This is a genomic window from Psychromonas sp., assembly GCF_047632955.1.
In the GTDB taxonomy this organism is placed as follows: Bacteria; Pseudomonadota; Gammaproteobacteria; order Enterobacterales; family Psychromonadaceae; genus Psychromonas.
The window spans coordinates 1-57,671 of record NZ_JBLIED010000012.1 but is presented as its reverse complement, the minus strand read 5'-3'; the positions used below and the strand labels follow the sequence as shown (position 1 = coordinate 57,671).

Here is a 57,671-nt window from a genome sequence, read left to right as displayed (position 1 = left end):
GGTTAACTGTATGCTTTTTTTTTTAGCTTTAATTGGTGCGGGGTACCTATATTGCTAACTTGTTTGCATGGTAGTGAATGACAATGTTGTGTGAGTCACAATCAGGAATAATAATAGGGTTAAAGGTTAGGTTATAGCCGATTCAGATTTAAATTGTTTGCTTTTTGCATTATGTTGAGGAGTTTTAGGGGCTATCGAAGCAGGGACTCAGGCTGCGATAAATTTTAATTACTAGGGTGAGCAGAATAAATATGGATTTACTCTTTGAAAGTCGGCGTACTTTAAAACGCATTCTAACGCTTATTGATTTATCTAAGCTGACAAAAAAAGACTCAGTGCTTTTTTTATCCCGACTGGACAAAAATTTCCCTGCATTATTTGCCAAATTACATCATTTATACGGTGAACAATATGATTTCTTTTATCATTTGCAGCAACTGGTGGTGCATCTGGCGGCGGGCGTTGCTGCCCGCTCGAAAAAACTCAAACAAAAAGACAAACTACGACTTAATAAACCGGATTGGTACCGTGATCAGAAAATGCTCGGCATGGCAGCTTACGTGGACCTGTTTGCCGGTGATTTAAAAAAATTAAAAGCAAAAATTCCCTACCTTAAATCCTTAGGCATTAATTACTTACACTTGATGCCCTTATATAAATCTCCCGAAGGCGATAGTGATGGTGGTTATGCAGTTTCTGACTATCGTCAAGTGGACCCTAAACTGGGTACTGAGAAAGATCTGCTTGCCCTTGCCGATGCGTTATCCGTTGAGGGGATAAGTTTGGTGCTGGATTTTGTGTTTAATCATACTTCCGATGAACATAAATGGGCAGAAGCCGCCCAGGCCGGCGATCCGGAGTTTGCCGGTTTTTATTACTTTTTTGAAGATAAACAAGAAGTTGATGACTATAACCAAAGCTGCCGGGAAATATTCCCGACCGTGCGTCGTGGCAGTTTTACCTATTTAGAAGCTCAAAGAAAATGGGTATGGACTACTTTTAACAGTTTCCAATGGGATCTTAACTACTCAAATCCTGCGGTTTTTAATGCCATTACCGCTGAGATGTTGTTTCTGGCGAACCTTGGTTGTGAAGGGCTGCGTCTGGATGCATTGGCTTTTATCTGGAAAGAAAAATGGACACCTTGTGAGAACCTGCCAAAAGCCCATACGCTTATTCAAGCCTTTAATCTATGCGTACAAATTGTCGCGCCTGCGGTTGTCTTTAAGTCCGAAGCCATTGTTCATCCCGATCAAGTGGCCAAGTATATTGCTAAAGAAGAGTGTCAGTTATCCTATAACCCATTAATGATGGCCTTAATGTGGGAAGCGCTGGCAACCCGGGAAACGAAGTTACTGAGCGCATCCTTAACAAAAAGTTTTACCATCTCGGCGCACTGCAGCTGGGTTAATTATATTCGTTGCCATGATGATATTGGCTGGACCTTTGACGATGCTATCGCTGAGAAACTGGGTATTAACGGTTTTGACCATCGGCGGTTTCTAAATAATTTTTATACCGGACGTTTTGCAGGCTCTTTTGCGCAGGGAGTGCCATTTCAAGAAAACCCCGTTAATGGAGACTGCCGCGTGTGCGGATCACTGGCTTCATTAGCCGGGTTGGAGAAAGGGCTTGAGCAACATAATCAGCGTGATATTGATTTTGCGTTAAAGCGAATCAGTCTGCTGAACAGTATTAATCTGAGTATCGGCGGTATTCCACTTATTTATCAAGGCGATGAACTGGGCATCTTAAATGATTACAGTTACCTTAATGATCATAGTAAAAAAGAGGATGCACGCTGGGTTAATCGTCCGGCAATCAGCGAAGAGGATATTGCATTCGCCAAACAAGCCGACTCAGCACAATTTGTGGTCAATCAATCATTGCAGGCTATGATAGATATTCGTCTCCAGCATCAAGTCTTTGGGATTGCGGAGACTGAGATCCTAGAGACCTATAATGCGCATCTCTTTGCTTATTGCCGAATTCATGAAAATGGCCAGAAAATGCTGGCCATCTGTAATTTCAGTGAAGAAAGTCAATCGGTTGCATTTTCAATTACCGATATTTTGGCTTCGCATAAGCTCCTTGATTTACTCACCGCTTCCAAGGTTAACAAAAGCGCATTACTTGAGTTAGGCACTTATCAGGTACTTTGGCTGGTGGCAGGGTAGTTCTTGCTTAGGAGGCTGTTGCCGGTGATTAACCGGCAACGGCTTAAATGTTCCAGGTGTTGCTTCAGGTGAAAATTTTATCCACAGCTGCAATAACTCTGGTTAATAACTATTGGTAAACTTTATGCTCCACGGCCCAAATAGCGGCCTCAACTCGCGTTTTTAAGGCTAATTTTTTCAATAAGTTTTTAACATGAACTTTAACCGTGCCTTCGGTAATATTTAACGTATTAGCAATGGCTTTGTTGCTCTTTCCAATGGCAATTTTTTTCAGTATTTCAACTTCTCTCTGGGTTAGTTTTTCAAATGGACTGAGTACATAAGGTGATTGCAGGGAGCGAATTAAAATTTGCGTAAGCGGACTGCTTAAAACCATTTCACCTTTTAATGCAGAATTAATTTTTTCGATTAACTCCTCGGGTTCAGAATCTTTTAACAGATAACCATCGGCGCCAAACTTGAGTGCTTGTAATACGTCAATTTCATTATCAGAGACGCTAAACATAATAACTTTAGCTTTTATTCCGGCATGTTTTAAGGCGTTTAAAGTGTCTATACCACTTAAACCTTTCATATTTAAATCAAGTAAAATCAAGGCGGGTTGATGCTCTATTGCCAGAGCAATGCCCTCTTCGCCTGAACTTGCTTCGGCAACAACTTGAAGGTTATCTTCCAGACCTAGTAACTGGGCAACCCCTTTTCTAAGCATCGGGTGATCGTCAATTAAAATGATTTTGCTAATGCTTATTGTCATCTGTACAAGCCCTTTTTTATGCAACCGCTCTAACTGTTTTAAAGCAGATATTCAAACTCGAATAATACACGAGTTCCGTTGATTTTATCAGATTGCAAATCAATCAGAGTATTGAGTGATTTTGCTCTCTCTTTCATAATGCCTAACCCAAAATGACCCTGAACATTGGCACTTTTTATGATCCCCTGTCCGTCATCCCATATTTGTACCTGAACTTTATTGCTGTTTTTTCTCAGTGACACAATGGCATTATTTGCTTTGGCGTGTTGATGTACATTGGATAATGCTTCGCGGACAATTTGCAGGACATGAATTTCCTGATTAGCCGAGAGAAAATTCTGCGCTAAATTGAATTCAAGTTTAATCGGATGCTGACATTTTGCGCTAAATTCTGCCACCGTACCCTGTAATGCTTTTTCAATTGAAGGATCATCCAGTTTTAAGCGGAAGGTGGTGAGCAGTTCTCTAAGTTGCTGATATGCACTATTTAACCCTTGTTTAATATCTTCTATGGTTTCGCTGATCTGCTCTTTTTCCACATCCTTTTGCATTTTTCGGGTTAGCAGACTCATTTGCACTTTAAGATAAGATAAGGATTGGGCTAACGAATCATGCAACTCTCTTGCTATCACCGCGCGCTCTTCAACGATCAGCAAACGATCATTAATATTACGTTTTTGTTCCAGCTCAATCGCAGTGGCGACAATATCTGCCATGGTTTGTAATAATTGTTTTTGCCACTCTTTAATGTTTTCGTTTTTAGGGAAGTGCCAAATTAAATGTCCGAATAACTGATTAGATTTTTCAAGCGGAAAATTCAAGCATTCAAGGCAGAAAACGTTAATACCATTCACCATATTGACACACTCAATAGTGCCAAATGTTGACTGCCTTTCAATACAAACTTTACCAAAACCGAGCGCTGTTTCGAGCTCTTCGATTATTTGTTGATCGGTTTGGTGAAATTCGTTTAGTGCAAGATTATCGGCTGCATGATACAAAACCTGCAACGATTGATTACTGCGCATAAGTTCTTGAGTTTTAATGGAAACGCGCTCTTCATAATCCTGATAGGTGGATTGTAATTGCTGCGACATTTGATTAATGGTGGCGGCCAGCACGCCTAATTCATCATTCTCCTGGTAGTCTGCTTTTAAATGAAAATGGCCTTTACCAAGCTCACTGGCCACTTTGACTAGTTGTCTGAGTGGTAAAATAATGGTGCGCTTAAGTCGAACTAATACAATCAATGAAATAATGAGGGTGGATAAAAGACCTAGCCCTTGAATTAAACGCAAAAAGCTTAATTTTTTTTCTGATTCTAACTGCAGCAGGGTGACTAATTGATCAATCGAATTAACAAACTGATCATAGGCTTCGATACTTGATTTTTGCTGCGGATTTTTAAACGTTAGCCATAACGTCTGGATCTTCTGATATTGAGTTCCAATTGAATCACTTTCATGGGCACGGGTAATTCCACCTAAAAACAGATGGTTAAGGCTAGTGTCAAAGGCCTTTATCTCTTTTATTAAAATAGATTGTTTATCACTGCTCTGCAGTAAATGTGCCCGGGATATCTGCATGGCGTGCATTCGCAGCGCGCCGGCATGGTTAATTTGTTCGGCGTCTCCACTCAGGCCTAAGGTAACGAATATCGAGGAAATCATGCTAATTAAACTAAAGGTAATAATAACCGCCAGTATTCGACCGGTCTTGACCACCAGTGATGAGCTGCTCGATGAAGTTTTTTTCGTTTGTCCGTTATTTTCATCAGTATGATTCATAGTCAGTTTTTTTCTTAATTTGCTCTAATGCTCAAAAGTTTAATGCACAGTAAAAGTCAGTTATTGATTAAAAACAAGCATATACCACTTAATAGTTAATGGACAAAAAAAATACCCCCCCTCCGCTGAACAATTCAATAAAAACAAAATAAAAACAACAGGTTAACTAAATAATAAAAATACCTCTTTAGTGGTATTTTGGTTTTTTTTGGTTGTTTGTTGAGCTAATCGAGCTGATCTGGATCAAGGTTGTAATTTCTGCACTTGTTATTTTCGCATCGCAGTATTTTTATACTTTATGAGTAACAAATTTACAAACTAACTTAAATCGGAGAATAAAATGTCAGATATAGAAAAGTGGGAGGTAGAAGACCCGACGTTTTGGGAGTCAGAAGGAAAAAAGGTGGCCAACCGAAATCTCTGGATTTCAATTCCTAGCTTACTTTGTGGTTTTGCGGTCTGGCTTTATTGGGGAATTATCACCGTCCAGATGTTAAATATTGGATTCCCCTTCGCAAAAGCGGAACTCTTCACTTTAATGTCGATTGCCGGATTGACCGGTGCAACCCTGAGAATACCCAGTAGCTTTTTTATTCGTCTTGCGGGTGGTCGTAATACCATCGTTTTTACCACCGCGGTATTAATTATTCCGGCGGTTGGTACGGGTATCGCTTTACAAGATGTAAATACACCTTTGTGGGTTTTCCAAATATTGGCTTTATTATCCGGTTTGGGTGGCGGTAACTTTGCTTCCTCTATGTCTAACATCAGTTTCTTTTATCCGAAGAAAAAACAAGGCCTGGCTTTAGGTTTGAACGCGGGTTTAGGTAACTTTGGTGTCACTACGATGCAGATATTGGTACCGCTTGCGATGACCTTTGGTTTGTTCGGTGGCGAGCCGATGACTCTGGTGACCACCTCCGGGACTCTGATTGGTAAAATTCCTGCCGGGAGCGAGACCTGGATCCATAATGCCGGATACGTGTGGTTATTATTTTTAGTGCCTCTGATGGTCATTGGCTGGTGGGGAATGAATAACCTCAAAGCTTCGCACGTAACCCCTGATTTACCCGGTCCTGTGACTTCATTTTCAATCATTACCGGCATGTTATTGATTGGTTTAATCACTTCTACCGTGGGCTTATGGTTAATGCTGCCTGAAGCTGTCAACGGTTCAGGTTGGGGTATTCCTAAGGAGCTTGTTTTAGCCTGCGTAGTCGGTGCAACAGTCATGTTGTTAAAGTTTCTGCCCGGCAAAATAGGTAAAAATTTAGAACACCAATATAAAATTTTCAACAACCCCCACACCTGGGTAATGAGTATTATTTATACCATGACCTTTGGCTCTTTTATTGGTTTTGCCGCCGCATTTCCGCTGGCGATTAAAGTTATTTTTGGTTATCAACATATCATGGTTAATGGTGTGATGACCCATGATGTGATTAATGATCAAGGTCCAAGTGCTTTAATGTATGCCTGGATGGGCGCATTTATTGGTGCATTGATTCGTCCGTTGGGCGGCTGGATAGCCGATAGATTGGGCGGCGCAAAAGTGACCCAGGTTTGTGCCGTGGTGATGACTGGCAGTGCACTCGGGGTTGCTTATTATATGAAAGCTGCATATGCATCGGCGACACCACAAGATTATTTCGTCGAGTTTCTGGTGTTGTTTTTAATTTTGTTTGCGGCAACAGGTATTGGTAACGGTTCAACTTTCAGAACAATTTCAATCGTCTTTAATAAAGAACAAGCGGGCCCTGTTTTAGGCTGGACTTCTGCTATTGCCGCCTACGGCGCTTTTTATATTCCTAAAGTGTTAGGTGAGCAGATCAGTGCGACTACGCCTGAAGTTGCATTATTTGGTTTTGCGACCTTTTATGCGATTTGTATTGGTGTCAACTGGTGGTTCTATTTACGAAAAGGAGCCGAGTTCCATAATCCATAAAAAACTATTTTTACAACAAAGGTAACTGTTGTGACCTTTGTTGTTTTTTAAATTATCAAGAAATTAAATGTGTTAAATGCTATTTGGTGACTGACTTTTACTAAGCGGTCGATTAATAAGTCAACGGAGACAAATATGAGTCATTTTTTGGATCGCTTACAGTTCTTGAAAAAGAAGACAGGTGAGTTCTCAGACGGACATGGTGAAACCACCAATGAAAGCCGTGAATGGGAAAACAGTTACCGCCAACGCTGGCAACACGATAAGATCGTACGCTCTACCCATGGGGTAAACTGTACAGGATCTTGTTCTTGGCAAATTTATGTTAAAAATGGTTTAGTGACCTGGGAAACTCAGCAAACGGATTATCCCAGAACGCGTCCTGATTTACCCAACCATGAACCGCGCGGCTGTCCTCGTGGTGCAAGTTATTCATGGTATTTATACAGTGCAAACCGTTTAAAATACCCGAAAATACGCAAATCTTTAATGAAGTTATGGCGTGAAGCACGCTTAAGCATGAGACCTGTAGACGCCTGGGCATCGATTGTTGAAGACCAAGAAAAAGCGACATCTTATAAATCTAAACGTGGTCTCGGTGGTTTTGTTCGTTCGACCTGGGATGAAGTTAATGAAATGATTGCCGCGTCAAATGTTTACACCGCTAAAACTTACGGTCCGGACCGTATTGTTGGTTTCTCTCCTATTCCGGCAATGAGCATGGTTTCTTATGCCGCCGGCTCTCGTTATTTATCTTTAATTGGTGGCGTTTGTCTAAGTTTCTATGACTGGTACTGCGACTTACCTCCATCATCTCCTCAAGTTTGGGGCGAACAAACCGATGTGCCGGAATCAGCCGATTGGTATAACTCAAACTATATTATTGCCTGGGGTTCAAACGTTCCTCAAACACGTACACCCGATGCTCACTTCTTTACAGAAGTAAGATATAAAGGTGCCAAAACCGTTTCCATTACGCCGGATTACGCTGAAGTTTCAAAATTAACCGATGAATGGTTAAACCCGAAACAGGGTACCGATGCGGCATTGGGCATGGCATTTGGTCATGTTATTTTACGTGAATTCCACTTGGATAACCCAAGTGAATATTTCACTGAATATGTGCGAACCACCACCGATTTTCCGATGTTAGTTGTCTTAGCAACACACGATGACAAATCATTGAAATCAACCCGTTTCCTACGGGCGTCAGACTTAAATGATAATTTAGGACAGGAAAATAATCCTGACTGGAAAACCATCGCCATTGATGAGAATTCCGATGAGATGGTTTCTCCAACCGGTTCAATTGGTTATCGTTGGGGCGAAAAAGGCAAGTGGAATATTAAAGCCCGTGAAGGTAAAAACGGTGCGGATACTAAACTACAGTTGTCACTCCTTGGTAACGATGTCTCTGCGGTTGCTTTCCCGAACTTCTGTGCCGACGACAGTAACAAATATTGGACTGCCTCCGATGGTGACAATATTTTAGTCAGAAACGTGCCGACTAAAACCATTAAGGGTGCCAAGGGTGAAGATTTAGTTGTTGCTACTGTTTATGACCTGATGATGGCCAACTATGGTCTTGATCGTGGTTTAGGTGGTGAAAATGTTGCTAAAAGTTATGATGATGTCACTCCGGGAACGCCTGCCTGGCAGGAACAGATCACCGGTTTAGACCGTAAAAAAGTGATTAAAATCGCCCGTGAATTTGCTGATACCGCCAATAAAACTAACGGTAAAGCGATGATTATTGTCGGCGCTGCAATGAATCACTGGTATCACATGGACATGAACTACCGCGGCCTGATCAACATGCTGATGATGTGTGGTTGTATTGGTCAATCTGGCGGCGGTTGGGCTCACTACGTGGGACAGGAAAAATTGCGTCCGCAAACCGGTTGGTTACCCCTGGCCTTTGGTCTGGATTGGTGTCGTCCTCCACGTCAAATGAATGGTACTTCTTTCTTCTATAATCACTCTTCGCAATGGCGTCATGAAAAAGTCAGTATGCATGAAATATTGTCACCCTTAGCCGACAAAGAAGAATTTCCTGAGCATATGCTTGATTACAATATTAAAGCAGAACGTATGGGCTGGTTACCTTCGGCTCCTCAGCTTAACCGTAATCCTTTGCAGGTCACCCGTGATGCGGCTGCCGCTGATATGGAAGCCAAAGACTATGTTGTTCAAGAGCTTAAAAGCGGCAACTTAAAATTTGCCTGCGAAGAGCCGGATCAACCAGAGAATTTCCCGCGTGTTATGTTTGTGTGGCGTTCAAATCTGCTTGGTTCTTCAGGTAAAGGTCATGAGTACATGCTTAAGTATTTATTAGGCGCAAAAAATGGCGTGATGAATGCTGACTTAGGTGAAAGTGGTGGTGTTAAACCCGAAGAAGCTGAATGGGTGGATGAAGGTGCAACGGGTAAACTAGATTTAGTGGTCACCTTAGATTTCCGTATGTCATCAACCTGTATGTATTCAGACATTATATTACCAACGGCTTGTTGGTATGAAAAAGATGATTTGAATACTTCCGATATGCATCCCTTTATTCACCCGTTATCCACTGCGGTTGATCCTGCCTGGGAAGCTAAATCCGATTGGGATATTTACAAAGGCGTCGCCAAAAAATTCTCAGAAATCTCCGTTGGTGAATTAGGTGTTGAACAAGATATTGTGACTGTGCCTATGCTCCACGATACCACCGGTGAATTATCTCAGCCCTTCGATGTGAAAGACTGGAAAAAAGGTGAGTGTGATTTAATCCCCGGCTTAACCGCACCTAATATGATGGTAGTTGAACGCGATTTCCCGAATACCTACAAAAAATTCATCTCGGTTGGACCCGCACTTGAAAAATTGGGTAACGGCAGTAAAGGTATTTCCTGGGATGCCAAAACCGAAATGAAACTATTAGGTGATTTAAATCACCGTCATACCGACGAAGGTATCAATAAAGGTCGTCCCGTTCTTGAAACGGCGATTGAAGCCTGCGAAATGATTTTGACCTTAGCGCCGGAAACTAACGGCAGTGTGGCGGTTAAAGCGTGGGAATCGATTGGTGAGTTTACCGGCATTGACCACACTCATTTAGCTAAACCTAAAGAAGATGAAAAAATTCGTTTCCGTGATGTTCAAGCGCAGCCACGAAAAATAATCTCTTCGCCAACCTGGTCCGGACTTGAAGATGAGCATGTCAGCTATAACGCAGGTTATACCAATGTGCACGAGAACATTCCATGGAGAACCATTACCGGTCGTCAACAGTTCTATCAGGATCACAAATGGATGCAGGCATTTGGTGAGCAGTTTGTTTCTTACCGTCCGCCGATAAATACAAAAACCGTTGAGATGATGAAAGATTCTAAGAGTAACGGTAATCCCGAAATATTACTTAACTGGATCACGCCGCATCAAAAATGGGGTATTCACAGTACTTATTCAGACAATTTATTAATGCTCACACTTTCCCGTGGCGGCCCGATTATCTGGTTAAGTGAAACCGATGCTAAAGAAGCTGACATTGAAGATAACGACTGGGTTGAAGTGTTTAATGCTAACGGCGCACTTGCCTGCCGGGCAGTCGTTTCGCAGCGGGTTATGCAGGGTATGGTGATGATGTATCACGCGCAGGAAAGAATTGTAAATGTACCGGGCAGTGAAATGACCGGAACGCGTGGTGGTCACCATAACTCGGTAACCAGAATTGTAATGAAACCGACGCACATGATTGGTGGTTATGCACAGCAATCTTGGGGCTTTAACTATTACGGCACCGTGGGTTGTAACCGCGATGAAATGGTTGTGGTAAGAAAAATGGACAAAATTAAATGGTTGGATGGTTCGGACACAGATCCTGCACTGAACGACAAACTGCCGCGCGCACTTCCTACTAACCCAGATCAAGCTTAAGGAGTAGAACATGAAAATACGTTCTCAAATTGGAATGGTACTTAACCTTGATAAATGTATCGGGTGTCATACTTGTTCTATCACATGTAAAAATGTTTGGACGTCTCGAGAAGGCGTCGAGTATGCCTGGTTTAACAACGTTGAAACTAAACCCGGTATTGGTTATCCCAAAGAATGGGAAAACCAGGATAAATGGAAGGGCGGTTGGATAAGAAAATCCAATGGTGATATTCAGCCAAAAATCGGCGGAAAATTTCGAGTATTAGCAAATATTTTCGCCAATCCGGATCTGCCTGAGATTGATGATTATTACGAACCCTTTGATTTCGATTATCAGCACCTGCATACGGCCGATGAAGTTAAACATCAGCCTACTGCCCGTCCTCGCTCGGTTATTTCCGGCAAGCGCATGGAGAAAATCGAATGGGGTCCAAACTGGGAAGATATTCTCGGGACTGAATTTGCTAAACGCAGCAAAGACAAGAACTTCGATAACATGCAAAAAGAGATGTACGGCGAGTTTGAAAATACATTCATGATGTATTTGCCGCGTTTGTGTGAACATTGTCTAAACCCTGCCTGTGCTGCAGCCTGTCCTTCCGGCGCTATTTATAAGCGTGAAGAAGACGGTATTGTGCTGATTGATCAGGATAAATGTCGCGGCTGGCGGATGTGTGTTAGTGGTTGCCCTTATAAAAAGATTTACTTTAACTGGAAATCTGGAAAATCAGAAAAATGTATTTTCTGTTATCCAAGAATTGAAGCGGGCATGCCAACGGTTTGCGCCGAAACCTGCGTGGGTCGTATCCGTTATTTAGGCGTTCTTTTATACGATGCCGATAAAATTAAAGAGGTGGCTTCAACAACCTCGGACACCGATCTCTATGAAAAACAGTTAGAAATATTTTTAGACCCGAACGATCCGGAAGTGATTGCACAGGCTAAAAAAGACGGTATTGAAGATAATGTCATTGCATCGGCACAAAAATCACCTGTCTATAAAATGGCGGTTGACTGGAAACTGGCGCTGCCGTTACACCCTGAATATCGTACCTTACCCATGGTTTGGTATGTGCCTTCTCTCAGCCCCATTCAAAGTGCGGTTGATGCAGGTACATTAGGCATGGCAGGCGTTATTCCAGATATTCGTTCACTGCGCATTCCGCTTAAATATCTGGCCAATTTATTGACCGCCGGTGACGAAAAACCGATTGTTCGTGCTTTAGAGAGACTGCTTGCAATGCGTGCTTATAAACGTGCTGAAAATGTTGAAGGTGTCGAAGATTTAGAGGTGCTTGAACAAGCTGGTCTTTCAAAAAAACAGGCAGACGAAATGTATCGTTACTTAGCAATTGCCAACTATGAAGACCGTTTTGTTATTCCCACCGGCCATCGTGAAATGAATGTGCCCGATGCCTATGATGAAAAAACCGGCTGCGGTTTCACCTTCGGTAATGGTTGCAGTACAGGCAATAATGACGTGAATATGTTTGGTGCTAAAAAAGTGGCAAAACGTGACGTTATCAAAACTTTTAATGTAGGAGAATAGCACTGTGGACTACCCAAAAATGACCATTTTAAAAGTCATTTCACGGTTACTCGACTATCCTTCGGCAGCGTTGTTTGACGCCGCCGATGAAATGATTGATATCGTGAGTAAAAGTGACTTAGTGAGTAAAAAAAATAAGGGCGATTTAATCACCTTTATTGAACAACTATGCGCCCGTGATTTGTATGATGCGCAGGAAAGTTACGACTTATTATTTGAGAGAGGCCGTGCACTTTCTTTATTAATGTTTGAACATGTTCATGGTGAATCCCGTGATCGCGGTCAGGCAATGGTTGATTTAATGAATGTCTATAAATCCAATGGCTTTGAAAATGATTCAGAGCAATTGCCTGATTATATTCCACTTTTTCTGGAATTTCTAAGCGAGCAGGATGCCACGTTCGCGCAGGAATGGTTGGGTGATATGTGTCATCTGATGATGATGTTATCCGAGCGCCTAATCGATCGGAAATGTTATTACTCCTCTGTATTTGAAGCCTTGATTGATATCTCCGGAGAGCAAGCTGACCGGGAAGAAATAGTTGAAGCCGTCAGTAAAGAAGAGAGAGATGACACCATCGAAGCTATCGACAAAGAGTGGGAAGATAAAGAGATTAAATTTGATAATCCCGTTGACGATGATTGTTCAGGCTCCGGATTAAAAACCTCTAAAAACTCATTAGATCCCAATAATATTCAACAGATCCCAATTAACTGGGTTGATGCTGACGCTGCACAAGTCACTGGATTATAAGGATAACGCTATGATTAATTTAAATAATTTAAATAATTTATTGTTTGGGGTTTATCCCTACGTTGCAGTCATTGTTTTTTTGGTTGCCTCTTGGATTCGTTTTGACAGAGAGCAGTACACCTGGAAAGCGGATTCAAGTCAGTTGTTAAACGGCAAAAATTTTCGTCTTGCCAGTAACTTGTTTCATATTGGTGTTATTTTTGTTTTGTCCGGACACCTTGTTGGCTTGCTAACACCGGAATCGATTTATCATCATTTTATTTCAAGCCCTAATAAACAATTGCTTGCGATGATAAGTGGTGGATTTTTTGGTTTTATCTGCTTGATTGGTTTAGTGATGCTCATCAATCGTCGTTTAACCGATGCGCGTGTTCGTGCCAACTCAAAAAAATCCGACATCATGATTTTGTTCCTGCTGTTAATTCAGCTGCTGTTAGGTTTGACGACTATCTTTATTTCGACGTCTCATTTAGACGGTTCGGTGATGATTCTATTAGCCGATTGGGCGCAAAACATTGTCACTTTCCACGGCATACAAGCGGCTGATTCAATTGAATCTGTCAATATCATTTACAAACTGCACATTTTTGTGGGTCTAACCATGGTATTGATTTTCCCATTTACCAGATTGGTCCATATCATCAGCGTGCCAGTGTGGTATTTAGGCCGGTGTTACCAGGTTGTTAGAGAAAGATAACCTCTCTTGCTTCTTTACCCTCTCTTTATCGAAGAGGGTAAAGGCAGTTTTTAAATTTTTAGTGACTGGCTTTTCCAAGCGACCCTCTTATAGAGGGAAGATGTAATTAAAGAGCCAAATAAAGAAGAGAAATTATTATGAGTTCATGTAGTTCAGCACCCGCACAGCCAGCACCTTCCAAGTCATTACCCGTTATTAAAGTTAATGGCGTAGAGATAGAGGAAATCGATTTAGCCAGCGAATTACAATACCACCAGAATGCCAATTTTGATGTGGTTGTCCAACAAGCTGCTCAAGCGTTAGTGGTGCGTCAGTTATTATTAAATGAAGCCAAAAGCAAAGGATTCACTGTTTCTAAAGAGCATGAAGAAGAAGTACTGCAGAAATTATTGGCTGAAAATGTCACCAGCGCTGCTCCCTCAACTGAGGCTTGTTTGCGTTATTTTAAAAATAATCCCGACAAGTTTATGACTTTACCCTTATTAGAAGTCGACCATATCTTGTTAGCCGCGGCTAAGGATGATATTGCCGGCCGTGATGAGGCTAAAAAGAATGCGCTTAATATTATTGAACAGCTTGAAAAAGATCCCACGCTGTTTGCTGCTTTAGCCACTCAATATTCGGCTTGTCCATCAAAGGCCACCGGCGGCTCTTTAGGTCAAATCAGTAAAGGTCAAACAGTCCCTGAATTTGAACGCGTGTTGATGTTAATGCCGGAAGGTTTGGGCGATAAGCCGCTGGAGTCTCGTTATGGATTGCACGTGGTAAATATTACTCGAAAAATTGAAGGCGAACCATTGGAGTATTCAATGGTGGAAGATAAAGTAAAAGGTTACTTAGTTCATCGTGCTTCACATTTGGCGATTCAGGCGTTTATTCAAGATTTGGTTGAAAAGGCTGATATTGAAGGGGTTAAAATGTTGTTTGCAGAGCAGAATATTTATATTTAATCTTTGCTCTATTTTCCTTTTTAAGCTGTAATAGTAAATCCAATAATCCTCGGGCTCAGTCCGAGGATTATTCATTTTAGTCCGAACATCCGCCTCAGCCGTTCGCGGCCGTCCTAAATGTCACAGCCATCTTCTTTCATTAGTTTTTTAGCTTTTTCTATGTCTAATTGCTCAATAGGCGAGGCCAGATAATAAGGAAGCTCTACTTCTTTTTCACTCAATTGAATCATTTTACCCTCGATCAAACGCTCTATCACTGAATCAAGAGTCTCCTCAAGGCGCTCCGGCGGCTGTTGATACTGGCCACCCATGTGGTCAATTAACTCTTTGATGGTGTGCTGACCATCAGCCAGTGAGACAACGACACCAAACCATTCTTCCAGCTCCGTTGTGTCAGTAGGGTTATTAATGTCAGCCAGCGCGACTTTGCCCGCTTTGCGTGTAAATATGGCGGTACGGTAAAAAAATTGTGCTTTATCCAAAATAAAATCCCTGCTTGATTGCAACGTGAATAGCAAATCAGCCAATTTACATCGGCCCTTAAACTTCCTTAAAATACAGTGCTGGTTTTTCACTTAAACTGTATTTTAAGATAGCTGAGAGCTAATGTGCTTAGCCTGATTTTTCTCTTGGTATAATAGCAATTATCCAACAAAATAAGTGACTTAATTGCCTTCTTGTCGTCATATCGGAAGTATTTCTGTCAAGAGATTTAATCAGTAATATATTCGCTGCTATTCCTGTTTATAGGGTTAATTCTACCCTTGAGGGAATACACTTTTTCATCTATATCCGTTCGTCAGGAATAACCGACGACAGATTCTTCTTTCACTTATTTTATTTTTATAATATCTGTCAACTCATTACAAAACCTGGAATAGTTTTATAAATTTTCTATCGATGTAATCTTTAATCATAAAAGCAATTTTACCCGAGAAGGTAAGGACCCCTTTGGAGAACACTCCTTCTCCATCTCCAAGATTATAAATCAACAGGTAATCTCCACCGGGCGAAAAAATTTCTAAGGGCTTGCCCTCAAGTGCTGCCATTAAATTATTATATAAAACCAGGTTTTGACGCACCGCATAAACACCCACCTTATTAAGTGGCTGATCAGCATAATAGATACAATCACCTCCTCCAAAAATATTGGTGTGGCTGGTCGATTGTAAAAATGAATTCACTTTTAAACCGCCATCAGGACCAATATCCAGGCCCGACTGAGCAAAAATTTTCGACGGCTTAACACCTATCGCCGGAAAGATAATATCAGCACTATAAGTAGTATCATTTTCTACGCTAATCTTGTCATCAGCGACTTTTTCAACATAACCTTTTTCTATTATTTCAATCCCTTTACGGACCAGCAATTTACGCACCAGCTTTCGTACTTTAGGGGCTACCTTGGACATTAATCCAGGCCCACTGAAAAGCTGTATATGCGGTTGGTGTAATGCTTTTTCTTTACATAATTGATGAATATTTCCGGCGATCTCAACGGCAGCAGGTCCGCCGCCAAGAACTGCTATTGAAATAGGGCCATCCTTTAACTTTCCAATAATGGTCTTCTTGGCTCGGTTTAGCTCTTCAATAGGTTTGGCCGTAAAAACGTTATGACTATCCCCTTCAACAATATCTTTAGGAACGTAAGAGCCCGCATTACAAGAGACAACATCATATTTAATCTCCTCATCACTTTCCTGTAGATACACAATTCGCTTTTCAGGATCGATTCGGCTGGCATGTGCTTTGATAAATCTGCCGCCTTTGCTTTCAACCAGTGTTTTAGTTGAAAAACGAATATCATCAGGCTCGTATGTACCACCCAGCATTCCGGGTCCCATGCCGCTATAATAATGATAGTCTGCCGGTTGAATGACGGTTACCTGATACCCTTTAGCTATAAAGGTATCTAATTTACTCAGGGTTATCATGTGCGCATGCCCCCCTCCAATCAAAACAAGACTTTTCATAGCCGTTCGTTCCTTCGGTTGTTTAATGCGTGAACTCGGCATTGTAATGTGACTAGGTTATTGAACCGCGATTTTATGAACAGTTTATAACACCGTCCTTGCTTCCATCAACTGCTCATAGATAAAGAGATTTTCATATTAAAGTAATATCGCAGCTTATACGCGTCAGCAACGAGGCATTGCAACCCAAATAGCCTATGAAAATGCACTCATCAGTTTGTTGGTTCTTTATACAAGGCAGAGCGAGGGTAATGAAGTTATTACATAAACAGGCGATAACGCAGTAGAGGGGGGACTATAGGATCCTGTCTTTATATTTTGCATTATCTTGTTTTTTACTCGCAAAATGAAAGACTAATAATCATGACTCCTTAGCTGCATCTTTTTTTGTGATGTAATCTTCTTTTTATTTTGGATGAGAGCGATATTTATTTTAGTGTGATGATTTAAGATAATATAAGGTATGTCCTACCTTTTGTTTTATCTGATAGATTTGAAACCACTTTATAAAAGAGTATTACTAATAAATTCATAAATTCATAAATAAATAATAAGGAGAAAAAAATGCAAGATGAAGAGTCTGATTTTCCGATTGAATTAACAAAGGGGGTTTGGCACTCAACTAGTTCAGAACGTTATAATAAAATATCAGAGTCAAAATATATAAAGCCTGAGCCAGATATACCTGATGAAGAGCGGTGTACAAATTCATCTTCTTTTGTTAGATCGTTAGGAGGAGTTAGTCTTTTTGATTTTCGTCATTTTAATTTGGCAGAGTACAATCATAAGTATGATCTCGCGATTTGGGCAACGTTTGTTCCGTGTCGCTCAGGGTGGGATGAAACTATATGGTTAGAGCTTGATGAAGAAAAAATGAATACTGCCTATCTATCTCCGAATGAGGTTATGTTAAAACTAAGCATTGCAAAAGCAGGGCAACAAATTGTTCCTGAGATAGAGGCTGCTCATATTGGTGTTATACCAATTTCTTTTATTAAAAGAGCTCTACGTTATAGTGATATGTTAGGTGAGTTTGTGGAAATACATGAATAAGTCCATGCTTCGCGGGTAAGAGAAAGTGAATACGCAATGGTAAATGTATTGTTTAGTTCATAATATTGATAAGTTAATAAACAGCCTGTATTAAGTAAAGGGCGAAGCCATAATATCAAATAATCCTCCATACACACCTCAATAAACCAATTTACCACTCAATTTAATCAGTTACTTATTAAAAGTGGAATGATCCATTGAATATCAAGTAAATATAAATTACCTTGGTTGTTTACTTTAAATCAACTGGCTGAAAATGAAACGTTCTACAGCTTGGTTATAATGATTAACCCATCTTTACTCATGAAATTTAAGGCTTAATATTTTGGTTAAATTAGAAGATGTATTTGGTGTAAGTGGTAAGCAGGTGAAATCGTATGTCATTAGAGAGTATGTAGATGACAAACTAATTGATGCATTACGAACAGATAAACAAGTTATTGTTTATGGCGCATCGAAGCAAGGTAAAACAGCACTGGTTTCTAAATATATCAAATATAATGAAAATATTGTAGTTAGTTTATCCCCAAAATTTGAACTAGAAGATATCTATAAATCAATTCTAAGGGATGCGGGTGTAACTGTAAGGACCGCCTTTACTGAGGGAAGTGGGAAAGCTACAAAAGTTGGACTAAAAGCTCAAGTTCAGGCAACAATCGCGATGATTTTTAAATCGAATGTTAGTGGTGAAATATCAGAAACAGAAAGTAAGAACTCAATAAGTCAATATGAAGAAATAGAATTCAACTTAGGTTTACCTAATGATGTCGCTAGCCTTATTAATAAAGTCAATTGTAAGAAAGTTGTAATATTAGAAAACTTTCATTATTTATCAGAAGAGAAGCAACGGCAGTTCGCATTTGATTTAAGAACTTTTCAAGATCTTAAAGTGAAATTCGTTATTTTAGGAGTGTGGAAGGAAGCTAACCGGCTTGCTCAGTTTAATGGTGATTTACAAGACCGAGTTGTTGACGTTCCAGTTGAGCCTTGGAGTAAAGATGATTTTGTTGCAATTGCTCGTAAAGGTGAAAGTGAATTAAATATAGTAATGCATGAAGATGTAATTACTAAGTGTATAGACTCTGCATTTAATAGTGTGGGAGTTTATCAAGAGCTTCTCAAGGGAACATGCCGTGGAAATGGAATCATTGTAAAACAAACAGAAACAGCTCTGGTTGATGATATATCTGCAGTCGATAAAATAATTTTAGAAAAAACCGAATACTATTCAGGTCGTCATTTAAGAAACTTAGAGGCAATTGCGTCAGGGAATGGTTCATTAATTCAAGATGATAGACCACTACCGTATTTCATGAGTTATTATATTGTTAAGGCTCTTTTGGAAATAGGTTTTGATGGGTTAAATGGTGGCGTTCCCAGAGATGCATTAATGCAAAAAATTGTATTGATTCATCATCGACGGGCAGATTTAAAAGGCGGGCAGTTAACTGCTGCCTTAAAAAAAATTGGTGATCTTCAAAGTACCAAAGGAATTAACCCTCCAGTGCTTGCATATGACTCGAATACCCGACTCCTAAAAGTTATTGATTCAACTTTCTATTTTTTTATGAAATATGCAAATTTAGAAATGATAAGTGAAGACATTGTAAGCCCTATTGATTGTATGAGTTAGTGTATTAGGTGCTATAAGCAAATCTCCATACCTACAATTTCGCTTCGCTAGGAGCCTGACCGAGAATAGACTGAACTAAAGCAGAAAATCCAAAACTGGTGGGTTTGCGTGTTACTTTTCGTTAAATAGCACAACTATTAACCCATAAAGACCACAAAAACCGCCTCAAATCGGTTTTTTTGTGACGAATGTAGTTCTCGGTCAAACTCCTAGACATATTAACTAACTTTACTTGGGTAATTAATTTTGAATATATTATCACTAACTATTAAAGGTTTTAGAAATTTTAAAAGCTCTCTTATTCATTTTAATAATAATACACTTATAATTGGAGCCAATGACGTTGGTAAGTCCAACATGCTTCATGCGCTTCGTTTATTGCTCGATAAGGGGTTGTCAGAACTAGAGATAGAGCCTTCTGAGTTGGATTTTCATTTAAGTTCAGATAAACCTTGTGACATTATTGAGATAACCATTCATTTCAATAACATTACAGAAGACTCTGTGCTTTCTGTACTAAAAGGTTATGTGAATGATGAAGGCGATACCTATTTAAGGTATTCAGCGACGAAGAGTGATCTTAATTATGAAATCTATATTGGACATTCATTAGATGAACTTGAGATTGTAAACAGCAGGTTTTATTTGAAATATGTAAATTTACGTTATATCCATTCACAACGTGATCTTCATAAGTTTATACGAAAAGAAAAACGCCAACTATTAAATCTTGCCCAGCAAAATTTAACCGCTGAGGAAACCGAAGAAGATGCTGATTTGATGAATGAAATTAGTACTGATTTAGTTAATATTAATGAAAAAGTTTCTCAGCTGATTTATGTTGAAAAATCAACATCTGATGTCAATTGTGAGTTAAAAAAATTAGCACATCATTATTCTGACTATTCTGTTCAACTAGATTCAGGAGCGATTCAAGTAAATCAATTTATCGAAAAGCTACAGCTTGGGGCAAATACGAATGGCTCAAGTGTGATGTTAGGCGGAGATGGTCGTAACAATCAAATTCTTCTGGCTCTATGGAAGGCAAAAAGTGTTAGAGAGCAGTATTTAAGTGATGAAGTAGTATTTTATGTCGTTGAAGAGCCTGAAGCACACCTTCATCCACACCAACAAAGGAAACTCGCTGAATACTTAAACTCTGAGCTACCCGGTCAATCTATCATTTCATCCCATTCTCCTCAAATAGCCTCCAAATTTTCGCCTGATTCAATAATACGATTATTTAATCACTCTGGTGCAACTGAAGCAGCGGGAAATGGCTGCTCAGATTGTATAGCATTAGATTGGGAGAGTATGGGCTACAGGATGAGTATCCTTCCTTCGGAGGCGTTTTTTTCAAGTGGTGTGTTCTTAGTTGAAGGTCCTTCTGAAATGCTGTTCTATACCGAACTAGCGGATTCTCTGGGTATTGAATTAGATTTTCTAAATATCTCTTTATTGTCAGTTGATGGTATATCATTTGGTGTATATACAAAGATACTAGATGCATTAGAAATTCCTTGGGTAATGAGGACTGATAATGACATATCTAAAATAAGCAAAAAAGACCAGTGGCAATATGCTGGTTTTAATCGATGCTTAAAAATTGCCAGTCTAGAAACTTTGAATCATAAGGACGTTGAGTTTTGTCCAGAGTTAACGATTGGAAATGGGGAATGGGAAATGGTATCTAGCTTGATAAATCCTTCTGGAATTTTTGTTTCGAGAAAAGATCTAGAAAATGATTTATCTGAAGAGTTACCTGAAGTATTAAAAGAATTTGCAGGTAAGAAAACAAATAAAGCTGCAATTGATTATTTACAAAAAAAGAAAGCTATAAGAATGCGAAACTTTTTAAAAGGGAATAAAGAAAGCTTAGCTACCTTATCTAAAGGTGAATTAGCAAAACCGTTACATCACCTTAAAAAGGTTATTGTAGGATATTAACTCTATGGCAAATTTTTCTTTTACAGAACAACAAGAAAGAGCAATTAATTACCCTAGTAGTATGGTAATTACAGCTTGCCCTGGCAGTGGTAAAACAACCGTGATGGCAGAAAAAATAAGGTCTGTTTCCCAATTGTTAAAGCCTTATAAAGGAGTTGTCGCAATCACTTTTACGATTAAAGCGAGCCAAGAATTAAGGGAAAAGTGCGTTATAAATGGGGGGGATATTAGACAAAGTTTCATAGGAACAATTGATGGTTTTTGTTTACAGGAAATTATATATCCATTTATTGATCATATATGGGGGGGGGGGGGTAGCTAGTGATTGCGATATTACTAAGAAGTTATCGGAAGTACAGTTGTTATCCCTTTCTCTTGAATCTAAAACACCATCACTTGAAGATATTTATAATAACGTAGATGCTTATAAAAAGTTATATGATAACAAAATACTTTGGATGTCTTCTTTTTCTGCACTTGCTCTATATGTGATTAAAGAGTCATCTTCTGCAAGAAGGTATATATATTCAAAATATACGCAAATATTTATTGATGAATATCAGGACTCCTCAAATACACAACATAAACTTTTTTTAGAATTGGTAAATTTAGGACTTATAGGTACCGCCGTTGGAGATGTTGATCAGTCAATATATGGATTTAGGGGTAGTAATCCTCAACATTTGGAATTTTTAAAGACACACTCAAATATATTTGAGTCATTCTTTATAGATATTAATCATAGATGCCACCCATCAATAATAAATTATGCTTCAAGGTTAAAAAATCCTGCCTGTAAATTGATTAAAAACAATAACGATGACTGTAGAGTTTATCGCTATTGTTTGAAGGGAAGTGCCATAGAAGGATCTGCACATATTTCCACTTGGATTAGCGAATGGCTAAAGAGTTCCTATATTAGTAAATTATCTAAAGTTGGCATTTTTGCTAAGAAAGAGGCAACATTAAAATTGATATCAAAAGGACTGACCTTAAAGCACCGTCTATATATTGATACTCCATTAGATGATATTAATGCACCAATAGCTGATTTATATGCTCATTGTTTAGCGTATAAATTTTCGTTAATAGATACTGCTCAAGAATTAATAGATAAAATTTTAGCACAAAATAAAAAGCTAAATTCAGTCAATGGGTTAGTTGTTTTTCTGCGTAAGGAACTGAAAAAACTTAGAAAAACTGAGGCTTCCTTAATTGTTGAACAACTTCATAAATTAGCCGACTATTTAGAAATGGACCCTTCTGAAGATGCAGATCTAGCAGTCGCTAAAATTTTAACAGATGAATCATTGATGGGCGCTTTTCGTCCACTTGATGAGAATGAAATTCAGTTGATGACACTTCATAAATCAAAAGGTCTGGAATTTAAGATTGTATTTAATTTCGATATGGAAGAATGGAGCTTCCCTTACCGGCAATATACAGGAAATTTTAATGATCCGGCATACTATCCAACTTTATTAGAAGAAACTAACTTACATTACGTTGGTATTACCCGTGCTGAAGAGTTATGTATTTTGATTCAAAGTGAATTAAGACCAAATATAAATGGTGTTTTTAACACATCCAAGCCGTCGTATTTTTTTACTCTTCCACAACTGGAAGGTTTGTATTGTTAAAAAATAGTCTTTTATTTTGAGTAACTCTGATGGTTATAAGTGCTTTATACCATGAGTATAGCGAGATACCTCACGCTCGCTTATTCCCCAAAGCGCAGAGCCATTAGGGTCACAAGTGCCATTCGGGTCAAGTATTTCATTTTGCATTATCTTATTTATTATTCGCAAAATGAAAGACCTAATAACCATATAGTAAATTCCTACGAATCACCTGCCAATCACTCATTCATATGCACGAAGCCGCAGAAGACGGCCACCTTTTTTATATTCAAGAACCCATATTGCCCCTTTGGTCCTTGCTCAACCTCTCGTATGCGTTTTTCCATGGGGAAACGTTCGACTTCCTCGGCTTGATCTCCTGTAATTTTGATCCCTAGCAGTGATTGAGACCTGAGCCCACCGATAAAGGTATTACCTGCCCACTTTGGAAACATAACGCTGGAATATATGATCAGACCGGATGGTGCAACGGTTGGCACCCAGTAAACCTCTGGAGGATTGAACTCCGGACGCGAATCATGATCGGGAATGGGAATGCCAGAATAGAGATCACCCCAGGACACTACAGGCCAACCATACTAACGCATAAATAGTGAGTCCAAAAACACCACAAAAATACAACAATGCTTATAAACAGACAGCAATATCACGGCTATTTTGATAATTTAATTTGAAGCGATGGCGTACCCTTTAGTTGAACCTGCCGAGCAGGCGGTTCAACTAAAGACCGATATAAAAACCGCTATTTAGATGGGCTTAAGTGCTCAAAGTGCAAACCTTTCGCGGTGCGATCAGCAAAGCCTTTCCAGTAGGTATGCTCAGCTTTGGGATCACCGTTCTCATCCAGGGCGAATACCCCAGCGTTAGAATCAGGTACGAGGTCTAAATACTCGTCCATGGCACTATTTTTTTGCAAATACTTGTCTAACCACGCGGTGACAAAGTGCTGGGCAATATTATTCATACGGGTGTTGTCCCATACTGCATCGATATAATGCTCACTAATGTTAAACCCCAGTTCTTGATCAAATACGTAAGACTCTTCAGGCGCCGGCATCACTGCGCCTGCATTGTGATTGGCGTTATCATAGGTGAGTAACGAGCGATCGACACTGGTGATCCCCTGCCAGATGGCGCGCGTGCCATTTTCGTAACCCGACACATCATCCTGTGAGCCTGCAATAAGCAGCATAGGCACACTCACCCCTTTGAGAGTATCGTTATTCCATATCTGGTAATTCATGCCCCAGGGTGCAAAAGCTATCACTGTTTTAAAACGCTCATCAACACCGGGCTTGATACCACTTTGATGGCGAGCCAAAGTCGCAAAAGGCGCCATCTTGCTGTCTACCGCTTCCTCAGTCAGGCCAGCTCCGGCATTAATAACCGCGCCATACCCTCCCATAGAATAACCAATAAGCGCGCTATTTTTTGCATCAACCAAATCGTATAAAAATGAGCCTTTGTCCTTTGACATCTCATCAATCTGAGACAAGACAAACAGCTGATCCACCGGTCGGTTAACCAGGGTCGACGAAAAAGCCGCTTTGGTACGATAAGTAGAATCAGTGTGATCGATAGACACCACCACATATCCTTTAGAGGCGATGTTCTCCGCTAAATGCGCCAGTAAAAAACGGTTGCCCGGATAACCATGGGAAATCAGCACCAATGGAAAAGCCTGCTTAGCCTGTGGTTTAGCATCACGCACCGCTTTACCGTGCAGCTCAACTTGGGTTTTACCATCACGCATATACGCCTTCAGGGTGGTGTTGCCCTTGCTACCGTTAACGGCCGGATACCACACTTCTAAGGTCAAAGGGCGTGCATAACGGGGCAGAACAGCGGGCTTTGCTTGGCCAGGGTCGAGTTTGAGCATATCAATTTGATTGAGGTTAACCACCTCAAGAGTACGCACACCGATACTGTGCTCACCATAAGCGGCCAGCTCAGGGGCATCCGGTCGCTGAGTATCAATTCTATTCTCTGCCACAGAGGCGCCAGCAACACCCAAGCACAACAACATATACACGCTTTTCAGCAACGTTAATCTCATCATCTATCCTTGATTAAAAAGACAATTATGTCTACAAAACATGACGCTTTGCCGACAAGCCAAACTTACCCCTACAGAATACACATAAGTAAATGATCAAAAGAGAGTTTGCTTACAAAAAGTCACATCTAAGTTAACAAAATGTAAAAAATGGTAGCAGTGCCCATTCGAGGCTTTTATTTTGCATCAGCTGCCAATCGCTCATTCATATGCACTGAGCCGCAGAAGACGACCACCTTTGTTATCCTCAAGAACCCATATTGCTCCCTTTGGTCCTTGCTCAACTTCTCGTATGCGTTTTTCCATGGGGAAACGTTCGACCTCTTCGGCTTGATCTCCTGTAATTTTGATCCGTAGCAGTGATTGAGACCTAAGCCCACCGATAAAGGCATTACCTGCCCACTTTGGAAACATAACGCCGGAATATATGATCAGACCGGATGGTGCAACGGTTGGCACCCAGTAGACCTCCGGAGGATTGAACTCCGGACGCGAATCATGATCGGGAATGGGAATGCCGGAATAGTGATCCCCCCAGGACACAACAGGCCAACCATAATTCTCTCCAGCAAGGGTCAGGTTAAATTCATCACCGTGCCTGGGGCCCATTTCGTGTGTCCACAGTTGCCCCTGTTTATCAAAGGCAATACCGAGTAAATTGCGATGCCCGAGAGACCAGAAGGTTTTTGCAAGTTCTCCTTTATCCTGAAACGGATTGTCAGCTGGCACTGAACCGTCTGCGTTTAGCCTGATGACCTTGCCAAGGTTTTGCGTCCAACTCTGCGCTGGTGTCTGCTTTTGCCGTTCGCCGGAGGTGATAAACAGCTTTCCATCCGGGCTAAATGCCAGTCGGTGTGAATAATGCCCGCTGCCCGATACTTTAGGTATTTGCCGCCAGATGACTTCAAGGTTTTCCAGTTGAGGCGGTGACGATGTAGGAATAAATTGAGCTCGAGCGACGACGGCTCCCTTGTTTCCTGAGCTATCCTGTTCGGCATAGGACAAGTATATCCAGTGGTTTTCCTTGTACTGAGGATGGAGAATGACATCACCCAAACCACCTTGGCCACCATAGGCTACCTTGGGTACGCCCTTAACTGCTACTTTAACAACGACCTTGGAACTGTTATTCAGGTCAACTAGAAGCAAAGTGCCTTTTTTTTCAGTTATCAGGAGATCACCGTCAGGTAGAAAGGTCATGGCCCAGGGTTCATCGAATGTTGCAAAACTCTCTGCCCAGAGCATTGAGCCTGCATTACCTGCAATCTTTTTAGCAGCAGACCCGGCAAAGGCGTTACAGGAAAGAAGAGACAATAATAGAATAAAGTAGCTGGTTAAAAGTAACTTGGATTTAAATAGTAAGTGCATAATAATATCCATTTTATACTGGTAGGTGAGGTGCAGACGACTTGAGTAATACATACATTTAAAGCTTTCTTTATCCGCTTGAGTATAGGAACAATAAAACTCCAGTCAATATTGATTTGAACCTCTTTATAGGTATTACTATGTACCAGAATATGCGCTACTTGTTTTATTTAAATTAATCATTACAACATCTGTTTTTATCACTATTAAACTGCAAGATTTTAATTCTGCTCTTCAAAACACTCCCTCCTGATCTTGTGCTGAATTGATCTAGGTTAACTACTTGAGCCGCAAACTGACTTTTTTCAACCATAAAGTTGACAACAATATCCGCAATAGGTAGTTTGGTCCGACCATTAAGGCGGTGTAAATATATTTAACACCCTTTTTTGTAACGTATATCACGATTTAGTCCCTAAGTTACCTTGTTTATCACGTGCCTTGTAATAATGTTTATTGGCCTTGCTATATTGGTACTACCAACATAAGGTCAAACTGCTCATGAATTCAGATTCCCTATTTACCCCTGCTCAAGTCGGTCGTGCCGGAGAAGATGTGGCGCTGCAGATCGAATCAGCCATTCTGAACGAAAAAATCCTGCCCGGGGAAGGGCTGCCCAGTGAGCGAGAACTGCAACTTCAGTTTCAAACCGGCCGTGGGGTTATCCGCGAGGCGATGCGCGCACTGAAGCAAAAAGGCCTGGTCGAAATTCGCAAAGGTGCTAAGGGTGGCGCTTTTGTTAAGCAGATCGACGTCGCCAATGTCAGCGAGTCGCTCGCTCTGTTCTTGAAACAGAAGCATGTCGGCCTCACAGATATCGCTGAATTTCGCGAGAGCATCGATCACACTATCACGCTACTGGCTATTACTCGCGGCAGCGCCGCTGAAAAACAACAGCTGGTAGCTGAAGTTGAAAAAATGCGTTTGTGTCTTGAGCAGCCGCAACCGGATATGCAGGTGTTGGGAGAGATAGACCGAGAATTGAATATCCGCCTTGCAAAAATGACCGGAAACCCTATTTTCGAGTGGATCATGCAGGCCCTGCAACTCGGTTTCAGCTCGCAGGATTATGCGTTATATGACCATCTTGACTATCGACAAAAGACGGTGGCGAACTGGGTCGAAACGGCCCGCCACATTGCGGCCAATGAGCCGCTGCGTGCGCGTTCATCGGTTGGAGCACACTATGCAATGCTGCAACGCTGCGTAGAAGAAGACCGTAGCCGCTTGGAAGAATCAGCACCGGGCGACTAGCAAGGCGCGCAGCCAAGAAAATAAATTACAGAAAAATAACTCACCAAAATTAGGAATACAGAATATGAATAAGCAGAAATATGATTATATTATTGTCGGCGGCGGATCCGCTGGCAGCGTACTGGCCAACCGTCTGAGCGCCAACCCAAAAAATAAAGTACTGGTTCTCGAAGCTGGCAAACCCGACTACAAGTGGGATTTCCGCATCCACATGCCAGCAGCGCTGACCTACCTGCTGACCGACAAAACCTACAACTGGCTTTACCAATCGTCTCCTGAGCCGCAGATGAACAATCGTCAAATCGCCCATCCACGCGGCAAAGTGCTCGGCGGATCAAGCAGTATCAACGGCATGATCTACATCCGCGGCAACGCCATGGATTACGAAAAATGGGGAAGCAATAAAGGATTGGAAAATTGGGATTATGCCCACTGCCTGCCTTACTTTAAAAAGTCTGAAACTCGCTTAAAGGGTGCAGACCAATACCACGCTTCCAATGGCCCTCTCAATTTGACTACGGGTGAGTGCGATAACCCTCTTTTTGACGCTTTCTTTAAGGCCACCGCAGAAGCCGGCCATCCGCAGACTGACGACGTTAATGGCTATAAGCAGGAAGGTTTCGGCCGCTTTGACCAGAATATCTATCGGGCACGCCGTTATAGCTCTGCTCGGGCTTATCTTCATCCCATCAAAAACCGCTCAAACCTTACCGTTCAGTGTCGAGCAATGGCTACACGTATCCTCTTTGAAGGAAAAAAAGCGGTCGGCGTTGAATACACTCGCGGAAGTAAAACCTGTGAAGCCTACGGGAATGAAATCATCTCCTGCGGTGGGGCAATCAATTCTCCGCAGCTTCTGCAGCTTTCAGGCATCGGCAACAGCGAACATTTACAAGGTCTCGGCATTGATGTAGTTCACGATCTTCCCGGCGTCGGCGAGAACCTTCAGGATCATCTCGAATTGTATGTTCAGTATGGCTGCACCAAGCCGGTCAGTATGTATCCGGCCCTCAAGTGGTACAACCAACCGAAGATCGGTTTTGACTGGCTGTTTAACCGTAAGGGCGCAGCGGCGACCAACCATTTCGAAGCAGGGGGCTTTATCCGCGGCAACGATCAAGTCGCCTATCCTAACCTGCAATTCCATTTTCTACCGCTAGCTATTCGCTATGACGGCTCTTCACCCGTCCAGGGGCATGGTTTTCAGTTGCACGTCGGACCGATGAATACCGATGTACGTGGTCACGTTAAGATCAAATCGAAAAAGGCGAGCGTTTATCCTGAGATTTTCTTCAACTACTTGTCGACGGAGCAAGAGCGCCGTGAATGGGTCGAAGCGATCAGATGTACGCGTAAGATTATCGAACAGAAAGCATTTGATGACCTGCGCGGCAAAGAATTGTCACCCGGCCCCGGTGCGCAGACTGACGAAGAGATTCTCGACTTCGTTGCCCGCGAAGGAGAAAGTGCCTACCATCCAAGTTGTACCTGTAAAATGGGCTTTGATGAGATGGCCGTGGTTGATGCCGAATTGCGCGTTCATGGCGTCGAGAATCTGCGGGTGGTCGATGCTTCGATCTTCCCTGCGATCACTAACGGCAATATTTACGCCCCAGTGATGATGGTGGCCGAAAAAGCTGCCGACCTGATTCTTGGCAATACGCCGGATGTTCCGTCAACTGCTGGTTTTTATAAGCATGAGATGGTCTAGAAAAACCGCTCATCAAGCCCTTTTTTGTGTTTCGATCGTGGTTGATGATGGTAACTTGAAGCTCAGTTAAGCTTTCCAAAAGCCGTAATAGATTAAACTCTTTTACGGCTTTTTTATGCCTGTCTATTTTTGGTAATTTTTTCTATTTATAAACTAAAAATTAATTCCATTGAGGCTCATTAGCCTGTTATCTCTTAAACTATTTTATTCCTATCAACTGACAACCACTCATCCGGCCATATCCAGCCTCTAAATCACGGGCTGATAACTCATACCCATATCGCTCATTTTACAGTTAGAGAGATTTTAGGGGGCAACCTGATGGTGATTAAGTGATTAAGTGATTAACTGATGAAGTTGAGTTAATAGAGTGTATTAATTAAAAAAGATAGGTTTTTCGCTGTAAATGTATTCTAAAAATAGTGGTGCAGGGGATATTGGTCGCTGCTGGAATCACAGTTTGCAGGCTTAATAAATCTCTAACTGCACCTGCAACTACACCCATTTCTTGCGGGCATAAAAAAAGCCGTAAAAGAACTTAATCTATTACGGCTTTTAGAAGGTGGTGGCCCCTCCCTGACTTGAACAGGGGACCTGACGATTATGAGTCGTATGCTCTAACCAGCTGAGCTAAGGGGCCAAATTTTTATATCTAGAGCATCTGCTTTAACCGCTATACCAAGTTAATGCTAAGAGGCTGAATTTGAAGTGCGAGTATATAAGGTAAAATTTTGCCTGTCTAGCATATGTCATGCGTTTGCTTATTTATTCTACACTCTTGTTGATATCACTTAATAATATTGGTTATTTGTCACTTTTTGGTGAAAAAAAATCCTGCCGAAGCAGGATTTTTTATTTTAAACTTATTTACTCATCTAGGAAGCTACGCAGTTGTTCGCTGCGGCTTGGGTGACGAAGTTTACGTAATGCTTTTGCTTCTATTTGACGAATACGTTCACGTGTTACATCAAACTGTTTACCAACTTCTTCAAGAGTATGATCGGTATTCATATCAATACCAAAACGCATACGCAAGACTTTAGCTTCACGAGCTGTTAGGCCTTCCAATACGTCGTTAGTTGCATTTTTAAGGCTTTCACTTGTTGCACAGTCAGCAGGCAGTGCAATGGTTGTATCTTCAATAAAATCACCTAAATGAGAATCTTCATCATCACCAATAGGTGTCTCCATTGAGATTGGCTCTTTGGCTATTTTTAATACTTTACGAACTTTATCTTCCGGCATCATCATGCGTTCAGCCAGCTCTTCAGGATGCGGTTCACGCCCCATCTCCTGCAACATTTGACGAGAAACACGATTAAGTTTATTAATTGTTTCAATCATATGTACCGGAATACGGATTGTACGCGCCTGATCGGCAATTGAGCGAGTAATTGCCTGACGGATCCACCAAGTTGCGTAGGTTGAAAATTTGTAACCGCGACGGTATTCAAATTTATCGACCGCTTTCATTAACCCGATATTACCTTCTTGAATTAAATCTAAGAATTGTAAACCGCGGTTGGTATATTTTTTGGCGATAGAGATAACCAGACGTAAGTTAGCTTCTACCATCTCTTTTTTGGCGCGACGTGCTTTGGCTTCACCAATGCTCATGTTGCGAGAGATGCCTTTAAGATTAGTAATGGTTAATGCGCTCTGCACTTCCACTGCTAACATTTTTCTTAAACAGCGTCTTAGGTCTTCTTCAAATTCACTGATGCGTTTTGCATAATCTGTGTCGCTGGAAAGAATTGTTTCTAACCATACTGGCTTAGTTTCACAGCCTTTAAAGATTTGAATAAACTCTTTCTTGGGCATTTTACAATGTTCAACACAGATCTTTAATGCTAAACGTTCCTGTACACGAACAGCATTCATAGCAAAGCGAATTGCTTTTACCATGCGATCAAACTGTTTAGGGATTAATTTAAACTGTTGGAAAAACTCCGCCTGTTCATTAATTGCTTTACGCGTATCGGCATGAGCACGGCCATTTTTAGTAATGGAATCTTCAACAATTTGATTTAATTTACGCAGTTCTGCAAATTTTTCGGCAGCTTCTTCAGGATCTGGGCCTTTAGGTCCTTCTTCTTCCTCTTCATCCGTATCGTCTTTATCATCTTTATCGGAATCGTCTAACTGCTTTTTACTTAACTCAGATCCGATATGCGTGGCACTGACTGCCTGTGTCATGTCATCATTAGGATCTACAAAACCACTGATTAAATCAGTTAACTTCATTTCCTCAGCTTCGTAGCTGTCCCAGTTATCCAGCAGTCCTGAAATGGTTGCTGGATATTCAGAAACCGCAGTTTGTACTTCTTTGATGCCCTCTTCGATACGTTTTGCGATGACGATTTCGCCTTCGCGAGTTAATAGTTCAACCGTGCCCATTTCGCGCATATACATACGCACCGGATCCGTTGTTCTACCAATCTCAGATTCAACCGTTGCTAACACCTGAGCAGCAGCTTCTACTGCATCTTCATCAGGAGTTTCGCTATCATCGCCACCTATTAACATATCATCAGCATCGGGCGCAGTTTCTACTACACGGATGCCCATGTCACCGATCATTTGAATAATATCTTCAATCTGTTCAGATTCGACGATATCTTGCGGCAAATGGTCATTAACTTCTGCGTAGGTCAAAAACCCTTTTTCTTTACCTTTGATAATAAGCTCTTTGAGCTGTGATTGAGGTGTTTGAGCCATAGATACCGTCCAAAAATTGATTGCAAATCAAAAATCAATTGCAAATAGGGGTTATATAAAAAAAGTACAAGCGATCAAGTGTACTCTAATTTTATGAAATTTTCTAGTTCATTAATTTTGTTTTTGTTCCGCAAGCAGTAGTGCAAGTTGTTGTGTTTCCGCATTCGTCAGTGCTTGGCCTGAACGTGCTTTTTGTTTTAAAAACTCTATTTTATTCGTTACATGAAAATTGAGAAAGTTTTCTAAGGTGTCCAGGAAAAAAGCTTCATAATATTCTTCTTTTATGTCATTTTTCCATACAGCTAATTTATTCAGTTGTTTGCCTTCTGGCTTTTCTCGCCAACGTTCCAGTAACTGCCCAGTGGTAATATTGGGGGTCACACGGCAAATTTCAAGTATCGAATTTAATAAACTTATGCCAGGTAAAGTCATCTCTTTAAATTCTGGAAATTCAGGTAATCCATAGGCAATGCCGGGATGCTGTAAAAGCACCGAAATAGCTAAGCGCATGGGTGTTACTTTTTGTCTTTTATCGGTTTTACTGCTGGCTGTTGCTGCGGGCAATAATTTATTAAGGCCTTCTTTGTCAATTCCTAATAAGGTAATAAGCCGGTCTTCCATCATTTGTCTGAACACTGTTTCGGGCAGTTTGCTGATTAAGGGAATTGCCAATTGCGCAAGCTTAGCTTTGCTGTCTGCAATGCTCATATCAACTTGATTTAACAAATGCTGAAAAAGAAAATCAGATAAAGGTAATGCCTGTTCAATCAGGTTTTCAAAGGCTTCTTTACCTTCTTTTTGTACATAACTGTCAGGATCTTCGCCATCCGCAAGAAACATAAAACGTAACGTGCGACCGTCTTGGATAAACGGCAGGGCATTTTCTAATGCTCGCCATGCAGCCGCTTTACCGGCTTTATCACCATCAAAGCAACAGATCACTTCACTGGTGTGACGGAAGAGCTGCTGGATGTGATCAGGTGTTGTGCTGGTACCCAGAGATGCCACGGCGTAATCAATACCAAATTGACCGAGTGCCACAACATCCATGTAGCCTTCAACAACTAATACGCGTTTGATTTCTTTATAGGCTTGCTTAACCTGATATAAACCGTACAGCTCTTTACCCTTGTGAAAGAGAGGCGTTTCCGGAGAATTCAGATACTTAGGCTCAGTATCACCTAAAACACGCCCGCCAAAGCCAACAACACGTCCGCGTCTGTCGTGGATAGGGAACATCAGTCGATCGCGAAAACGGTCATAACTGCCGCTTTTTTCTTTGCTTATCAACATGCCCGCTTCAATCAGTTGTTTCTCTAAATCGCTAGAAACGGCGAAGCGTTTACGTACTTCGTCCCAACCATCGGGTGCGTAACCTATCTTAAAATCTTTGACCGTCTGCCCGGATAATCCGCGACCTTTAAGGTAATTAATAACCTTCTGGCTGTTTTTATGGCTGCGCAGCTGCTGCTGATAAAAAACGGCAATATCAGCCATTAACTGATAAAGATCTTTCCTATCGACATAACTGCTTGGCTGCGATTTTCCAGTGCCGCTTTCTTCGCGCGGAACTTCTATCGATAACTGTTCAGCGAGCGTTTCGATGGCATCAACAAATTCAATGCCGTCATATTCCATGATAAAAGACAGTACATTACCGCTCGCACCGCAGTTAAAGCAATGATAGAACTGCCTGTCTGAACTGACGGAAAATGATGAGTTGTTATTGCCATTATGAAAAGGGCAACAAGCACGGTAATCTTTACCCTGCTTTTTTAGTTTTACACGGCTATCAATAAAATCAACAATATCGGTACGAGCAATAAGATCGTCAATAAAATTTCTGGGAATACGTCCTGCCATGTCTTTAAACCATTTAGTCTATTAATTAGAAAAAGCCTTTATAGTATTTTATAAAGGAATAACCATGCTAAATTGCTCTGCTCAGCGCCCGAACTTTACCGGATTTGTGAGAAGGAAATTAATTTTCGTTTGTAAACGAAAAAGCCCCAAGCTTACGAGTAAGCATGGGGCTTTTGATATCTTAACGAGTAACGGGTTAAGCTAAGCTGGCTCTTACAAGCGCGCTCACTTCTCCCATGTCAGCTCGTCCTTGAATATCATTTTTGAGTAACCCCATTACTTTCCCCATATCCTGCATACTGCTTGCACCCGAAGATGCAACAGCCTGCTTGATTAAAGCTTTCACTTCATCAGAGGTAAGAGCTTGCGGAAGAAACTCTTGTAATATTTCAAGTTCTGCTTTTTCAATATCAGCAAGATCATTGCGATTCGCTTTTTCAAATTGAGCAATTGAATCTTTACGCTGTTTTACTGATTTAGTGACAACAGCTGTAACTTCATCGTCACTCAGCTCAACTTTATTGTCGATCTCAATCTGTCTTATAGCTGCGATTAACATACGGATAGTACCCAAGCGGACCTTATCCTTCGCTCGCATAGCGAGTATTTGTTGCTCTTTTAATCTTGCTTTTAATGACATAACAAACCTTTATCTAATTTTGGAATTACTTAATTAGTAAAGACGAACGCGACGTGCGTTTTCACGAGAAAGTTTTTTCAAGTGACGTTTAACCGCTGCTGCTTTAGCGCGTTTACGAACTGTAGTTGGTTTCTCAAAGAATTCACGTTTACGTGTTTCTGCTAAGATTCCTGCTTTTTCGCAAGAGCGTTTAAAACGACGAAGTGCTACGTCAAATGGTTCGTTTTCACGAAGTTTAATTACTGGCATGTGCCTATTACCTTTATGGTTACGGTCGTATACTGACCAGTTCATTTAAAATGGTGCGAGATTTTAAACCTATTTGGGGACTAAAGTAAAGAATTAGTACGAAAAATTTACGGTAAAAGAAGAAAAGATCTTCTAGATCCTCCATTCTAACCTAGATCCATAAAGTTTTCTTTATTAGTGGATGAAAAAAGCATTCGGGATAGGCTTTTTACGTTAAACTAGCATTTTTTATCTCTAGTCATTTTTATCAAAGGAACACTTGTCATATGCGTATTTTAGGTATTGAGACTTCATGTGATGAAACCGGTATTGCCATTTATGATGACCAACTTGGTTTGTTATCGCATCAGTTATACAGCCAGGTTGAATTACATGCTGACTACGGTGGTGTGGTCCCTGAGCTTGCCTCACGGGATCATGTTCGTAAAACCATCCCGTTAATTAAAGAGGCATTAGCGGCGGCCAACTGCACTAAAGAGAGTCTTGGTGGTATTGCTTATACTGCGGGGCCAGGGCTGGTCGGAGCGTTATTAGTCGGTGCCTGTATCGGGCGCAGCCTCGCCTATGCGTGGAATATACCGGCTATTGCGGTGCACCATATGGAAGGGCATCTGCTGGCGCCTATGCTTGAAGAAAATCGTCCGGAATTCCCGTTTTTGGCGTTGCTGGTCTCCGGTGGTCATACACTGATGGTCAAGGTTGAAAATATTGGTGAATACCAGGTATTAGGTGAAAGTATTGATGATGCTGCGGGAGAGGCCTTTGATAAAACGGCAAAATTACTGGGATTAGATTATCCCGGCGGACCGCGTCTGGCAAAATTAGCCGAAAAAGGGGTGTCAAAACGGTTTATATTTCCCAGACCGATGACCACCAAACCCGGACTTGATTTTAGTTTTAGCGGGTTAAAAACCTTTGCGGCCAACACTATCGCCAAGGAAGGAAAAGATCCGCAAACTCAGGCGGATATTGCTTTAGCCTTTCAGGATGCGGTTATTGATACGGTTGCCATCAAGTGTAAGCGCGCTTTAAAACAGACTGGTTTGAAACGCTTAGTGGTGGCGGGCGGTGTGAGTGCTAATGAATCATTGCGTTGTCAACTGGCAGTGTTAATGAAATCGCTCGGAGGGGAGGTTTTTTACCCTCGTAATGAGTTTTGTACCGATAACGGTGCGATGATAGCTTATGCCGGCATGCAGCGCTTAAAAGCGGGGCATTTTGAAGGTTTGGGGGTTCAGGCGAAACCAAGATGGCCTCTGGATCAACTGCTTAGCGTACGCAGCGAATGTGCTGAATAGCCCAGTTGATATTTTTATAGTTTTAAAAGAAGAGAATGGGGAGCAAGCTGAGCTTGCTCCTGGTAAATATTATTTATCTTCTTGTTGTAACCAAATAGCGACCTGCTTGGCAAAGTAGGTAAGAATACCGTCTGCGCCTGCACGTTTAAAGCACAGTAAAGATTCTAAAACCGTTTCGCGCTCTTTTAGCCAGCCATTGTCTATCGCCGCTTTATGCATCGCATATTCACCGCTCACCTGGTAGGCAAAAGTCGGAACCTGCAGTTCAGTTTTAACGCGGCGAACTATGTCTAAATAGGGCATGCCGGGTTTAACCATGACCATATCAGCGCCCTCTTGAATATCCAGTGCAACTTCATGAATTGCTTCATCACTGTTGGCCGGATCCATCTGGTAGGTGGATTTATTAGCGCCTTTTAAATTAGTCGCGCTGCCGACGGCATCGCGAAAAGGCCCGTAGTAGTTTGATGCATATTTAGCACTGTAAGCCATAATTTGAGTATTAATCAGTCCGGCATTTTCCAATGCCTGACGAATCGCGCCAATACGACCATCCATCATATCTGACGGTGCGACAATATCGGCACCCGCCTGTGCATGGGAAAGGGCTTGCTTAACCAGCACCTCGGTCGTAATGTCATTTAAGACGTAACCCTCTTGGTCGATAATACCGTCCTGGCCATGAGTGGTGAAAGGGTCCAGTGCGACATCGGTGATCACCCCTAATTCGGGACAAGCTTGTTTAACAGCTTTTACCGCACGTTGCGCAAGTCCCTCGGCGTTGTATGCTTCTTCGGCCATCTCGGTTTTTATGTTGTCCGGTGTCACCGGAAAGAGGGCAATAGCAGGAATACCTAAGGCCACTAACTGTTTGGCTTCTGCCACTAGTAAATCAATAGAAAGACGCTCGATACCGGGCATAGACTTTATCTTTTCGCGTCTGTTTTCCCCCTCAACAACAAACACTGGATAGATAAGATCGTCGACAGTGAGTTGGTTTTCGGCAACTAAGCGACGAGAAAAATCATGCTTACGCAAACGGCGCAGACGCCGTGCAGGAAAGTGCTGAGAAATGGTCATGAATAAATCCTATTAAACGGTGGGTGCTCTGCCAATATTAAAAAAGGCGCGGCTGGTTTGTGTTGTTTGTGCTATTAATTGTTCAATATCTTGGTTGCGGGCATGAGCAATAGTTTGCGCGATATAGGGCAAATATTTGGGCTCATTACGGCTTGATTTGGGTTTGGGGCGCATCGAACGGGGCAGTAAATAGGGGGAGTCTGTCTCTATCATTAAGCGCTTATCGGGTATTAATTTCACTAAATCGAGCAGATGAGCGCCGCGACGTTCATCGCATATCCAACCGGTAATACCAATGTGTAAATCAATCTCCAGAGCGCGTTGTAAATCGAACTGATCGCCCGTAAAACAGTGTAGGACAGCATTTGGCAGCTGTTTGATATAAGGTCTTAACAGTTCGATAAAACGCTGGTTAGCATCACGCTCATGCATAAACACAGGTAACTGCAGCTCAACGGCTAACTCCAGCTGTGCTATAAAAGCGTATTCTTGTTCAGCGGGTGTTGAATAATTACGGTTAAAGTCTAAACCGCACTCACCGATCGCTTTGACCGATGGGTTTTGGGAAAGTTCTCGAAGGTGATTGAGGCTGGTTTCATCAAAGGATTTAGCATCATGGGGATGAATACCCGCAGTCGAAAATAAATAACCGGGAAAATTTTCGGTCAGTTGCAGGGCAGCTTCACTTTCCGTTAAATTTGTCCCGGTGATAATCATATTATCAACACCGGCCATTTTGGCGTTGACAATAATGTCATTAAGATCTTTTTGAAAACGTGTATTAGTCAGGTTGACACCGATATCAATCATCTAATATCAGTTCTCCTGTTCATTATTTTCATTATCTTCATTGTTTTCATTCTCTTTTGCCGGTTGCACATAAAAGCGCGAAAACACTAAACCAAGCTCGAATAAAATCAGCATGGGCACTGCAAGCAGAGTTTGTGAAATCACATCCGGCGGCGTTAACAGCATGGCAAAGACAAATGCGCCGACCACGATATAGGGGCGTTTTTCTTTGAGTTTTTTCGGTGTGGTTGCGCCTGTCCAACATAAGACTAAAGTGGCGATAGGGATTTCAAAAGCCAATCCAAAGGCAAAAAACAGTTTTAAGACAAAATCTAAATAACTGCTGATGTCGGTGGCGATGGTAACGCCTTCCGGTGCGGTATTAGTAAAAAATGCAAATACCAGCGGAAATACCACATAATAAGAAAATGCCATACCTAAATAAAAGAGCAGGGCGCTGCTGATTACCAGAGGCGCGACTAATTTACGTTCATGCTTGTATAAACCCGGTGCAATAAAGCCCCACACTTGATATAGAATTGCCGGAATAGCAATAAAAATAGACAAAACCATGGTCAGTTTAATCGGCGTGAAAAAGGGAGTCGCCACGCCGGTTGCTATCATGCTTGCGCCTTCCGGCAGTTGGCTGGTTAGCGGTATTGACAGATAATGATAAATATCATTAGCGAAATACACCAAACTTAAAAAAATAACCATAACGGTAGCAACAATACGCAGGATCCGGTCACGAAGTTCAATTAAGTGGCTAAATAATGGCAAGCTGTGCTGGCTGCTTGTTCCATTATCCTGATCTGAACTCATTCGTTTTTGTCCTGTGTGGGAGCAGTACTTTTGCTGCGGTCAAGAATACTGTTTTCTTGCTGCGAAGTACCACTGGGGTTTTTGTTTAAAGATGTTTTAAGATCGTCTATCTCTTTTTTATAGGGACGAGAAAGTTGATCCGCTGTTTCTTTCATTTCATCGATAGATTTTTGTAATTCAGGATCAAGATCGTTTAATCCTTTTTTACTTGCCTTGATCATATTCTCATTTATTTCGTGCAGTTTTAACTCCTGTGTCACCTCTGTTTTGACCGAGTTGGCCATCTCCTTTATCGTGGTAACCCAATGCATTACACTGCGGATAGCATGGGGGAGACGCTCGGGGCCAAGAACAACCAAGCCGATCACAGAGATTAAAACAAGTTCCCAAAAACCTATATCAAACATCTAAAGTACACCTTGCGTTAATGATTATGCCTTATCTTTTTCTTTACTCTTGTCTGTGATGTTTTCTTCTGTTTTTTTATTTGAGCTTTGTTCTGTTTTATCATCTACTTGTGTAGAATCTTTGTCATTATCATCCTTGAGTGCTTTTTTAAATCCTTTGATCGCGCCGCCTAAATCACCGCCCATGCCGCGTAATTTTTTTGTGCCGAAGAGTAGGATCACTATCACTGTGATAATAGCTAACTGCCAAATACCGATGCCGCCCATAATTTATTTCCTTGTTTATAATTTAATTAATTGTTTATGTCGATTGATAGTAAACTTTATACCTTATTGGTATGGCGCCACGCAAGTAACCAAGTGAAAATAGCGGGGATGCCCGCCAATAAACTAAGGTTTTTATCCGATTGCAGATAAGCCAGCGCCGAAATTAAACTCAGGGAGATGGCTGCCGCAAGATAAAGATAACTTCTGCTGTTATTCCTTTGCTGTTTATTAAAAGATTCTGTTAATAAAATCAGCTGCTTATGCTGTGATTTAGACTGTGATAAATTGTAATAAATCAGCTCCGGCAACTCAGGTAATTTTTCCAGCCAAAAGGGTGCTTTTTGACTGATTGATTTAAATAAGGTTTTTGGACTAACCTGCTCTTTCATCCAATTTTCCAAAAATGGTTTTGCGGTATCCCATAAATCCAGCTGCGGATATAATTGCCGCCCTAACCCTTCGACATAAAACAGAGTCTTTTGTAATAAAACCAGTTGCGGTTGGACTTTCATATTATAACGACGAGCGGTATTAAATAAGTTAATTAACACCTGAGCAAATGATATTTCTGCAAGGGGTTTTTCAAAAATAGGCTCACACACCGCGCGAATGGAAAACTCAAATTCTTCAACGGGTGTGTCTGCAGGAACCCAGCCGGAATCAACATGCAGCTGCGCAACCTGGCGGTAATCGCGATTGAAAAAGGCTAAGAAATTTTCTGCAAGGTAACGTTTGTCTTCTTTATTGAGCGTGCCCATAATGCCGCAATCGATCCCTATCCAGAGGGGATCTTCCGGGTGTTCATAGGAGACAAAAACATTGCCGGGGTGCATATCCGCATGGAAAAAACTGTCTCGAAAAACCTGAGTGAAAAAGGTCACCACGCCGCGTTCAGCCAGTAACTTAAGGTCGGTATTTTGTGCTTTTAATGCGTCGATATCTGAAACCGGAATACCATAAATCCGTTCCATCACCAGGGCATTTTTAGAGCAGTAATTGGGGTATATTTCCGGTACATAAAGTAGCTTGGAATTTAAAAAGTTGCGCCGTAATTGAATGGTATTCGCGCCTTCGCGCATCAGGTCTATTTCATCAATAATGGTTTTTTCATATTCATGGATCACCTCAACCGGACGCAGGCGTTCGGCTTCTTTTAAAAAGCGCTGCATCAAAGAAGCTAACCACTTCATTAGCTGTAAGTCTGCGGCGATGATTTTTTCAATTCCGGGGCGAGTGACCTTAACCACCACGGCGCGGCCGTCTTCTTTTAATGTTGCCGTGTGTACCTGAGCAATAGAGGCAGAGGCAAGGGCGATTTTATTAAAATCATCAAAGATGCTGTCAATCGGCTGATTAAAGGATTTTTCTATCTGCTCAATCGCCAGTTCACCACAAAAAGGAGGGACATTATCCTGCAGATAGGCCAGTTGGTCTGCGTAAATGGGGGGTAATAAATCACGGCGGGTGGATAACATCTGTCCGAGTTTAATGTAAATAGGCCCCAGCGACTGCAAACTTAAGCGTAATCTTTCAGGTAAAGTCTTACTCTGATGTTTATTGCTAATCCAAAACAGACAAGCACACATAAAACGATAGGCTAATGGAATATGCTCTTTCGGGATAAGTTCTATTAAACCATACTCAATCACGGTTTTATTGATTTGATAAAGACGGGTGAGTTCTTTTATTTTTATCATCGGATATTCCGCGTTAACTGCTGTTAGGTGAGCTTGCTGCTGGCAAAACACCGCTGAAGACGTTTTTCTAAATCATCGGTCTGCTTTTTGAGATCATTTACCTGTTCACAAAAATACACAACCTCAAGCGGCCCCGGGGCTATTTTTAGCTCTTCAATGAGGTATTCGGCACTGTGTTTTTCGATTTTCTTGAACTGTGAAGAGACATTTTGGCGGCACTGTTTGAATTGATAATAAAGTTTATGGGCGAGGACGTCGCCGATTACACCTGAAAAGTGCTCCTCCCAGTCAATATCCATCTCGGTGAGTAAACGCGCAAAACGCTGTACGACTTGAATGTCACCGTCTACCTCAAGTTGTTCAGTTTTAATTAAATGGGTGAGTTGATGATTATTTTGTAATTCTTTTAATGCCGAAATATTTAAACGGATAAAACAGTCTGCCTGGCCTTCATACTCAGAGAGAATATCAATTTGCTGTGTACTGATAACAAAATAGAGCGGCTTATTTATCTCTTTTAAGGCAACACCGATAATAGTGCCATTAAGTTGTTTGCGTCTCTGCAGTGCGCTTGAATCAAGTTGCTGTAATTTATTCACCGTGGTTTCAAGCAAACCGCAAACCAGCTTATCTAATGGCATAATATTCTCTATTTTAACGTTGATGTTAGCAAGTAGGGCAGGGGATATACTAGTGCCCAACCTCAGCGTGGTGATCTAGATCGAATATTTGTTAATATTTATAACCACGGTGCAGGGCAACAATACCACCACTGAGGTTAAAATATTCCGAGCCCTCAAAATTAGCACTGTCCATCATCTCTTTCAGGGTCTCCTGACAGGGATGCATGCGAATACTTTCGGCAAGATACTGATAACTTTCGCTGTCGTTTGCAATCAATTTGCCCAGTTTTGGGAGAACATTGAAGGAGTAGAAATCGTAAAATTTACTGAGCGGTTTATATAGAGGTTTTGAGAATTCAAGCACTAACAGACGACCGCCGGGTTTTAAAACGCGGTACATAGAGGCTAATGCTTTGTCCTTATCGGTGACATTACGTAAACCAAAGGCAATAGTAATTAAATCAAAATGGTTGTCAGGAAAAGGCAACTCTTCGGCATTTGCTTGTACATAACTGACATTGCCGACAATTCCCATGTCGCGCAGTTTGCTGCGGCCTACTTTGAGCATCGAGTCGTTAATGTCAGCAAGAGTGACTTGCCCCGTTTGACCGACTATGCGCGAGAATTTGGCGGTTAAATCACCGGTACCACCGGCCAGATCTAATACCTTTTGACCTTTACGTATGCCGGAACAATCAATCGTAAAACGTTTCCAAATACGATGAACCCCCATTGATAAAACATCATTCATAACATCGTATTTAGCGGCTACCGAATGAAAAACGTCAGCAACTAAATCTGCTTTTTTATCTTCCTCTACGGTTTTATAGCCAAAATGCGTGGTGTTTGTTACTTGGTTGCTCATACTTTTCCCTTTATGAAGTGACAGACTCTATGCCTAACGGGCTTAGGACAGATGCAGAATAAGAGCGAAGATGATACCTGATTTTGTCGAAAATTGGATCTTTATTGTGAATTGCTTAGCTTGCATGCGGGTAATATGAAAAGACTTAATCTTAATAAGATAGTGGTAAACTGTAGTGAAAGATTAACGGGCAGTTAGACTAACAAGCTCGTTGTGACTTCTTGGAATAAAAATATGCCGCTATTTTGACTTGAAAGGGCCTCCATAAGGACTGTTTCAGAACACTGTAAAAACAGCTGTTTTTTTGTTTTTCTCTGTTTTTTATTTTAAACAAATAAAAATAACCTTTTACCAATTGAAATAGCAGCACTAAAATAGATTCAAATCACTATCTAAAATCTTTTTTTGTAGTTAAATAACTTTTCTTTCTTTTAAACATTAACTTTGTGGGAATTACCTATGTTAAAAAATATCAACCCAACAAAAACAGTTGCATGGTCTGAATTACAAACACTATTTAATGCCAATGCTGACATGAAAATATCAGCTCTTTTTGCCAATGATTCTGAACGTTTTAAGACATTTTCTCGTCAGTTTAATGATCATCTGTTGGTGGATTTTTCAAAAAACTTAATCACTGAAGAAATTTTCACAAAACTGCTCGCACTCGCTGAAGAAGTGGATCTTAAAGGCGCCATTAAAGCGCAATTTTCGGGTGAAAAAATCAATATAACGGAAAATCGTGCCGTATTGCATAGCGCACTGCGTAACCGCAGTAATACTCCGGTATTTGTTGATGGCGAAAACGTTATGCCAAAAATTAATGCTGTACTTGAAAAAATGAAAGGTTTCTGTGCAAAAGTACATTCCGGTGAGTGGAAAGGTTATACCGGTAAAGCAATTACCGATATCGTCAATATCGGCATCGGCGGTTCAGATTTAGGTCCTTTCATGGTAACCGAAGCGCTGCGCCCTTACAAAGTTGAAGGCATTGATGCACACTTTGTCTCTAACGTTGATGGTACGCATATTGTTGAAACTTTGGCTAAAGTTGATCCGGAAACGACCTTATTCTTAGTGGCTTCAAAAACATTTACCACCCAGGAAACCATGACCAATGCGCATAGCGCACGCGAGTGGTTCCTGAGCTTTGCACAGGATGAAGCTTTTGTTGCTAAACATTTTGCCGCGTTATCAACCAATGCAGACGCCGTTGCCGAGTTTGGTATTGATGTTGAGAATATGTTTGAATTCTGGGACTGGGTGGGTGGCCGTTATTCAATCTGGTCTGCTATTGGTTTATCCATTGCATTAACTATCGGCTTTGACAATTATGAAGAGCTGCTTGCAGGTGCGCATGAGATGGATAAGCATTTTGCAGAAACTGATTTTGAGAACAATATTCCGGTGATTCTAGCGGTTATTGGTATTTGGTATAACAATTTCCACGGCGCAGAGTCAGAAACTATTCTGCCTTATGATCAATATATGCATCGTTTTCCTGCTTATTTCCAACAGGGCAACATGGAATCCAATGGTAAATGTGTGGATCGTAACGGTGAAGCTGTAGATTACCAAACAGGCCCTATCATTTGGGGTGAGCCCGGTACTAATGGGCAACATGCCTTCTACCAACTGATTCACCAGGGTACAAAATTAATCCCTTGTGACTTTATCGCTCCTGCCGTAAGCCATAATCCAGCGGGTGATCATCATCCTAAATTGCTTTCTAACTTCTTTGCACAAACCGAAGCTTTAGCCTTTGGTAAGAGTAAAGAAACAGTAGAAGCTGAGTTTGCTGCTGCGGGTAAAACGCCTGAAGAGGTGGCGCATTTAGTGCCTTCTAAAGTATTTGCGGGTAATAAACCCACTAACTCAATCTTAGTGGATAAAATTACGCCGCAAACATTAGGTCAGCTGATTGCAATGTACGAACAAAAAGTTTTTGTGCAGGGTGTTATTTGGAACATCTTCAGCTTCGATCAGTGGGGCGTGGAGTTAGGCAAGCAACTAGCGGGTCAAATCTTACCTGAACTGACTACAACTGATGCAGTGAATAGCCATGATAGTTCAACCAACGGTTTGATCAATGCATGGAAAGCTTGGAAATAAGTTTTCAATCCTGAGGTTATACAGAGAACAAAAACCGCTTTAATTAAAGCGGTTTTTTATGCGTGGTAAGATTGAATGAGTACCTGCCAATCACTTTCTGACCAGTGAATATTACGTTTTTTGACTTCCTTGATAAATGAGCGTTTTAAACGTCTTAAGTTATCCTTCTTCCAGCTACTACCTTCTCGTTTAGTACATTTATCAAAATCGATTATCCAGACTTTATTACTCTTATCGATCAGAATATTATGAATATTAAGATCAGTATGATCAACTTGGGCATTATGCATTTTACGAATCTCGTGACCAATATCGCTATATAATGAACAACTTAATGATTGTGATTGCAAAATAGAAACCAGATCTTCAGCATCAGGTATTTTTTCTGAGAGCAGATCAGCCTGATAGTAAAAGCCTTTTTTTATTGCGCGTGCAGCAATAGGACGAGGAACATGGACCCCATCGCGAATGAGTTCTTCTAATAATTTAAATTCTTGCAGACTGCGGGTTTTTTCCCAACTAAAAAAGAGATAACCATCTTTGATTATTTTACCCAGTAAACCACCTCGCCGATAATGTCGTAAAGCAGCTTCGATGACCTTTGTTTGCACAAACCAGGTGGTGCCTCTACCTTGGGCAGAACCAATAATAGCCCGTTGTTTTTGCCAAAAACTGACTGAGAAGCAAAACTCGGGAGGCTCAGTTAATAGTTTGGGATCGTAATAAATAAACTGTTTTGCCGTTTGCAGGATTTTCATTTTTGATTCACTTTAAAGTTTGCTTGCTATCTATTTTACATTAAGCCCGTTAGGCTGCATAATTCTATTTTTTCACTTATCTGAAGTTAAGAGAACCTCTTTTATGCCTCTTTTTTCATCTGCACCAGAGTCATTATGTATTCTCCGTTTGTCTGCAATTGGTGACGTATGTAATGCGGTATCTGTTGTGCAAGCTATTCAAAAACAGTGGCCAAACACCAAAATTACTTGGGTGATGGGTAAGATGGAAGCGCAGCTACTGAGTGATTTGCCTAATGTTAATGTACTTGTGTTTGATAAAAATCGTGGCATAAAAGCGTATTTTGAACTGTGGCGTGCATTAAAAGGAAAACGTTTTGATGCTCTATTACATTTGCAAACAGCATTGCGCGCGAGCATCGTGAGCTTAGGTATTAAAGCAAAATATAAATTGGGTTTTGATGCACAACGCAGCAGTGATATGCAGTCTTTTTTTATTAACCATAAAGTCCCTTCCCCAAAATCGGCGCATGTATTGGATGGTTTTAAAGCCTTTATTTTAGAGCTTGGTATAGAGGATGAGCCATTACAATGGCATATTCCGATTAGCCGGCAAGATCAGCAATGGGCGTTGACAAAGGTTAATAATAAAGCAACAGTTGTGGTCGTGCCTGGTGCAAGTAAGGCTTATAAAAACTGGACCGCGCAAGGTTATGCGCAAGTCATAGATCATCTTGTTAAAAAAGGTTTCCAAGTAATACTTGCTGGGAGTCCCGCTGAGGTTGAAATCGATTTGGCTGAAAAGGTGGTTAAGCATTGTCCGGTAAATATGATTAACCTTGTTGGTAAAAGTTCGTTAAAGCAAATGCTGGCGTTATTAAAAGAGAGCAAGCTTGTGATTGCTCCAGATACCGGCCCGGCACATATGGCGGTTGCAGTAAATACACCTGTTATCGGTTTATATGCGCATCATAACCCTTTGCGTACTGGCCCTTATTTATATCGTGATTATGTGGTCAGTGCTTATCAACAGGCAATTGAAGCTGAAACGGGTAAAAAATTATCTGATTTGTCATGGCGAGCTCGGGTTAAAGATCCGCAAGCTATGCAGCGGATTAAGGTCTGTGATGTGGTAAATATGGTTGATAAAGCGGTCACGGATTTTTCTTTATAAGTGTATTATTTACATTTCAATGACCGCTTTATTCCAAATACATTTTTTATTTTAAAACAGAGAACCTAATATGATTACAGGTATGGTTATTACTTTAAACGAATCAAAAAATATCATTGGATGTATTGAATCATTATTACAGGTTTGCTCTGAAATTATTATTGTTGATTCAAATAGTACTGATAATACGGTCGAGTTAGCAGAAAGTTTAGGCGCAAAAGTCATTACGCAAAGCTATCTCGGTGATGGTTTTCAGAAAAACGTGGGATTAGATTACGCTTCTAATGAGTGGGTCTTAAGTCTTGATGCCGATGAGCGCTTGACTGATGAAATGGTCAGTGAAATTAAAGCTGTAGATTTAACTACAACTAATCATGATGCGTTTGCTTTTCGTCGTCGTAATTACATTGGTAGCCGTTGGATAAAACAATGCGGTTGGTATCCTGATTTTTGTATTCGTTTATATAACAGTAAAAAAACTAAATTCTCAGAAGTAAAACAACACGCTTCTGTACAAGCTCAGAATCCGAAACGAATTGAAGCGGATATTATCCACTATTCTTTTGAAAATCTTGGACAACTGTTTGCCAAACCAGGACGAAATTTTAGTGGGCGTGCAGCCAAAATCATGTATAAAAAAGGTAAATGCGCCAATAGCTTTTCTCCTTTCACGCACGGTTTAAATGCATTTATTCGTAAATATATTTTTCAAAAAGGTTTTTTAGGAGGTGTTGACGGTATGACTGTTGCCTTAAGTTCTGCGGTGAACAGTTACTTAAAATATGCAAAGTTATTAGAGTATCAACGTGACCCTAAAGTCATTGAAAATGAAGACTTTGATAAGATTTGGTAAGATCAGATATTACTGGGATCGGAAACTAAGATCGTTTCACTATATAAGTTTTATTTTAAGGTTTTTGCATGCATATTTGTCACGTCAATTTAGCAAGTGGTTTTAGCGGCGGTGAACGTCAGACATTACAGCTTATTAAACAGCAATTAAAAGAAGGTTATCAGCTAACTGTTGTTGCTAACCCTAAAAGTCCATTTACTGATGAAATTAAAAAATTACCTTGTAAGTTAGTGCTTGCCTCTCATTCCCTGATGCAGCATAAAAAATCAATTACGTCAGAATGTCGGTTGATTCATGTACATGAAGGGCGTGCTATTTATTGGGCGTACTTGCAGTCGATACTTTTCGGAATCCCTTACATTGTGACTCGTAGAATTGATAACCCTTTAAAAAGCAAATGGCTTTCAAATAAAGCATATGCAAAAGCATCGGCTCTGGTGGGTTTAAGTAACGCGATTGTTGATGCTGTTAAAGTCCGGCATCCGCATGCTAATGTGCATAAAATTCCGAGCTCTCCAGTTGTTTATCCTGTTAACGATGAGTTAGTTGCTGATATTAGAGATAAATTTGACAGTCAGTTTATTGTGATTCAAGCGGCTAATTTATTGAAGCATAAAGGTCATCGTACCTCGATTGAGGCTGCACGTTTGTTACAAATAACTCATCCTAATATTCATTTTGTATTACTGGGTGATGGTCCGGAAAGGAACGTGTTAGAGAAACTCGCCTCTGCTGTAGATAATGTCACCTTTGCAGGAAAACAGAGTGATATGGGAAGCTGGTTTGCAGCTGCGAATCTCTTAATTCACCCCTCTTACAGTGAAGGCTTGGGCTCCGTTATATTAGAGGCGATGGCGGCAGGATTGCCAGTAGTCGCGAGTGATGCAGGCGGTATCCCCGATATTATAGATGATGGAATATCTGGATTGTTGATTGAGGCGGGTAATAGTGTGCAATTGGCCGAGGCGATTTGCCGAGTTGAGTCATCTTTATTACTGCGTAGTAACTTACTTATAGGAGCTAACAAAAAGTTGGCTATGTTTGATATTGCTTATACATCAACTCTCTATAAAAAGCTTTATTTTTCAATTAGTCATTCATAATGCTCATAACTCAGATTCGGTGTTTGTAACTAATTGTTTTTAAGTGTATTTTTATAAATATAAATATAAATTTGAATTAAGAAATATTGATTATCTCTGTTTTGTATCTGTTATAAAAGTATAACTTTTTAATTAACTCATTATCCATTGATTTTTAGACAGGAGCATTTTACCTGTAAGTATATGTTTCTATTGCCAAGTTAAATAATGAAAAAGCGATTTTTTTGATCCTAAATGTGGGTCGTAAAATTATAAGCAGAAGTTAATTAAACAACTATCCTTGCTGGAAAAAGAAGGGTAACAACAGGTTATTTATGATCAGTCCATTACAGCGTAAAAAAATAAAATATTATTTTTTAAACACTCTTAGTTTATTATTGCCCAGTTTTTTGTATCGGTTTTTATTAATTAAAAAGTTGCAGAAGCTGAGTCTGCATGATGCTGAATACCTGTGGGAGCGCGTTAATTACTATAACAAAATAAAGCATAGTTTTATTTATTCCCAAGATGCAATCCAAATTAGTGACTTTAAAAAAGATGGCGGGACGGCTTATTTTTTTGATTTCAAAAAAATAATTCGCCATTTCCCTCGGCATTTAAAGGTGAGTTATCTTTTTGGTGATGTTATTACTGTCCCTCAAAATCCTGTATTTGTAAAAAGTAGACCGATCTTAAGTGATAATAAAAATTCAATTTTATTAAAACTGAACAGTATCCGTCACTATAATTTTGTTGATGATTCGATACCTTATCAGAATAAAAAAGATCAAGTTGTATGGCGAGGGGCGGGATTTAGACAGCACAGATTGGATATGTTAAATCAATTTTATTTACATCCATTATGTAATGTTGGCAGAGTTGATTTTGAAAAAAAATCTGAGTACGATACGCTTGCTGTGACATTATTTAAATCAAAAATGACCATTCCAGAGCAGCTTCAGTATAAATTTATTCTCAGTATTGAAGGAAAAGATGTTGCAACCAATCTAAAATGGATAATGTCTTCTAACTCATTGTGTTTAATGATAAAACCTAAGTTTGAAACCTGGTTTATGGAAGGTCTACTTGAAGCCGGAGTGCATTACGTCGAGCTGAAAGATGATTACTCTGATTTAATTGAAAAAATGCAATATTATTTAGAGTATGAAGAGCAAGCATTGCAGATCATCAAAAATGCCAATAACTATGTTGAACAGTTTAAAGATGAAAAACGAGAGCAATTAATTCAATTGCTGGTTGCCCAGAAATACTTCCAACAAACGGGGCAGTTTTAACCGCAACTTGCTTTATTTTTATTTCGTTATTTGTTGGAATATATCTTCGGCACTATTTTCTGAATGCATCGAAAGGTATTAGTATTTATCTAATAGGCTTTTCATATAAGCTATACGCTCTTTGAATATTTGGCTTTCTTGATAATCTTTTTTATAGGTTTGTTTTGATACATAAGCATCTTTAAATTGAATGATAGGCTCATTGTCCACTACGCGTTTATTTGAACGGTTTATTAATTCTTGCCAAATTTTTATCGTGTCAGGTTGATTTAGTGCCTCATTAAAAAAATATCCAACAGAAAAATAGGGCATAAACCCTTTTTTTTCTGCCTGTGCAACTAGGTCTGAAAAAAAACGAACACTCTCTTGATCTCTTCTCCCAATTTTTTTTATTCGATTTGAAAGCATTAAACTATCTTTTCTGGGTTTAAATAAGTATTCAATAAACAGTTTGAGGTTATATTTAGTTATTATTGAGCCTTTATTGGCTGCAATAAACCAAGCTTCAATAGGCCGTGTTTTATTTTCTTTATGTCGAAAAGTGAAAAAACCAATCTGTTTTGTCTCATTATTAAGCCATGAACTGAGAGGCTGAAGGCAAAATGTAGTTGTATCAGCCCAAACTCCACCATAAAGAGATAGGAGGTATAAGCGTAATATGTCCGCTTTCATCGCAAACCCTAAATTGACAGTAGCCAGCTTAAATACAGCATTAAAATCAAATCCTAATATTTCATTTAAGTTATTATCATTGAGTAGGATCACATCGTAATCGGGGTTTGATTTTTTCCATGATGCGATACTAAAATGTACGACTTCCGGTGCTGTTTCTAGGGAGGAATTCCAATACAACCAGAGCTTTTTAGGGATCGAGTTATCAATATTTTTAGAGTACTGACAAGCTGACTCTATAATCCGTAGACTATTTTGGGCTGCATTAAGCTCAGCTTGCTTTATATCTGAAAGGATATTGGAATGAGTTTTTATATTGATATTATATCGTTCGTTATAACGACGGCTTAAAAATGGAATGCTTTTACGTAGCCAAAAAAAGTTTTTTTCAAAAACCCGAGATTGAATAATAGCGGTCAGCATTTGTTTACCTTATTGATAGAAAAAAGTACGCCCATTGAACGATCAATTGCTCCTTGTTGCCCTTTGAAAAACCGTAAAGCATTTGAAGATAACTCTGTAGCAGATTCTATATCAGTTAATAATGTTAAAATAGAAGAAGTTAGATCTTTTTCTTGGACGACGAGACAGCCTTTATTAGTCACTAAGGTATTGACGATTTCAGCAAAATTAAAATAACTTGGGCCGATAATGGTTGGAATGTTTAAGGCGATCGGCTCTAATATATTATGGCCGCCCACTTTATTTCCTAATAAACTTCCCCCCATAAAGCAGGCATCTGAAGCACCAATGAGCGTTAGCATTTCTCCCATAGTATCACCAATATAAACTTGTATACCTTCGTCGACAGGACGCTTAGAGGTTCTTCTAATGACGGTTAAATTTTCAGCTTGGCATAGTTCAAAAACATCATTAAAACGATCTGGGTGGCGAGGCACTAATATCAACAGCGCATTAGGTATCGATTGTAATAGTGCTTTATGTGCCATGAGTATTTTCTCATCTTCACCTTTATGAGTGCTGGCTGCAATCCAAACAGGCCGGTTAGTGCCTATTTGCTCTCGAAGTTGTTTACCTGATTCAATAACTTCTTCAGTTATTTTTATATCAAACTTAACCGAGCCCGTAACACATACTTTTTCTGGCGATATACCAAGAGTAATAAAGCGTTCTGCATCATCTTTATATTGACAACATATTTGCGTTAAATGTTTCCCTAATAAGTTGAAAAAGGGCTGTACTTTTTTGTAACCTCGATAGGATTTTTCAGATAAACGAGCATTTATTACATAAATGGGTATTTTAAACTGAGCAACCGTATGCAAAGTGTTAGGCCATAGCTCCGTTTCCATAATAAGCATTTTTGTTGGCTTGGTTGCTTTTATAAAGCCACGCACAGCAAAACAAAAATCGATCGGCATGTATCTGTGCTCAACTAAACTGTCAAGCTTGGCGATTTGCTCTGCTCCAGTGCTGGTAGTCGTTGTCACGACTATCGTTTGCTCTGGGTATCGCTTTTTTAATGCTTTAATCACAATGGTCGCAGCTATTGCCTCACCGACAGAAACTGCATGTATCCATATTGGTGGTTGATCACTTTTTAGAGGTGGGGTAATGCCAAAATGCTCTTTCCATCGTGACCCAAAAGCAGGTTTCCCTTCTTTTTTCTTATATAATGAATAAAGAAATAAAGGTGATAAAAGTGTCAGGAGCAAGGTATAGGTAAGCCTAATCATACGGATATAAACTCATTAATGTATTGCTTGACGATAATTTTTCCATCGAACTTATTTAAGGTGGCCTGAACAAAATCAGAGAAAGTCTGATTCCATTTTAACTTTAAGGCGAGATTCATTTTTTCAGCCAGTGCTTCAGGTGTTTCTTTTGCGATGAAAGGTTCGAGTTGACCATTCATTATCTGTCTTATTCCTCCTTGGCTGTCCGTTGATACGACTTTTGTGCCGCAGGCCAAAGCTTCAATTAATACCATACCTAACCCTTCAAACTTTGAACTTAGTACAAAAAGATCTGCTTGTTGGTACCAAGGGAAAGGATTAGTTTGCTGTCCTTTAAAAAACACGCGTTTTGATAATTTTAATCTCTCTATAGTTGCTTCTATATTAGCTAAATCTTTACCAGCTCCAACGATAATAAGATCATGCTCAATATCGTTTTGTAAAATAATTTGGTGATAGGCTTCAACTAAAAGAGAGAAGTTTTTTTGAGGCGCAAGGCGACCTAGCCCTAGAATAAAAGGTTTTGGGTGTAATGGTTGCGTTACTCTGCCTGCATCTTCTTTTATTTTGGTAAAATCATTTGGGTTGTTTAATGTGATCACTTTATTCGCTGTGATCTGGTGTGTTTTGGCCATATCCATAAAACTGTTTAAGGCGCCATCGGAAACACAAACTACATTTCTATTTTTGAATAACTTTGTAAAAATCCATTTTGAGAGTTTGCCATACATATGTTTCTTTTGGACGTTTTCACAAACATAGATAAAGCGACTATCTTGTACAGGCCAAAGGTGCTCAAAAGTACCTTGGCCTCGAAAAATAACTAAATCAAATTTACCACTTTTCTTTTCAAGAGATTCTAATTGTTTTTTAAATGCAATTGCTTCCGCGTAAGCAAACCAAATAGGGAACGTTTTTCTAAACATTATATTTAATAATTGGCATGCTATTAACCAAAATATGCCAATACCACTACACAACACACTCTTTTTTAGGTTAAAAAGACGAACAGGAATATTAGTATTTCGAGGCTCAATCTCCTTTTTTCTATTTTTTAAATAGATCAAATCAGTTGAATATCCGGCTTCGTAAAACGCATCCGCTAGATTAACAGCAACACGCTCCATTCCACCAATTTTTAATGTATTAACAACAACTGCAATTTTCATATTAATTTTTTCGTTTTATTCAAAGATGAGGTCAAGTAGAAAGTATAAAATCCAGCAAACATAATGTTGTGAGTATAGACACCGAAAGTACGACCGTTAAAGGTTTCAAAACAATTAATACAAGCCCAAAAAGTAACAAATATCAGAGAGAATAGGGTGATAACCTTTAATTCAGGTTGTTGTTTTTGGGAGATAAATAAAGAGCGTACTAGCCAATAATACAAAGTGTAAATAAGAAGAAGTCCAAAGACACCATAAGCGACTAAGGTTTCAATATGATAATTATGCAGGTGCCCGAACCTTTTTAGGTCACCTGTAAATTTATCTGATTGTTGAATAACCTCCGGAATAGCTGCAGGACTACTACCAATAATAGGGCGCTCTTTTATCCAATCCGCCGCTGCAATCCAAGAATTCACTCTAATGCCCATGCTTGTCATCGCTATGTTATCTAAATCACCAGAAACAATTTTTTGTAATGTTGTTGTGTTACGTAAAACACGCTCGTGTATAATCTCTAACTGGCTTAAACCAGCAAAGGTGACTCCAATGAGTAAATAACTGATGAAAATAAATTTTCTATTTGAATTTTGATATACGGCAGTATAAAAAATGGGGGATAGGATAAGGGCTATCGAAAGGGCTAGCCATGCCTGTCTTGATTGAGTGACTATAATGACAAAAGCAAAGAAAAGGAAACCTAAAATGATAAAAATAGACAGCAGTACTTTATTTGAATGAGTCAGGGTTTGAAACGGCTTTCGGTTTGATAACAGCTGAGTGAAAATCAAGCCACATATCAGTAAGGATATACTGGAAAACATTGACGTAAATTGTGCATTTTTAATCGCAAAGTCCACTCGAACGCCATTTATGGCTTGAGTAACTTCATTGAAGAAATTGACATGTACAAAACAACCGATGATAAAGCCAATCGCGAGCGCTCCCCATAGTAGGTAAACATTACGCAGGCTGCCCTTTAGCCAGTAAGCCATAAGCACAAAGCCGAATAATTTTCCGAGACGATCTACTGTTGGGAAGCTATTTGCTATGTCAGATAGATTGATATATGCATTTAACCAGCTAATAATGGCAATAAATATTGCAAGGACCAATAGCTTGAACATCGGATCTTTAAATATAATGCTCCGATGATAGAAAAAGATGGGAATGCTGCCAATGATAAAAATCAATTGAAATATTTTGGCTATATCTTCATTTGGTATTAAAAACAATGAATATAAGAGTATGGATAACAACATCACCATAGCGTAATTTTTATGTTCAAATATATATTTCATATTTTCCATTTTAATTTAAAAGGATTAGATTCTTGTGTGAATAGAGTTTTCCAAGCATCTTAGAATCCATATAATTTAAATGATTATCATCTTTATAAATGAGAATACGGTCTGCTATGCTAGCAATTAAAAAATAGACCGTATAAAGGATATCAACACCGATATAGCTATCTGGAATTAATGAAAAATCCAGATGCTAAAAAATATTCAATGAAACGGCGCTAGCTCTTAAGTCATCAATGTTTTTTTTGTATGTTAACATTTAATGACTGTCTTTTAATTTATTAAGAACACGACTTGGTGCTAAGTCTTTTAAACATTTTAAATGGCCAAGTGGACATTCCCGTTTAAAACAAGGCCTGCATTCAATATCGACACTAACAATATCCACTTTTGAGGCTAATGGCGGAGTATATTTAGGCGAAGTGGAACCATAAATTCCAATGACATGACAGCCAACGGCTGCCGCAACGTGCATTAAACCGGAATCGTTGCTGACGACGGTTTGGCAGGCAGCTAACAGATCAACTGCTTCAATAAGGTTGGTTGTACCCGCTAAATTGTAAACTGCTTGCTGGTTTGTCACTGCTACAAGGCTTTTTATTTTATCCGTGACGATTTTATCTTTTGCTGAACCAAATAAACAAACTTGATAACCCTGATTGATCATCTCATTGGCAACTTCAGCATAATGCTCTTCTGGCCAGCGCTTAGACGGACCAAATTCTGCCCCTGGGCATAACCCTAAAATGGGTTTATTTTGATTTAAGTTAAATTTTTTAATTGCTTGTAGCTGCTTATTTATATCAATAAATAAACAGGGTTTTGCAAGGTTATCAAGTCCTCCCAAGCTGGCTGAGTTGTTCATTTCTTTTTTAGGAAAAGCCAGTGCAATGTAGCGCTCAACCATATATTGAAATGATTTTTTATTGGTGCGAATGTCGTTTAATAAACCATAACGGCTTTCACCTTTCCAACCTATACGTTTGGGAATATTTGCAAAAAAGGGAATCAAGGCTGATTTAGCTGAATTTGGCAGAATATAAGCTTGATCATACTGCTCTTCACGTAAAGCTTTGCCAAGTTGACGACGTTTAAAGAAAGAGAACTGTCCATGTGTTAAGGGCATTTCAATGGCGTTATTAACCTCCGGCATGCGATCAAGAATCGGTTTGCACCATGCCGGTGCCATAACATCAATAGTGGCCTCTGGATGCTTATTTTTTAATGTAATATAGAGACTTTGCGACATCACCATATCACCGACCCAAGAAGGGCCGATAATTAATATTTTCATCTTATTTATTCAACCAAACCATATATTCTGCAGTACCTTGTGCAACCGTTTTAAATACTTCTTTGTATCCCGCTGCCCGCAAATTGGTTAAATCAGCTTCGGTAAAACTCTGGTAACGGCCTTTTAAATGGTCTGGGAAAGTGATGCGCTCAATTTCAGCATTAGCGCCTTTCTCTTCATTATGGTATTTGATGGCCGCTTTACCAACCTCTAGGAAAGATTGTGCTTGACCTGTACCTAAATTAAAAATACCTGAGACTGCATTATCTAAAAACCATAGGTTTACGTTACAGACATCGCCAACATAAACGAAATCACGCTTATGTTCACCTTCAAACAGTTTGGCATTTTCACCGGCATTAAGCTGGTTATTTAAATGGAAAGCGACACTCGCCATGCTGCCTTTATGCTGTTCGCGCGGGCCATAGACATTAAAGTAACGGAAGCCGGTAATCTGCGGCAGTGTTTCCCCGTATTCTTGCGCATCTTCCCAAATACGACGAACATATTGATCAAACTGAAACTTCGAATAACCATAGACATTTAAAGGTTTTTCATACATTAATTCTTCTTTAAAGGTATCGTTACCGCCATAAACGGCTGCTGATGATGCATATAAAAAGGGAATATCACGCTCGATACAATAATGCAGAAGATCTTTTGAATATTCGTAGTTGTTTTCCATCATGAATTTACCATTCCACTCGGTGGTTGCAGAGCAGGCACCTTCATGAAAAATAGCATCGATATTTCCAAACTCCTGGCCTGAAACTATTTGCGTAATAAACTCATCTTTATCCATATAATCCATTATCTGCAAATCAACCAGGTTTACAAATTTCGTACCATCGGTAAGGTCGTCAACAACGAGAATATCTGTAATACCGCGTTCATTGAGTGACTTAACAATATTACTGCCGATAAAACCTGCGCCGCCTGTGACTATAAACATCTTTTTACTCCTTAATGGAAATATTAACAATTAATCAAAAAATAGCCGATATTATAACATGCAATTATTTAAAGTGGCATCTCAACTTGGAGAACTAAAGCTGTTTAGCTTAATTGTTTCTGGATTTTATATGCAGCTTATCAAGCTTTTATTGCCACTGTCAGTAGATACTTTCAAGTGTTAATGCAAAATCGAAAGTCAGCATTTATTTTAAGCAGTGATCCTATAAATTATAATATTTGCAGATATATGTTGGTTAAAAAATGGGTACGGATAACTATTTATTGAGCATGTAAATGAAATGTTGCAACTATTTAGTACTATTTGTTAAATTGAATCTGTACAGGTTACTTTTAATAGGAAATTACTATGTCAGGCTATCAGTTAATTAATGCTAATGATGCAAAACAACGCTCGCTAAAAGAAAATATTCAGCTCGTTGATATTCGAGATTCCAACTCCTTTGAAACAGATCATGCACAAGGCTCTTTTCACCTCACTAACGATACTATTGCCGACTTTATAAAAGAGGTCGAGGTTAATACGACCGTCTTTGTCATCTGCTACCATGGCAATAGCAGTAAAGGTGTTGCACAATACCTTTGTGATCAGGGGTATTCGGATGTTTACAGCGTGAATGGCGGATTTGAGGGGTGGAAACTTGCCCAACCGCAGGAATAAAATAACTGTTATTTTTATAGAAAGGCAAAAAGATGAGCGTAGTTTAGAGCGATGTTATTGATGCGAGAGGATTGTATTGGAGAAAGAAGCGCAGCGGGTTTTTTTAAGTATTCAAAGAGCGTCTCTAATTAATGAAATGGGTATAGATTATTTAACTGTTATTTTTAT

47 protein-coding genes and 1 tRNA gene are annotated in these 57,671 nt (G+C 40.1%); 21 read left to right on the top strand and 27 right to left on the bottom strand.

What is annotated here, in order from left to right; genetic code table 11:
* Window positions 1–251: 251 nt before the first annotated feature.
* A complete protein-coding gene (locus ACJAZP_RS09610) occupies window positions 252–2,177 on the top strand; it encodes an amylosucrase (RefSeq protein WP_415230524.1) in 1,926 nt (641 codons plus the stop codon).
* Between the two features lie 109 nt (window positions 2,178–2,286).
* On the opposite strand, the gene narL is transcribed toward ACJAZP_RS09610, so the two are convergent.
* Window positions 2,287–2,931, bottom strand: coding sequence for a two-component system response regulator NarL (gene narL, locus ACJAZP_RS09605; protein WP_415230523.1), 645 nt, complete (start codon window positions 2,929–2,931; stop codon window positions 2,287–2,289).
* Between the two features lie 38 nt (window positions 2,932–2,969).
* Window positions 2,970–4,718: a histidine kinase gene (locus tag ACJAZP_RS09600; protein WP_415230522.1), complete on the bottom strand. Its 1,749-nt coding sequence runs from the start codon at window positions 4,716–4,718 to the stop codon at window positions 2,970–2,972.
* Between the two features lie 340 nt (window positions 4,719–5,058).
* On the opposite strand from ACJAZP_RS09600, the gene ACJAZP_RS09595 reads away from it, so the two are divergent.
* The 6 genes from ACJAZP_RS09595 (at window position 5,059) to ACJAZP_RS09570 (ending at window position 14,528) form a co-directional block, all read left to right on the top strand.
* Window positions 5,059–6,663, top strand: coding sequence for an MFS transporter (locus tag ACJAZP_RS09595; RefSeq protein ID WP_415230521.1), 1,605 nt, complete (start codon window positions 5,059–5,061; stop codon window positions 6,661–6,663).
* A gap of 135 nt (window positions 6,664–6,798) precedes the next feature.
* Window positions 6,799–10,578, top strand: a complete 3,780-nt coding sequence (locus ACJAZP_RS09590) for a nitrate reductase subunit alpha (RefSeq protein WP_415230520.1) — start codon at window positions 6,799–6,801, stop codon at window positions 10,576–10,578.
* Window positions 10,579–10,588: 10 nt separating this feature from the next.
* Entirely contained in the window at window positions 10,589–12,127 is a 1,539-nt protein-coding gene (gene narH / locus ACJAZP_RS09585) for a nitrate reductase subunit beta (protein ID WP_415230519.1), read from the top strand.
* Window positions 12,128–12,131: 4 nt separating this feature from the next.
* Entirely contained in the window at window positions 12,132–12,881 is a 750-nt protein-coding gene (gene narJ, locus ACJAZP_RS09580) for a nitrate reductase molybdenum cofactor assembly chaperone (RefSeq protein WP_415230518.1), read from the top strand.
* Between the two features lie 10 nt (window positions 12,882–12,891).
* Window positions 12,892–13,578: a respiratory nitrate reductase subunit gamma gene (narI, locus tag ACJAZP_RS09575; RefSeq protein WP_415230517.1), complete on the top strand. Its 687-nt coding sequence runs from the start codon at window positions 12,892–12,894 to the stop codon at window positions 13,576–13,578.
* Between the two features lie 137 nt (window positions 13,579–13,715).
* A complete protein-coding gene (locus tag ACJAZP_RS09570) occupies window positions 13,716–14,528 on the top strand; it encodes a peptidylprolyl isomerase (RefSeq protein ID WP_415230516.1) in 813 nt (270 codons plus the stop codon).
* Window positions 14,529–14,641: 113 nt separating this feature from the next.
* On the opposite strand, the gene ACJAZP_RS09565 is transcribed toward ACJAZP_RS09570, so the two are convergent.
* Both ACJAZP_RS09565 and ACJAZP_RS09560 read right to left on the bottom strand, forming a co-directional pair.
* Window positions 14,642–15,010 (bottom strand): hypothetical protein, encoded by a 369-nt coding sequence (locus ACJAZP_RS09565; protein ID WP_415230515.1) that lies wholly within the window; start codon window positions 15,008–15,010, stop codon window positions 14,642–14,644.
* Between the two features lie 381 nt (window positions 15,011–15,391).
* Window positions 15,392–16,501 (bottom strand): NAD(P)/FAD-dependent oxidoreductase, encoded by a 1,110-nt coding sequence (locus ACJAZP_RS09560; protein WP_415230514.1) that lies wholly within the window; start codon window positions 16,499–16,501, stop codon window positions 15,392–15,394.
* 564 nt (window positions 16,502–17,065) lie between these two features.
* Here ACJAZP_RS09560 and ACJAZP_RS09555 point away from each other — a divergent pair.
* From ACJAZP_RS09555 to ACJAZP_RS09535, 5 genes are all read left to right on the top strand, one after another.
* Complete coding sequence (locus ACJAZP_RS09555) at window positions 17,066–17,554, top strand: hypothetical protein (protein ID WP_415230513.1); 489 nt, start codon at window positions 17,066–17,068, stop codon at window positions 17,552–17,554.
* 325 nt (window positions 17,555–17,879) lie between these two features.
* Window positions 17,880–19,187: a hypothetical protein gene (locus ACJAZP_RS09550; RefSeq protein WP_415230512.1), complete on the top strand. Its 1,308-nt coding sequence runs from the start codon at window positions 17,880–17,882 to the stop codon at window positions 19,185–19,187.
* A gap of 246 nt (window positions 19,188–19,433) precedes the next feature.
* On the top strand, window positions 19,434–21,134 hold the full coding sequence (locus ACJAZP_RS09545) for an ATP-dependent nuclease (protein ID WP_415230511.1): 1,701 nt from the start codon (window positions 19,434–19,436) through the stop codon (window positions 21,132–21,134).
* A 4-nt stretch (window positions 21,135–21,138) separates the two neighbouring features.
* Window positions 21,139–21,456 (top strand): UvrD-helicase domain-containing protein, encoded by a 318-nt coding sequence (locus ACJAZP_RS09540; protein WP_415230510.1) that lies wholly within the window; start codon window positions 21,139–21,141, stop codon window positions 21,454–21,456.
* The gene (locus ACJAZP_RS09535; RefSeq protein ID WP_415230509.1) at window positions 21,389–22,774 is read left to right on the top strand and encodes a UvrD-helicase domain-containing protein; all 1,386 of its coding nucleotides are present in this window, start codon (window positions 21,389–21,391) and stop codon (window positions 22,772–22,774) included. The genes ACJAZP_RS09540 and ACJAZP_RS09535 overlap by 68 nt, the downstream gene beginning before the upstream one ends.
* Before the next feature lie 218 nt (window positions 22,775–22,992).
* Here the strand turns inward: ACJAZP_RS09535 and ACJAZP_RS09530 are convergent, their stop codons facing one another.
* From ACJAZP_RS09530 to ACJAZP_RS09520, 3 genes are all read right to left on the bottom strand, one after another.
* Entirely contained in the window at window positions 22,993–23,337 is a 345-nt protein-coding gene (locus tag ACJAZP_RS09530) for a PQQ-dependent sugar dehydrogenase (RefSeq protein WP_415230508.1), read from the bottom strand.
* 179 nt (window positions 23,338–23,516) lie between these two features.
* Window positions 23,517–24,830, bottom strand: coding sequence for an alpha/beta hydrolase family protein (locus ACJAZP_RS09525; protein WP_415230507.1), 1,314 nt, complete (start codon window positions 24,828–24,830; stop codon window positions 23,517–23,519).
* A 201-nt stretch (window positions 24,831–25,031) separates the two neighbouring features.
* Entirely contained in the window at window positions 25,032–26,198 is a 1,167-nt protein-coding gene (locus ACJAZP_RS09520) for a PQQ-dependent sugar dehydrogenase (RefSeq protein WP_415230506.1), read from the bottom strand.
* Window positions 26,199–26,699: 501 nt separating this feature from the next.
* On the opposite strand from ACJAZP_RS09520, the gene ACJAZP_RS09515 reads away from it, so the two are divergent.
* Both ACJAZP_RS09515 and betA read left to right on the top strand, forming a co-directional pair.
* A complete protein-coding gene (locus tag ACJAZP_RS09515; protein ID WP_415230505.1) occupies window positions 26,700–27,452 on the top strand; it encodes a FadR/GntR family transcriptional regulator in 753 nt (250 codons plus the stop codon).
* A gap of 64 nt (window positions 27,453–27,516) precedes the next feature.
* Window positions 27,517–29,163: a choline dehydrogenase gene (gene betA, locus ACJAZP_RS09510; protein ID WP_415230504.1), complete on the top strand. Its 1,647-nt coding sequence runs from the start codon at window positions 27,517–27,519 to the stop codon at window positions 29,161–29,163.
* Between the two features lie 563 nt (window positions 29,164–29,726).
* Here betA and ACJAZP_RS09505 read toward each other — a convergent pair.
* The 5 genes from ACJAZP_RS09505 to rpsU form a co-directional block, all read right to left on the bottom strand.
* Window positions 29,727–29,803 (bottom strand) — tRNA-Ile (locus ACJAZP_RS09505).
* A 227-nt stretch (window positions 29,804–30,030) separates the two neighbouring features.
* Complete coding sequence (gene rpoD, locus ACJAZP_RS09500) at window positions 30,031–31,881, bottom strand: RNA polymerase sigma factor RpoD (RefSeq protein ID WP_415230503.1); 1,851 nt, start codon at window positions 31,879–31,881, stop codon at window positions 30,031–30,033.
* Between the two features lie 111 nt (window positions 31,882–31,992).
* Window positions 31,993–33,744, bottom strand: a complete 1,752-nt coding sequence (gene dnaG / locus ACJAZP_RS09495) for a DNA primase (protein WP_415230502.1) — start codon at window positions 33,742–33,744, stop codon at window positions 31,993–31,995.
* Window positions 33,745–33,940: 196 nt separating this feature from the next.
* Complete coding sequence (locus ACJAZP_RS09490; protein ID WP_415230501.1) at window positions 33,941–34,384, bottom strand: GatB/YqeY domain-containing protein; 444 nt, start codon at window positions 34,382–34,384, stop codon at window positions 33,941–33,943.
* A gap of 33 nt (window positions 34,385–34,417) precedes the next feature.
* Window positions 34,418–34,633, bottom strand: a complete 216-nt coding sequence (gene rpsU, locus ACJAZP_RS09485; protein ID WP_011768738.1) for a 30S ribosomal protein S21 — start codon at window positions 34,631–34,633, stop codon at window positions 34,418–34,420.
* Window positions 34,634–34,899: 266 nt separating this feature from the next.
* On the opposite strand from rpsU, the gene tsaD reads away from it, so the two are divergent.
* A complete protein-coding gene (tsaD, locus tag ACJAZP_RS09480) occupies window positions 34,900–35,931 on the top strand; it encodes a tRNA (adenosine(37)-N6)-threonylcarbamoyltransferase complex transferase subunit TsaD (protein WP_415230500.1) in 1,032 nt (343 codons plus the stop codon).
* Window positions 35,932–36,000: 69 nt separating this feature from the next.
* On the opposite strand, the gene hemB is transcribed toward tsaD, so the two are convergent.
* The 8 genes from hemB to ubiE form a co-directional block, all read right to left on the bottom strand.
* Window positions 36,001–37,011 carry a porphobilinogen synthase gene (hemB, locus tag ACJAZP_RS09475; protein ID WP_415230499.1) on the bottom strand — a complete coding sequence of 337 codons (1,011 nt, stop codon included), beginning with the start codon at window positions 37,009–37,011 and terminating at the stop codon, window positions 36,001–36,003.
* A gap of 12 nt (window positions 37,012–37,023) precedes the next feature.
* Window positions 37,024–37,821: a TatD family hydrolase gene (locus ACJAZP_RS09470; protein WP_415230498.1), complete on the bottom strand. Its 798-nt coding sequence runs from the start codon at window positions 37,819–37,821 to the stop codon at window positions 37,024–37,026.
* A gap of 6 nt (window positions 37,822–37,827) precedes the next feature.
* Window positions 37,828–38,622, bottom strand: a complete 795-nt coding sequence (gene tatC / locus ACJAZP_RS09465) for a twin-arginine translocase subunit TatC (protein WP_415230497.1) — start codon at window positions 38,620–38,622, stop codon at window positions 37,828–37,830.
* Window positions 38,619–39,029: a Sec-independent protein translocase protein TatB gene (gene tatB / locus ACJAZP_RS09460; protein ID WP_415230496.1), complete on the bottom strand. Its 411-nt coding sequence runs from the start codon at window positions 39,027–39,029 to the stop codon at window positions 38,619–38,621. Before tatB ends, tatC begins: the two co-directional genes overlap by 4 nt.
* A 24-nt stretch (window positions 39,030–39,053) precedes the next feature.
* Window positions 39,054–39,296: a twin-arginine translocase TatA/TatE family subunit gene (tatA, locus tag ACJAZP_RS09455; protein ID WP_415230495.1), complete on the bottom strand. Its 243-nt coding sequence runs from the start codon at window positions 39,294–39,296 to the stop codon at window positions 39,054–39,056.
* A gap of 56 nt (window positions 39,297–39,352) precedes the next feature.
* The gene (gene ubiB, locus ACJAZP_RS09450; RefSeq protein WP_415230494.1) at window positions 39,353–40,993 is read right to left on the bottom strand and encodes a ubiquinone biosynthesis regulatory protein kinase UbiB; all 1,641 of its coding nucleotides are present in this window, start codon (window positions 40,991–40,993) and stop codon (window positions 39,353–39,355) included.
* 23 nt (window positions 40,994–41,016) lie between these two features.
* On the bottom strand, window positions 41,017–41,634 hold the full coding sequence (locus ACJAZP_RS09445) for an SCP2 domain-containing protein (RefSeq protein WP_415230493.1): 618 nt from the start codon (window positions 41,632–41,634) through the stop codon (window positions 41,017–41,019).
* Window positions 41,635–41,725: 91 nt separating this feature from the next.
* On the bottom strand, window positions 41,726–42,481 hold the full coding sequence (gene ubiE, locus ACJAZP_RS09440) for a bifunctional demethylmenaquinone methyltransferase/2-methoxy-6-polyprenyl-1,4-benzoquinol methylase UbiE (protein WP_415230492.1): 756 nt from the start codon (window positions 42,479–42,481) through the stop codon (window positions 41,726–41,728).
* Between the two features lie 459 nt (window positions 42,482–42,940).
* On the opposite strand from ubiE, the gene pgi reads away from it, so the two are divergent.
* Window positions 42,941–44,593 carry a glucose-6-phosphate isomerase gene (pgi, locus tag ACJAZP_RS09435; protein ID WP_415230491.1) on the top strand — a complete coding sequence of 551 codons (1,653 nt, stop codon included), beginning with the start codon at window positions 42,941–42,943 and terminating at the stop codon, window positions 44,591–44,593.
* Window positions 44,594–44,649: 56 nt separating this feature from the next.
* On the opposite strand, the gene ACJAZP_RS09430 is transcribed toward pgi, so the two are convergent.
* Window positions 44,650–45,351, bottom strand: coding sequence for a 3-deoxy-D-manno-octulosonic acid kinase (locus tag ACJAZP_RS09430; RefSeq protein ID WP_415230490.1), 702 nt, complete (start codon window positions 45,349–45,351; stop codon window positions 44,650–44,652).
* Window positions 45,352–45,454: 103 nt separating this feature from the next.
* Between ACJAZP_RS09430 and ACJAZP_RS09425 the strand changes: the two genes are divergently transcribed.
* The 4 genes from ACJAZP_RS09425 to ACJAZP_RS09410 all read left to right on the top strand — a co-directional run bounded on the left by ACJAZP_RS09425 (window position 45,455) and on the right by ACJAZP_RS09410 (window position 49,734).
* Window positions 45,455–46,504, top strand: a complete 1,050-nt coding sequence (locus ACJAZP_RS09425) for a glycosyltransferase family 9 protein (RefSeq protein WP_415230489.1) — start codon at window positions 45,455–45,457, stop codon at window positions 46,502–46,504.
* A gap of 70 nt (window positions 46,505–46,574) precedes the next feature.
* Entirely contained in the window at window positions 46,575–47,357 is a 783-nt protein-coding gene (locus ACJAZP_RS09420; protein ID WP_415230488.1) for a glycosyltransferase family 2 protein, read from the top strand.
* A 68-nt stretch (window positions 47,358–47,425) separates the two neighbouring features.
* Complete coding sequence (locus tag ACJAZP_RS09415; protein ID WP_415230487.1) at window positions 47,426–48,460, top strand: glycosyltransferase family 4 protein; 1,035 nt, start codon at window positions 47,426–47,428, stop codon at window positions 48,458–48,460.
* Between the two features lie 314 nt (window positions 48,461–48,774).
* Window positions 48,775–49,734 (top strand): glycosyl transferase family 90, encoded by a 960-nt coding sequence (locus ACJAZP_RS09410; RefSeq protein WP_415230486.1) that lies wholly within the window; start codon window positions 48,775–48,777, stop codon window positions 49,732–49,734.
* Between the two features lie 78 nt (window positions 49,735–49,812).
* Here the strand turns inward: ACJAZP_RS09410 and ACJAZP_RS09405 are convergent, their stop codons facing one another.
* The 6 genes from ACJAZP_RS09405 to rfaD all read right to left on the bottom strand — a co-directional run bounded on the left by ACJAZP_RS09405 (window position 49,813) and on the right by rfaD (window position 56,822).
* Window positions 49,813–50,829: a glycosyltransferase family 32 protein gene (locus tag ACJAZP_RS09405; RefSeq protein WP_415230485.1), complete on the bottom strand. Its 1,017-nt coding sequence runs from the start codon at window positions 50,827–50,829 to the stop codon at window positions 49,813–49,815.
* Window positions 50,823–52,103 carry a lipid IV(A) 3-deoxy-D-manno-octulosonic acid transferase gene (waaA, locus tag ACJAZP_RS09400; protein WP_415230484.1) on the bottom strand — a complete coding sequence of 427 codons (1,281 nt, stop codon included), beginning with the start codon at window positions 52,101–52,103 and terminating at the stop codon, window positions 50,823–50,825. The genes ACJAZP_RS09405 and waaA overlap by 7 nt, the downstream gene beginning before the upstream one ends.
* Window positions 52,100–53,272, bottom strand: a complete 1,173-nt coding sequence (locus ACJAZP_RS09395; protein WP_415230483.1) for a glycosyltransferase — start codon at window positions 53,270–53,272, stop codon at window positions 52,100–52,102. Before ACJAZP_RS09395 ends, waaA begins: the two co-directional genes overlap by 4 nt.
* On the bottom strand, window positions 53,269–54,573 hold the full coding sequence (locus ACJAZP_RS09390) for an O-antigen ligase family protein (protein WP_415230482.1): 1,305 nt from the start codon (window positions 54,571–54,573) through the stop codon (window positions 53,269–53,271). Before ACJAZP_RS09390 ends, ACJAZP_RS09395 begins: the two co-directional genes overlap by 4 nt.
* Before the next feature lie 262 nt (window positions 54,574–54,835).
* The gene (gene waaF, locus ACJAZP_RS09385) at window positions 54,836–55,870 is read right to left on the bottom strand and encodes a lipopolysaccharide heptosyltransferase II (protein WP_415230481.1); all 1,035 of its coding nucleotides are present in this window, start codon (window positions 55,868–55,870) and stop codon (window positions 54,836–54,838) included.
* Between the two features lies 1 nt (window position 55,871).
* Window positions 55,872–56,822, bottom strand: coding sequence for an ADP-glyceromanno-heptose 6-epimerase (gene rfaD, locus ACJAZP_RS09380; protein WP_415230480.1), 951 nt, complete (start codon window positions 56,820–56,822; stop codon window positions 55,872–55,874).
* A gap of 369 nt (window positions 56,823–57,191) precedes the next feature.
* On the opposite strand from rfaD, the gene glpE reads away from it, so the two are divergent.
* Window positions 57,192–57,503: a thiosulfate sulfurtransferase GlpE gene (gene glpE, locus ACJAZP_RS09375; protein ID WP_415230479.1), complete on the top strand. Its 312-nt coding sequence runs from the start codon at window positions 57,192–57,194 to the stop codon at window positions 57,501–57,503.
* The last annotated feature ends 168 nt before the right edge of the window (window positions 57,504–57,671 follow it).

Excerpts from the sequence above, each read along its gene's own strand:
- ACJAZP_RS09610 (WP_415230524.1), top strand. The coding sequence starts at position 252 with ATGGATTTACTCTTTGAAAGTCGGCGTACTTTAAAACGCATTCTAACG.
- narL (WP_415230523.1), bottom strand. The coding sequence starts at position 2,931 with ATGACAATAAGCATTAGCAAAATCATTTTAATTGACGATCACCCGATG.
- ACJAZP_RS09600 (WP_415230522.1), bottom strand. The coding sequence starts at position 4,718 with ATGAATCATACTGATGAAAATAACGGACAAACGAAAAAAACTTCATCG.
- ACJAZP_RS09595 (WP_415230521.1), top strand. The coding sequence starts at position 5,059 with ATGTCAGATATAGAAAAGTGGGAGGTAGAAGACCCGACGTTTTGGGAG.
- ACJAZP_RS09590 (WP_415230520.1), top strand. The coding sequence starts at position 6,799 with ATGAGTCATTTTTTGGATCGCTTACAGTTCTTGAAAAAGAAGACAGGT.
- narH (WP_415230519.1), top strand. The coding sequence starts at position 10,589 with ATGAAAATACGTTCTCAAATTGGAATGGTACTTAACCTTGATAAATGT.
- narI (WP_415230517.1), top strand. The coding sequence starts at position 12,892 with ATGATTAATTTAAATAATTTAAATAATTTATTGTTTGGGGTTTATCCC.
- ACJAZP_RS09570 (WP_415230516.1), top strand. The coding sequence starts at position 13,716 with ATGAGTTCATGTAGTTCAGCACCCGCACAGCCAGCACCTTCCAAGTCA.
- ACJAZP_RS09560 (WP_415230514.1), bottom strand. The coding sequence starts at position 16,501 with ATGAAAAGTCTTGTTTTGATTGGAGGGGGGCATGCGCACATGATAACC.
- ACJAZP_RS09555 (WP_415230513.1), top strand. The coding sequence starts at position 17,066 with ATGCAAGATGAAGAGTCTGATTTTCCGATTGAATTAACAAAGGGGGTT.
- ACJAZP_RS09540 (WP_415230510.1), top strand. The coding sequence starts at position 21,139 with ATGGCAAATTTTTCTTTTACAGAACAACAAGAAAGAGCAATTAATTAC.
- ACJAZP_RS09535 (WP_415230509.1), top strand. The coding sequence starts at position 21,389 with ATGGTTTTTGTTTACAGGAAATTATATATCCATTTATTGATCATATAT.
- ACJAZP_RS09525 (WP_415230507.1), bottom strand. The coding sequence starts at position 24,830 with ATGAGATTAACGTTGCTGAAAAGCGTGTATATGTTGTTGTGCTTGGGT.
- ACJAZP_RS09520 (WP_415230506.1), bottom strand. The coding sequence starts at position 26,198 with ATGCACTTACTATTTAAATCCAAGTTACTTTTAACCAGCTACTTTATT.
- ACJAZP_RS09515 (WP_415230505.1), top strand. The coding sequence starts at position 26,700 with ATGAATTCAGATTCCCTATTTACCCCTGCTCAAGTCGGTCGTGCCGGA.
- betA (WP_415230504.1), top strand. The coding sequence starts at position 27,517 with ATGAATAAGCAGAAATATGATTATATTATTGTCGGCGGCGGATCCGCT.
- rpoD (WP_415230503.1), bottom strand. The coding sequence starts at position 31,881 with ATGGCTCAAACACCTCAATCACAGCTCAAAGAGCTTATTATCAAAGGT.
- dnaG (WP_415230502.1), bottom strand. The coding sequence starts at position 33,744 with ATGGCAGGACGTATTCCCAGAAATTTTATTGACGATCTTATTGCTCGT.
- ACJAZP_RS09490 (WP_415230501.1), bottom strand. The coding sequence starts at position 34,384 with ATGTCATTAAAAGCAAGATTAAAAGAGCAACAAATACTCGCTATGCGA.
- rpsU (WP_011768738.1), bottom strand. The coding sequence starts at position 34,633 with ATGCCAGTAATTAAACTTCGTGAAAACGAACCATTTGACGTAGCACTT.
- tsaD (WP_415230500.1), top strand. The coding sequence starts at position 34,900 with ATGCGTATTTTAGGTATTGAGACTTCATGTGATGAAACCGGTATTGCC.
- hemB (WP_415230499.1), bottom strand. The coding sequence starts at position 37,011 with ATGACCATTTCTCAGCACTTTCCTGCACGGCGTCTGCGCCGTTTGCGT.
- ACJAZP_RS09470 (WP_415230498.1), bottom strand. The coding sequence starts at position 37,821 with ATGATTGATATCGGTGTCAACCTGACTAATACACGTTTTCAAAAAGAT.
- tatC (WP_415230497.1), bottom strand. The coding sequence starts at position 38,622 with ATGAGTTCAGATCAGGATAATGGAACAAGCAGCCAGCACAGCTTGCCA.
- tatB (WP_415230496.1), bottom strand. The coding sequence starts at position 39,029 with ATGTTTGATATAGGTTTTTGGGAACTTGTTTTAATCTCTGTGATCGGC.
- tatA (WP_415230495.1), bottom strand. The coding sequence starts at position 39,296 with ATGGGCGGCATCGGTATTTGGCAGTTAGCTATTATCACAGTGATAGTG.
- ubiB (WP_415230494.1), bottom strand. The coding sequence starts at position 40,993 with ATGATAAAAATAAAAGAACTCACCCGTCTTTATCAAATCAATAAAACC.
- ACJAZP_RS09445 (WP_415230493.1), bottom strand. The coding sequence starts at position 41,634 with ATGCCATTAGATAAGCTGGTTTGCGGTTTGCTTGAAACCACGGTGAAT.
- ubiE (WP_415230492.1), bottom strand. The coding sequence starts at position 42,481 with ATGAGCAACCAAGTAACAAACACCACGCATTTTGGCTATAAAACCGTA.
- pgi (WP_415230491.1), top strand. The coding sequence starts at position 42,941 with ATGTTAAAAAATATCAACCCAACAAAAACAGTTGCATGGTCTGAATTA.
- ACJAZP_RS09430 (WP_415230490.1), bottom strand. The coding sequence starts at position 45,351 with ATGAAAATCCTGCAAACGGCAAAACAGTTTATTTATTACGATCCCAAA.
- ACJAZP_RS09425 (WP_415230489.1), top strand. The coding sequence starts at position 45,455 with ATGCCTCTTTTTTCATCTGCACCAGAGTCATTATGTATTCTCCGTTTG.
- ACJAZP_RS09420 (WP_415230488.1), top strand. The coding sequence starts at position 46,575 with ATGATTACAGGTATGGTTATTACTTTAAACGAATCAAAAAATATCATT.
- ACJAZP_RS09415 (WP_415230487.1), top strand. The coding sequence starts at position 47,426 with ATGCATATTTGTCACGTCAATTTAGCAAGTGGTTTTAGCGGCGGTGAA.
- ACJAZP_RS09410 (WP_415230486.1), top strand. The coding sequence starts at position 48,775 with ATGATCAGTCCATTACAGCGTAAAAAAATAAAATATTATTTTTTAAAC.
- ACJAZP_RS09405 (WP_415230485.1), bottom strand. The coding sequence starts at position 50,829 with ATGCTGACCGCTATTATTCAATCTCGGGTTTTTGAAAAAAACTTTTTT.
- waaA (WP_415230484.1), bottom strand. The coding sequence starts at position 52,103 with ATGATTAGGCTTACCTATACCTTGCTCCTGACACTTTTATCACCTTTA.
- ACJAZP_RS09395 (WP_415230483.1), bottom strand. The coding sequence starts at position 53,272 with ATGAAAATTGCAGTTGTTGTTAATACATTAAAAATTGGTGGAATGGAG.
- ACJAZP_RS09390 (WP_415230482.1), bottom strand. The coding sequence starts at position 54,573 with ATGAAATATATATTTGAACATAAAAATTACGCTATGGTGATGTTGTTA.
- waaF (WP_415230481.1), bottom strand. The coding sequence starts at position 55,870 with ATGAAAATATTAATTATCGGCCCTTCTTGGGTCGGTGATATGGTGATG.
- rfaD (WP_415230480.1), bottom strand. The coding sequence starts at position 56,822 with ATGTTTATAGTCACAGGCGGCGCAGGTTTTATCGGCAGTAATATTGTT.
- glpE (WP_415230479.1), top strand. The coding sequence starts at position 57,192 with ATGTCAGGCTATCAGTTAATTAATGCTAATGATGCAAAACAACGCTCG.